Annotated in this window: 46 protein-coding genes (1 of these 46 running past the window's edge); 22 read left to right on the top strand and 24 right to left on the bottom strand. The window is 63.6% G+C overall.

What is annotated here, in order from left to right; translation table 11 throughout:
- The coding region annotated (locus tag DK261_RS31560; protein WP_110177535.1) for a ShlB/FhaC/HecB family hemolysin secretion/activation protein crosses the window boundary (this coding region is incomplete at its 3' end): on the bottom strand, positions 1 to 1,204 show 1,204 of its 1,316 nt. The annotated region extends 112 nt beyond the left edge of the window.
- A 248-nt stretch (positions 1,205 to 1,452) separates the two neighbouring features.
- Entirely contained in the window at positions 1,453 to 2,790 is a 1,338-nt protein-coding gene (locus tag DK261_RS31555; RefSeq protein ID WP_009047613.1) for a DEAD/DEAH box helicase, read from the bottom strand.
- A gap of 192 nt (positions 2,791 to 2,982) precedes the next feature.
- On the opposite strand from DK261_RS31555, the gene DK261_RS31550 reads away from it, so the two are divergent.
- Positions 2,983 to 4,281, top strand: a complete 1,299-nt coding sequence (locus DK261_RS31550) for a mechanosensitive ion channel family protein (protein ID WP_009047612.1) — start codon at positions 2,983 to 2,985, stop codon at positions 4,279 to 4,281.
- Between the two features lie 150 nt (positions 4,282 to 4,431).
- Here the strand turns inward: DK261_RS31550 and DK261_RS31545 are convergent, their stop codons facing one another.
- From DK261_RS31545 to DK261_RS31535, 3 genes are all read right to left on the bottom strand, one after another.
- A complete protein-coding gene (locus tag DK261_RS31545; RefSeq protein ID WP_009047611.1) occupies positions 4,432 to 5,304 on the bottom strand; it encodes a carboxylate/amino acid/amine transporter in 873 nt (290 codons plus the stop codon).
- Positions 5,305 to 6,206: 902 nt separating this feature from the next.
- A complete protein-coding gene (locus DK261_RS31540) occupies positions 6,207 to 6,806 on the bottom strand; it encodes an FMN-dependent NADH-azoreductase (RefSeq protein ID WP_016704169.1) in 600 nt (199 codons plus the stop codon).
- A 149-nt stretch (positions 6,807 to 6,955) separates the two neighbouring features.
- Entirely contained in the window at positions 6,956 to 7,270 is a 315-nt protein-coding gene (locus DK261_RS31535) for a hypothetical protein (protein WP_038581315.1), read from the bottom strand.
- A 49-nt stretch (positions 7,271 to 7,319) separates the two neighbouring features.
- Here DK261_RS31535 and DK261_RS31530 point away from each other — a divergent pair, with 49 nt between their 5' ends.
- The 5 genes from DK261_RS31530 (at position 7,320) to aqpZ (ending at position 12,716) form a co-directional block, all read left to right on the top strand.
- A complete protein-coding gene (locus DK261_RS31530; RefSeq protein WP_007920628.1) occupies positions 7,320 to 8,243 on the top strand; it encodes a LysR family transcriptional regulator in 924 nt (307 codons plus the stop codon).
- Positions 8,244 to 8,286: 43 nt separating this feature from the next.
- Positions 8,287 to 9,090 carry an alpha/beta fold hydrolase gene (locus tag DK261_RS31525; protein WP_053268459.1) on the top strand — a complete coding sequence of 268 codons (804 nt, stop codon included), beginning with the start codon at positions 8,287 to 8,289 and terminating at the stop codon, positions 9,088 to 9,090.
- 3 nt (positions 9,091 to 9,093) lie between these two features.
- The gene (locus DK261_RS31520; RefSeq protein ID WP_007920626.1) at positions 9,094 to 9,657 is read left to right on the top strand and encodes a peptidylprolyl isomerase A; all 564 of its coding nucleotides are present in this window, start codon (positions 9,094 to 9,096) and stop codon (positions 9,655 to 9,657) included.
- A gap of 139 nt (positions 9,658 to 9,796) precedes the next feature.
- On the top strand, positions 9,797 to 11,629 hold the full coding sequence (locus DK261_RS31515) for an ABC transporter ATP-binding protein (protein WP_110177413.1): 1,833 nt from the start codon (positions 9,797 to 9,799) through the stop codon (positions 11,627 to 11,629).
- A gap of 388 nt (positions 11,630 to 12,017) precedes the next feature.
- Entirely contained in the window at positions 12,018 to 12,716 is a 699-nt protein-coding gene (gene aqpZ / locus DK261_RS31510; RefSeq protein ID WP_009047606.1) for an aquaporin Z, read from the top strand.
- A gap of 15 nt (positions 12,717 to 12,731) precedes the next feature.
- On the opposite strand, the gene DK261_RS31505 is transcribed toward aqpZ, so the two are convergent.
- Together DK261_RS31505 and DK261_RS31500 are read right to left on the bottom strand one after the other, a co-directional pair.
- Positions 12,732 to 13,856, bottom strand: coding sequence for a GNAT family N-acetyltransferase (locus DK261_RS31505; protein ID WP_009047605.1), 1,125 nt, complete (start codon positions 13,854 to 13,856; stop codon positions 12,732 to 12,734).
- Positions 13,857 to 13,901: 45 nt separating this feature from the next.
- The gene (locus tag DK261_RS31500) at positions 13,902 to 14,789 is read right to left on the bottom strand and encodes a LysR family transcriptional regulator (RefSeq protein WP_110177411.1); all 888 of its coding nucleotides are present in this window, start codon (positions 14,787 to 14,789) and stop codon (positions 13,902 to 13,904) included.
- A 119-nt stretch (positions 14,790 to 14,908) separates the two neighbouring features.
- Between DK261_RS31500 and DK261_RS31495 the strand changes: the two genes are divergently transcribed.
- From DK261_RS31495 to mtr, 8 genes are all read left to right on the top strand, one after another.
- Positions 14,909 to 16,276 carry an MFS transporter gene (locus DK261_RS31495; protein ID WP_009047603.1) on the top strand — a complete coding sequence of 456 codons (1,368 nt, stop codon included), beginning with the start codon at positions 14,909 to 14,911 and terminating at the stop codon, positions 16,274 to 16,276.
- Positions 16,257 to 16,658: a hypothetical protein gene (locus DK261_RS31490; RefSeq protein ID WP_028681883.1), complete on the top strand. Its 402-nt coding sequence runs from the start codon at positions 16,257 to 16,259 to the stop codon at positions 16,656 to 16,658. Before DK261_RS31495 ends, DK261_RS31490 begins: the two co-directional genes overlap by 20 nt.
- 14 nt (positions 16,659 to 16,672) lie before the next feature.
- Positions 16,673 to 17,620 (top strand): flavin reductase family protein, encoded by a 948-nt coding sequence (locus DK261_RS31485; RefSeq protein ID WP_110177409.1) that lies wholly within the window; start codon positions 16,673 to 16,675, stop codon positions 17,618 to 17,620.
- 13 nt (positions 17,621 to 17,633) lie between these two features.
- Positions 17,634 to 18,935 (top strand): Rieske 2Fe-2S domain-containing protein, encoded by a 1,302-nt coding sequence (locus DK261_RS31480; RefSeq protein ID WP_028681881.1) that lies wholly within the window; start codon positions 17,634 to 17,636, stop codon positions 18,933 to 18,935.
- Positions 18,928 to 19,398: an aromatic-ring-hydroxylating dioxygenase subunit beta gene (locus tag DK261_RS31475; protein WP_009047599.1), complete on the top strand. Its 471-nt coding sequence runs from the start codon at positions 18,928 to 18,930 to the stop codon at positions 19,396 to 19,398. Before DK261_RS31480 ends, DK261_RS31475 begins: the two co-directional genes overlap by 8 nt.
- An 18-nt stretch (positions 19,399 to 19,416) precedes the next feature.
- A complete protein-coding gene (locus DK261_RS31470; protein ID WP_110177407.1) occupies positions 19,417 to 21,126 on the top strand; it encodes an NAD(P)/FAD-dependent oxidoreductase in 1,710 nt (569 codons plus the stop codon).
- 36 nt (positions 21,127 to 21,162) lie between these two features.
- Positions 21,163 to 22,506: an amidase family protein gene (locus tag DK261_RS31465; protein ID WP_110177405.1), complete on the top strand. Its 1,344-nt coding sequence runs from the start codon at positions 21,163 to 21,165 to the stop codon at positions 22,504 to 22,506.
- A 97-nt stretch (positions 22,507 to 22,603) separates the two neighbouring features.
- Positions 22,604 to 23,881, top strand: coding sequence for a tryptophan permease (gene mtr, locus DK261_RS31460; RefSeq protein ID WP_101281969.1), 1,278 nt, complete (start codon positions 22,604 to 22,606; stop codon positions 23,879 to 23,881).
- A 96-nt stretch (positions 23,882 to 23,977) separates the two neighbouring features.
- On the opposite strand, the gene DK261_RS31455 is transcribed toward mtr, so the two are convergent.
- The 6 genes from DK261_RS31455 to aceK form a co-directional block, all read right to left on the bottom strand.
- Positions 23,978 to 25,321, bottom strand: coding sequence for an OprO/OprP family phosphate-selective porin (locus DK261_RS31455; RefSeq protein WP_110177403.1), 1,344 nt, complete (start codon positions 25,319 to 25,321; stop codon positions 23,978 to 23,980).
- A 443-nt stretch (positions 25,322 to 25,764) separates the two neighbouring features.
- Entirely contained in the window at positions 25,765 to 25,998 is a 234-nt protein-coding gene (locus DK261_RS31450) for an anti-sigma factor (RefSeq protein ID WP_009047594.1), read from the bottom strand.
- A complete protein-coding gene (locus DK261_RS31445; protein WP_009047593.1) occupies positions 25,992 to 26,606 on the bottom strand; it encodes an RNA polymerase sigma factor in 615 nt (204 codons plus the stop codon). The genes DK261_RS31450 and DK261_RS31445 overlap by 7 nt, the downstream gene beginning before the upstream one ends.
- A gap of 100 nt (positions 26,607 to 26,706) precedes the next feature.
- On the bottom strand, positions 26,707 to 27,828 hold the full coding sequence (locus tag DK261_RS31440; RefSeq protein WP_009047592.1) for a beta-ketoacyl-ACP synthase III: 1,122 nt from the start codon (positions 27,826 to 27,828) through the stop codon (positions 26,707 to 26,709).
- A gap of 336 nt (positions 27,829 to 28,164) precedes the next feature.
- A complete protein-coding gene (gene hrpA, locus DK261_RS31435; RefSeq protein WP_110177401.1) occupies positions 28,165 to 32,058 on the bottom strand; it encodes an ATP-dependent RNA helicase HrpA in 3,894 nt (1,297 codons plus the stop codon).
- 97 nt (positions 32,059 to 32,155) lie between these two features.
- Entirely contained in the window at positions 32,156 to 33,877 is a 1,722-nt protein-coding gene (gene aceK / locus DK261_RS31430; RefSeq protein WP_009047590.1) for a bifunctional isocitrate dehydrogenase kinase/phosphatase, read from the bottom strand.
- Between the two features lie 198 nt (positions 33,878 to 34,075).
- On the opposite strand from aceK, the gene DK261_RS31425 reads away from it, so the two are divergent.
- Both DK261_RS31425 and DK261_RS31420 read left to right on the top strand, forming a co-directional pair.
- Entirely contained in the window at positions 34,076 to 34,990 is a 915-nt protein-coding gene (locus DK261_RS31425; RefSeq protein ID WP_016702617.1) for a DMT family transporter, read from the top strand.
- A gap of 710 nt (positions 34,991 to 35,700) precedes the next feature.
- Positions 35,701 to 40,335: an autotransporter domain-containing protein gene (locus DK261_RS31420; RefSeq protein WP_110177397.1), complete on the top strand. Its 4,635-nt coding sequence runs from the start codon at positions 35,701 to 35,703 to the stop codon at positions 40,333 to 40,335.
- Positions 40,336 to 40,513: 178 nt separating this feature from the next.
- Here DK261_RS31420 and DK261_RS31415 read toward each other — a convergent pair whose 3' ends face one another.
- From DK261_RS31415 to cysK, 4 genes are all read right to left on the bottom strand, one after another.
- Positions 40,514 to 40,900, bottom strand: coding sequence for a hypothetical protein (locus DK261_RS31415; protein ID WP_009047587.1), 387 nt, complete (start codon positions 40,898 to 40,900; stop codon positions 40,514 to 40,516).
- 233 nt (positions 40,901 to 41,133) lie between these two features.
- Positions 41,134 to 41,997, bottom strand: a complete 864-nt coding sequence (locus DK261_RS31410) for a DMT family transporter (protein WP_028681872.1) — start codon at positions 41,995 to 41,997, stop codon at positions 41,134 to 41,136.
- A gap of 345 nt (positions 41,998 to 42,342) precedes the next feature.
- Positions 42,343 to 43,281 (bottom strand): aspartyl/asparaginyl beta-hydroxylase domain-containing protein, encoded by a 939-nt coding sequence (locus tag DK261_RS31405; protein WP_009047585.1) that lies wholly within the window; start codon positions 43,279 to 43,281, stop codon positions 42,343 to 42,345.
- Positions 43,282 to 43,544: 263 nt separating this feature from the next.
- Positions 43,545 to 44,519 (bottom strand): cysteine synthase A, encoded by a 975-nt coding sequence (gene cysK, locus DK261_RS31400; protein WP_009047584.1) that lies wholly within the window; start codon positions 44,517 to 44,519, stop codon positions 43,545 to 43,547.
- Between the two features lie 133 nt (positions 44,520 to 44,652).
- Here cysK and DK261_RS31395 point away from each other — a divergent pair, with 133 nt between their 5' ends.
- The 3 genes from DK261_RS31395 to DK261_RS31385 all read left to right on the top strand — a co-directional run bounded on the left by DK261_RS31395 (position 44,653) and on the right by DK261_RS31385 (position 47,906).
- Positions 44,653 to 45,726 carry a DUF748 domain-containing protein gene (locus DK261_RS31395; RefSeq protein ID WP_016705273.1) on the top strand — a complete coding sequence of 358 codons (1,074 nt, stop codon included), beginning with the start codon at positions 44,653 to 44,655 and terminating at the stop codon, positions 45,724 to 45,726.
- A 143-nt stretch (positions 45,727 to 45,869) separates the two neighbouring features.
- Positions 45,870 to 46,715 carry a MoxR family ATPase gene (locus DK261_RS31390; RefSeq protein WP_016705272.1) on the top strand — a complete coding sequence of 282 codons (846 nt, stop codon included), beginning with the start codon at positions 45,870 to 45,872 and terminating at the stop codon, positions 46,713 to 46,715.
- A 12-nt stretch (positions 46,716 to 46,727) separates the two neighbouring features.
- On the top strand, positions 46,728 to 47,906 hold the full coding sequence (locus tag DK261_RS31385) for a VWA domain-containing protein (protein WP_007926886.1): 1,179 nt from the start codon (positions 46,728 to 46,730) through the stop codon (positions 47,904 to 47,906).
- A gap of 128 nt (positions 47,907 to 48,034) precedes the next feature.
- Here the strand turns inward: DK261_RS31385 and DK261_RS31380 are convergent, their stop codons facing one another.
- The 4 genes from DK261_RS31380 to DK261_RS31365 form a co-directional block, all read right to left on the bottom strand.
- Positions 48,035 to 48,952, bottom strand: a complete 918-nt coding sequence (locus DK261_RS31380) for a biotin-dependent carboxyltransferase family protein (RefSeq protein ID WP_110177395.1) — start codon at positions 48,950 to 48,952, stop codon at positions 48,035 to 48,037.
- Positions 48,949 to 49,653, bottom strand: coding sequence for an allophanate hydrolase subunit 1 (locus DK261_RS31375; RefSeq protein ID WP_110177393.1), 705 nt, complete (start codon positions 49,651 to 49,653; stop codon positions 48,949 to 48,951). Before DK261_RS31375 ends, DK261_RS31380 begins: the two co-directional genes overlap by 4 nt.
- Positions 49,650 to 50,399: a 5-oxoprolinase subunit PxpA gene (locus DK261_RS31370; RefSeq protein ID WP_009047579.1), complete on the bottom strand. Its 750-nt coding sequence runs from the start codon at positions 50,397 to 50,399 to the stop codon at positions 49,650 to 49,652. The genes DK261_RS31375 and DK261_RS31370 overlap by 4 nt, the downstream gene beginning before the upstream one ends.
- Before the next feature lie 69 nt (positions 50,400 to 50,468).
- A complete protein-coding gene (locus DK261_RS31365; RefSeq protein ID WP_103331392.1) occupies positions 50,469 to 51,755 on the bottom strand; it encodes an MFS transporter in 1,287 nt (428 codons plus the stop codon).
- 140 nt (positions 51,756 to 51,895) lie between these two features.
- Between DK261_RS31365 and DK261_RS31360 the strand changes: the two genes are divergently transcribed.
- Entirely contained in the window at positions 51,896 to 52,810 is a 915-nt protein-coding gene (locus DK261_RS31360; RefSeq protein ID WP_103331393.1) for a LysR family transcriptional regulator, read from the top strand.
- 297 nt (positions 52,811 to 53,107) lie between these two features.
- Here DK261_RS31360 and DK261_RS31355 read toward each other — a convergent pair whose 3' ends face one another.
- From DK261_RS31355 to DK261_RS31345, 3 genes are read right to left on the bottom strand one after another with little or no spacing between them, the layout of a single operon-like run.
- A complete protein-coding gene (locus tag DK261_RS31355) occupies positions 53,108 to 53,650 on the bottom strand; it encodes a DUF2937 family protein (RefSeq protein WP_053268434.1) in 543 nt (180 codons plus the stop codon).
- An 11-nt stretch (positions 53,651 to 53,661) separates the two neighbouring features.
- Positions 53,662 to 54,438: a class II glutamine amidotransferase gene (locus tag DK261_RS31350; RefSeq protein ID WP_009047576.1), complete on the bottom strand. Its 777-nt coding sequence runs from the start codon at positions 54,436 to 54,438 to the stop codon at positions 53,662 to 53,664.
- A gap of 25 nt (positions 54,439 to 54,463) precedes the next feature.
- Positions 54,464 to 54,958, bottom strand: a complete 495-nt coding sequence (locus tag DK261_RS31345) for a hypothetical protein (RefSeq protein ID WP_041989732.1) — start codon at positions 54,956 to 54,958, stop codon at positions 54,464 to 54,466.
- A gap of 101 nt (positions 54,959 to 55,059) precedes the next feature.
- On the opposite strand from DK261_RS31345, the gene DK261_RS31340 reads away from it, so the two are divergent.
- Positions 55,060 to 57,114, top strand: a complete 2,055-nt coding sequence (locus DK261_RS31340; RefSeq protein WP_101281962.1) for a S9 family peptidase — start codon at positions 55,060 to 55,062, stop codon at positions 57,112 to 57,114.
- A gap of 92 nt (positions 57,115 to 57,206) precedes the next feature.
- On the top strand, positions 57,207 to 57,671 hold a 465-nt coding region (locus tag DK261_RS31335; RefSeq protein WP_110177531.1), incomplete at its 3' end, for a cyclic nucleotide-binding domain-containing protein.

Here is a 57,671-nt window from a genome sequence, read left to right as displayed (position 1 = left end):
GGCCATTGTCCTGGGCGTCGAAGGCACCGATGCCGTGCTGCATGCCCAGGTCGAGGTTGACGAAGGCACCGCCGATGCGCCGGCCGTGGTTGATGCCGAACTGGGCTTCGCTGAGGCGATTGCTGCTCAGGGCCAGCTTGCTGTCTTCGATGAAGTTGTTGGTGCGCAGGTAGGCCAGCCCGGCATTCAGCGAGGTCTTGCTCACTGCATCACGCAGGATCACCCGCTCGGCGCGCAGCTGGTGGTTCTGGCTGTCGCCGGTCTGCTTGAAGCTGAAACCATTGGCCTGGGCCTGGGAGCGGTACTCGCTCTGGCTGTAGGTGTAACTGAAGTTCCACCAGCCCCAGGGCAGGTTGTAAGAGAGCATGGCGTTGTTGGAGGTGTGCTGGTGGTCGCTCATGGCATCGTGGCCACCGCGCAACATCAACTGGTCGGCCAGCCCCAGCGGGCTGTCCCAGTCGAAGGTGGTGCCCCACTGCTGCTCGCCGGTGCTGCGCTGGCCGTCGTTGCTGCGCGACAGCCCGGCCCGCCAGGGCTTTTGCGCGCTGTTCTTGACCAGCACTTGGCTGCCACCGACCTCCTTGCCGGGGGCCAGCTCCATTTGCGCCTGGTTCGACGGCAGGCGGTTGAGCTGGTCCACCAGTTGTTCGATTTCCCGCAGGTTGACCAGCGCGCCGACCTGGCCGGGAAAGGCCATGGCCAGCTCCCGCTCGGACAGCTGGCTGTCGGCCGCGCCCTTCAAGCCTTCGAGCCGGCCCTCGACCACCAGCACCTTCAAATGGCCCGCGGACAGGTCCTGCTGTGGCAGGTAGGCACGGCTGGTCACCAGGCCCTTCTCCAGGTAGTAGTCGGTGATGACCTTGAGCAGCTCGTTGAGCTGGCTGACGCCCAGGCACTGACCGATATAGGGCTTGAGCAGGCGCGCCTGCTCGGCGGCGGACAGGCTGTCGGCGCCCTTGAGTTCGATGTCCTGGATCGGGAAACAGCGGGTGTCGGCAGGCGCGGTCGGCGCTGTGGGAGCGGCCTCTTTTCCGGGCAGGTCCTTGAGTTCCTCCAGGCGCCGGCGCTGCTCTTCGAGCAGGCGGTCCTGGCGTTCGCGGATCAGGTCGGTGTCACCGGGGGTGGGAGCAGCATGAACGAGGTGTAGCGGAGTCAAGCACAGCAAAGCCAGGCACAACCTCCCCGCGAGGGCGGGTGAGTACATGTTCGATCCCTCGAGACGCATTAGTATCAAAATGATATCAATATGTTAATTGGCCATCATTTTGGCGTCAATCATTCATCCTGCCGGCTGGTGCAGGAGAGAGGCTCTGCAACGAGGGTTCCAGCGAAGAACTCAAGTCGTCGAGGGGCCAGAGCCAGTGAAGGCGCGGCCAAGAAGAAGGCCGACAGCTGATCGCCGGCCAATAAAAAGCCCGGACGGGGTCCGGGCTTTTTGTATGGCGCTACGGCTTATTCGGCAGCCGGTGCTGGCTTGCGGCGCTTGAGCGGCGCCATGCCGTCCTGGCTGACCAGGGCATCGCTTTTCGGCCGGTTGGCGGTCTTGCGTTTGGTCGGGGCCTTGGCCACGGTTTTTTTCTTGTCGCCCTTGGCGTCGGTCTTTTTCTTCTTCACACCCGCGGCCTTGCCGGAGGCCTTGACCTTCTTCGGCCCGCTGTAGGTGCCTTTGACTTCCTTGATGGTGCGGCGCTCGAAGTGCTGCTTGAGGTAGCGCTCGATGCTCGACATCAGGTTCCAGTCGCCATGGCAGATCAGCGAGATGGCCAGGCCGTCATTGCCGGCACGCCCGGTACGGCCGATGCGATGCACGTATTCGTCGCCGCTGCGCGGCATGTCGAAGTTGATCACCAGGTCCAGGCCGTCGACATCCAGGCCGCGGGCGGCGACGTCGGTGGCGACGAGGATTTTCACCCCGCCCTGCTTCAGGCGGTCGATGGCCAGCTTGCGGTCCTTCTGGTCTTTCTCACCGTGCAGGACGAACGCCTTGTACTCCTGGGCCACCAGGCGGCCGTAGATACGGTCGGCCATGGCGCGGGTGTTGGTGAAGACGATGGCCTTCTGGTAGGTCTCGTTGGCCAGCAGCCAGTTGACGATCTGCTCTTTGTGCTGGTTGTGGTCGGCGGTGATGATCTGCTGGCGGGTGGTGTCGTTCAGCTGGCTGACCGCGTTGAGCTGCAGGTGCTCAGGGTTGTTCAGGACCTTGGCGACCATCTCGCGCAGGCCCGAGCCACCGGTGGTGGCGGAGAACAGCATGGTCTGCTGACGGTTCGGGCACTCGTCCACCAGGCGCTGCACGTCGTCGGCAAAGCCCATGTCGAGCATGCGGTCGGCTTCGTCGAGGACCAGCACTTCCACTTCTTTCAAATCGAGGTTGCCGGCGTTCAGTTGCTCGATCAGGCGACCCGGGGTGCCGATCAGGATGTCCGGCACCTTGCGCAGCATCGCGGCCTGGACCTTGAAGTCTTCGCCGCCGGTGATCAGGCCGGCCTTGATGAAGGTGAACTGCGAGAAGCGTTCGACTTCCTTCAGGGTCTGCTGCGCCAGCTCACGGGTCGGCAGCAGGATCAGGGTCTTGATGCTGACGCGGATCTTCGCCGGGCCGATCAGGCGATTGAGGATCGGCAGGACGAACGCGGCGGTCTTGCCGCTGCCGGTCTGCGCCGTCACCCGCAGGTCACGCCCTTGGAGCGCGAGCGGAATGGCCGCTGCCTGCACAGGCGTTGGCTCGACAAATTTAAGCTCGGCCACGGCTTTGAGCAGGCGTTCGTGCAGGGCGAATTGGGAAAACACGGGTGCTACCTCGAAGATATGCAAAAAAACAGCTGCATAGGGTAACGGTTTCGGGCGCGAAGGCCGAGTTTCTTTCACGCAAACCACGGTAAACAATTGGTTTTTGTCAGCGATTCGTCCTTAACGGTAACTTTCGACGGCTTAAATGTTCTAATCGATCCGTCTCGTCTCATAGAGGAAGCTTCTGACCCCATGGATTTCAAACAGCTCTGGCTCAACGTTCAAGACCTCTGGGGGGCGCTCGATGAGCACCCGCTCCTGCATTCCAGCCTGGCCCTGGTCATCCTGCTGGTGGTGGCGCTGCTCGTCGGACGAGTGGCGCGCTACCTCATCCTGCACGCGGTCAAGCTGCTCGGCCGCCAACCGTCCCTGCACTGGCTCAACGACCTGCGCCAGAACAAGGTGTTCCATCGCCTGGCACAGATGACCCCGTCGCTGGTGGTCCAGTTCGGCCTGCACCTGGTGCCGGAGCTGAGCAAGACCAGCCTGGTGTTCCTCGGCAACCTGGCCCTGGCCTTCACCATCCTGTTCCAGGTACTGGCCATCAGCGCCCTGCTCAACGCCCTGCTGGACATCTACGCCCGCACCGAACATGCGCGCACCCGTTCGATCAAGGGTTACGTGCAACTGGCGAAGATGGTGCTGTTCGTGTTCGGCGCGATCATCATCGTCGCCACCCTGATCGACCGCTCGCCGCTGCTGCTGTTGTCCGGCCTGGGCGCCATGTCGGCGGTGATCCTGTTGGTCTACAAGGACACCCTGCTGTCGTTCGTCGCCAGCGTGCAACTGACCAGCAACGACATGCTGCGGGTCGGCGACTGGATCGAAATGCCCCAGGTCGGCGCCGACGGCGATGTGGTCGATATCACCCTGCACACAGTCAAGGTGCAGAACTTCGACAAGACCATCGTCTCGATCCCCACCTGGCGCCTGATGTCCGAGTCGTTCAAGAACTGGCGCGGCATGCAGCAGTCCGGCGGCCGGCGGATCAAGCGCAGCCTGTACATCGACGCCAGCGGCGTGCGCTTCATCAACGATGAGGAAGAGGTGCGCCTGGGCAAGGTCCACCTGCTCACCGACTACATCAGTCGCAAGCAGGCCGAGCTCAAGAGCTGGAACGAGGCCCAGGGCAATGTCGCCGCCATGTCGGCCAACCGCCGCCGCATGACCAACCTGGGCACCTTCCGCGCCTATGCCCTGGCGTACCTCAAGAGTCATCCGGACATCCAGCCGAACATGACCTGCATGGTCCGCCAGATGCAGACCACCGCCCAGGGCATTCCGCTGGAAATCTACTGCTTCACCCGCACCACGGCGTGGACCGACTACGAGCGCATCCAGGGCGATATCTTCGATTACCTGCTGGCGGTGATGCCGGAGTTCGGCCTGAGCCTGTATCAGCAGCCGAGCGGCAACGACCTGCGCGCCGGCCTGCTGCCGGCGGTGCTGGGCGCCAGTCATATCCCCGAAGTGGAAAAACGCGCGCTGTAATTCCCGCCTGATCGCCCCGTCCCCGGGGCGATCAACCCCTCTATCTGCTCAATCTGTAGGAGCGAAGCTTGCTCGCGATCCGCGCAGCGGCCTGACCCCGCGGTGTCTGTCAGATCACTATCGTGGGCAATCGAGCGTCGACCGGCGCTCCTACAGGGCAGTGGCAGTAGTCGCGGCTTTTACGCCGCGACGGCTGATCCACACCGCCGCCAGGATCACCAGCGCGCCGAGGAACAGGCGCCCCAGTTCCTCATGCTGATTCCAGATCAACAGATTGATCAGCAGCCCCACCGGCACATGCAGGTTGTTCATCACCGCCAGGGTCGCGCCAGTGACCAGGCAGGCGCCCTTGTTCCACCAGTACAGCCCCAGCGCGGTGGACACCAGCCCGAGAAACAGCAGCACGGCCCATTGCAACGGGGCTTCGGGCAGGAAGTCCGGCTTGCCGAACAGCAGGAAGGCCGGCAATACCACCGCCAGCGCCCCCAGGTAGAAGTAGCCGAAACGCCGGTAATGCGGCAGGTCGCTCGGATGGCGCGCCACCAGGTGCTTGTACAACACCTGCCCGGCGGCGTAGGTGAAGTTGGCCAGTTGCAGCAGCAGAAAGCCCATGAAGAAATCCGGGCTGATGCGGTCGTAGCGGATCACCGCCGCCCCGGCCACCGCCACCAGCGCCGCCAGCAGGCCCCAGGGGTTGAAGCGCCGGTTCAGCGCGTCCTCGATCAGGGTCACATGCAGCGGCGTGAGGATGGTGAACAGCAGCACCTCCGGCACCGTCAGCACGCGAAAACTCAGGTACAGGCAGACGTAGGTCACGCCGAACTGCAAGGCGCCGATCAGCAGCATGCCGCGCATGAACGCCGGCTCCACCTGGCGCCAGCGGGTCAGCGGGATGAACACCAGCCCGGCCAGCAACACCCGGACCAGCACCGCGAAATAACTGTCGACATGCCCGGCCAGGTATTCGCCGATCAGGCTGAAGGAAAACGCCTGGATCAGCGTGACAAAAAGTAGATAGCCCATTGCTCGCCTCGTCTTGAAGAGGCGGCGACGATAGCGGTTTTGCCCCACCCGACGCAAAGCGGTGTATCAGAAATACCGCGGTGCCTGATTTGGCGACGGCTGCGCCGTCGAGCGCAGCCTCGCTGACGCTCGACAGCGGCTACGGGCCAACGATTGCAGCCGATGGCCCAGTCACTCGCCTCCCCGCTTTTGTAGCCGCTGCCGAGCTCCGGCGAGGCTGCGATCGGCTGCATAGCAGCCGCGAACCCGGCAACCGCGGTGAATCAGAAATACCGCGGTGCCTGGTTTGGCGACGGCTGCGCCGTCGATCGCAGCCTCGCTGACGCTCGACAGCGGCTACGGGCCAACGATTGCAGCCGATGGCCCGGTCACTCGCCTCCCCGCTTTTGTAGCCGCTGCCGAGCCCTGGCGAGGCTGCGATCGGCTGCATAGCAGCCGCGAACCCGGCAACCGCGGTGAATCAGAAATACCGCGGCACCTGGTTTGGCGACGGCTGCGCCGTCGGTCGCAGCCTCGCTGACGCTCGACAGCGGCTACGGGCCAACGATTGCAGCCGATAGCCCGGTCACTCGCCTCCCCGCTTTTGTAGCCGCTGCCGAGCCCTGGCGAGGCTGCGATCGGCTGCGTAGCAGCCGCGAACCCGGCAACCGCGGTGAATCAGAAATATCGCGGCACCTGGTTTGGCGACGGCTGCGCCGTCGAGCGCAGCCTCGCCGGGGCTCGGCAGCGGCTACAGAAGCATCAAAAATCGCGGGCAAAAAAAAGCCCGATCTCGCAAAGCGTTCAATCGGGCAGGAGCACTCAGGAGCAACAAGTGCAAAGGGAGGTTCGATGCGCACACAAACTTGAAGGGGAGCGCAGGGCCTACTAGACCACTGCGCGATTATCTGGCGATTAACGGATCAAGCGACCTGGGCCAGTTTGGCGTTGGCCTGGTTCAGGCCCTTTTCCTGGAAGTCGCCGCCCAGGTTCATGCCTTCGGCGTGGATGAACTCGACGTCGTGGATGCCGATGAAGCCCATCACCTGGCGCAGGTAGGGTTCCTGGTGATCCGCGGTGCTGCCGGCGTAGATGCCGCCACGGGCGGTCAGCACATAGGCGCGCTTGCCGTTGAGCAGGCCCTGGGGACCGGTTGCGGTGTACTTGAAGGTCACGCCGGCACGCAGCACGTGGTCCAGCCAGGCTTTGAGGGTGCTCGGGATGGCGAAGTTGTACATCGGCGCGGCCATCACCAGCACGTCGGCGGCCAGCAGTTCGTCGGTCAGTTCGTTGGAACGCTGCAGCGAGGCCTCTTCGCTCTCGTTGCGCTGCTCGGCGGGTTTCATCCAGCCGCCCAGCAGGTTGCTGTCCAGGTGCGGCACCGGGGTTACCGCCAGGTCACGCACGGTGATCTGGTCGCCCGGGTGGGCCGCCTGCCATTGCTTGATGAAGGTCTGGGTCAGCTGGCGGGAAACGGAATCCTGCTGACGGGCACTGCTTTCGATGATCAGAACGCGGGACATGGGATGTAGCCTCCATCGGGAATGCTGTAGGTCGATGGAGCGCAGATTAAACAGAGTCATATCGATGAAAAAGCGCAAATAACTGCTATAACCAATCAATAAATTCGTTTATAAGCGGAGCAGGTCGCGCACCCTGCTCCGCTTTGCGCTTACTTGGCGGTACAGGTCAGGTCGATGCGCAGCTTGATGATGCTGCGGTTGAACTTGGCCGTGGCGTTCTTGAACTTGCCGGCCGCCACTTCCACCTTGCGCGTGCGCGGGGCTTCGGGGCCGTTGCGGAAGACCACCGTGCAGGCGGCGTCGGTGGTGCCGTAGTTGTTCACCTGGATCGAACCGATGTCGGCATCGGTGTCGTAGGCGGTGTAGTCGATGCTCACGCCTTCGAGGTGTTTCTGCACATCGATGGGATAGGCGAACGCACTGAGCGGCAGCAGGGCCAGCAACACACAACAGAATTTTCTCATTCGGCAGTCTCCAATAAGGAGCGCCAGCTTAGGACAAGAGGAGCTCCTCATGAAAGCGCCCCGCGTTACCCTCGATCAATGGCGAACACTGCAGGCCGTGGTCGATCACGGCGGCTTCGCCCAGGCCGCCGAGGCGCTGCACCGTTCGCAATCGTCTGTCAGCTACACCGTGGCGCGCATGCAGGACCAACTGGGCGTGCCGCTGCTGCGTATCGACGGGCGCAAGGCCGTGCTCACCGAGGCCGGCGGTGTGTTGCTGCGCCGCTCGCGGCAACTGGTGAAACAGGCCAGCCAGCTGGAAGACCTGGCCCACCACATGGAACAGGGCTGGGAAGCCGAAGTGCGCCTGGTGGTGGACGCCGCCTACCCCAGCGCGCGCCTGGTCCGCGCCCTGACCGCCTTCATGCCGCAAAGCCGCGGCTGCCGGGTGCGCCTGCGCGAGGAAGTGCTGTCCGGGGTCGAAGAGGTGCTGCTCGAAGGCGTGGCCGACCTGGCCATCAGCGGCTTCAATATCTCCGGCTACCTGGGCACCGAAATGAGCTCGGTGGAATTCGTCGCCGTGGCCCACCCGGAACACGCCCTGCACCGCCTGAACCGCGAGCTGAATTTCCAGGACCTGGAAAGCCAACTGCAGGTGGTGATCCGCGACTCCGGCCGCCAGCAGCCGCGGGACGTCGGCTGGCTCGGCGCCGAACAGCGCTGGACCGTCGGCAGCCTGGCCACCGCCGCCACCTTCGTCGGCAGCGGCCTGGGCTTTGCCTGGCTGCCGCGCCACATGATCGAACGCGAACTCCGGGAGGGCCTGCTCAAGGTGCTACCGTTGGACCAGGGTGGCAGCCGGCACCCGACCTTCTACCTGTATTCGAACAAGGACAAACCCCTGGGCCCGGCCACGCAGATCCTCGTCGAGCTGCTGCGCACCTTCGACACCGCGCCGCTGGACGCGCCGTTCGCCGCCCCGGAACAAGCCTGAACCGACACTTGAACCCTCCACGCGCCTGAACAGGAATTCAGCCATGGCCTATTTCGAACACGAAGGATGCACCCTGCACTACGAGGAATACGGCCATGGCGAACCGCTGGTGCTGGTTCACGGACTCGGCTCCAGCACCCGGGACTGGGAAAAGCAGATCGCCGAGCTGTCCGCCCATTACCGCCTGATCCTCCCCGACGTGCGTGGCCATGGCCGTTCCGACAAGCCCCGCGGGCCTTACAGCATCGCCGGTTTCAGCGCCGACCTGGTCGCCCTGCTGGAGCACCTGAACCTGTCGCGAGTGCACCTGGCGGGCCTGTCCATGGGCGGCATGATCGCCTTCCAGCTCGCGGTGGATCAGCCCGGGCTGCTGAAAAGCCTGTGCATCGTCAACAGCGCGCCCGAGGTGAAGATCCGCAGCGCCAACGACGCCTGGCAGTGGTTCAAGCGCTGGAGCCTGATGCGCCTGCTCAGCCTCGAAGCCATCGGCATCGCCCTGGCCGGCAAACTGTTCCCCAAGCCAGAGCAGGCCGAGCTGCGGCAAAAGATGGCCGAGCGCTGGGCAAAAAACGACAAACGTGCTTATCTCGCAAGCTTCGATGCCATCGTTGGCTGGGGGGTCCAGGAACGACTTTCGCAAGTCGCCTGTCCAACCCTGGTCATCAGCGCCGACCGTGACTACACCCCGGTCGCACTGAAAGAAAGCTATGTGAAACTGCTGCCCGACGGGCGCCTGGTGGTGATCGCCGATTCGCGTCACGCCACGCCGCTGGACCAGCCGCAACGCTTCAACCAAACCCTGCTCGAGTTTTTAACCGCAGTCGACACCACCACCCAGGATCACTGACCCATGCTGAAAAAAATCGCCCTCGTCGCCGGCTCCGTTCTGTTCGCTGCCAACCTGATGGCCGCCCAACCGGCCAAGGCGCCTCACGTCCTGCTGGACACCAGCTTCGGCAAGATCGAAGTCGAACTGGACCCGGTCAAGGCCCCGATCTCCAGCAAGAACTTCCTCGACTACGTCGACAGTGGCTTCTACACCAACACCATCTTTCACCGGGTGATCCCGGGCTTCATGGTCCAGGGCGGCGGCTTCACCCCGCAGATGGTGCAGAAGGAAACCCGCGACCCGATCAAGAACGAAGCCAGCAACGGCCTGCATAACGTACGTGGCACCCTGTCCATGGCCCGCACCTCGAACCCGAACTCGGCCACCAGCCAGTTCTTCATCAACGTCGCCGACAACGCCTTCCTCGATCCGGGCCGCGATGCCGGTTACGCGGTGTTCGCCAAGGTGGTGAGCGGCATGGACGTGGTCGACCAGATCGTCAACTCGCAGACCACCACCAAACAAGGCATGCAGAACGTGCCGATCGACCCCGTGCTGATCAAGTCGGCCAAGCGCATCGACTAAGGCCCTGTACGGAAAGTGGCTACATCCGCCGACTTTTCGTACAGAGCCCAAGGCTTCGCCGGGAGTCCCGGCGCAGCGCCGACACGGCGCTGCGCCTGCTTACTGATAAGGAGAGCCCGCCACGCGGGCGTCAGATCCCATGCTCTATCGTCGTTTTGAACAGCTGATCGATATTTTCCGCGACGCTCCCACTGCCGCTCCCCCCAACCGCGTACTGCCCTTCTACCTCTATTACATCAAGCAAGTCTGGCCGAGCTTCGTCGCCCTGCTGGTGGTCGGCCTGTTCGTCGCGCTGATCGAAGTGTCGCTGTTCAGCTACCTGAGCACGATCATCGACCTGGCCCAGGGCACGCCCAATGTCGAGATCTTCAAGACCCACGGCCTCGAGCTGGCCTGGATGGCGGTGGTCGCGCTGATCTTCCGACCGCTGTTCGTCGCCCTGCACGACCTGCTGGTGCACCAGACCATCAGCCCGGGCATGACCAGCCTGATTCGCTGGCAGAACCACAGCTATGTGCTCAAGCAGAGCCTGAACTTCTTCCAGAACGACTTCGCCGGGCGCATCGCCCAGCGCATCATGCAGACCGGCAACTCGCTGCGCGACTCGGCGGTGCAGGCGGTGGACGCGCTGTGGCACGTGCTGATCTATGCGGTCAGCTCCCTGGTGCTATTCGCCGAGGCCGACTGGCACCTGATGATCCCGCTGCTGATCTGGATCGCCAGCTACATCGGCGCGCTCTGGTACTTCGTGCCCAGGGTCAAGGAACGTTCGGTGATTTCCTCGGACGCCAACTCCAAGCTGGTCGGCAGGATCGTCGACGGCTACACCAACATCACCACCCTCAAGCTGTTCGCCCACACCCACTTCGAGCAGAACTACGCGCGCGAAGCCATCGGCGAGCAGACCGAGAAAAGCCAGCTGGCCGGGCGGGTCATCACCAGCATGGACGTGGTGATCACCGCCATGAACGGCCTGCTGATCGTCTCCACCACGGGCCTGGCCCTGTGGCTGTGGACCCAGTCGCTGATCTCGGTCGGCGCCATCGCCCTGGCCACCGGCCTGGTGATCCGCATCGTCAACATGTCCGGCTGGATCATGTGGGTGGTCAACGGCATCTTCGAGAACATCGGCATGGTCCAGGACGGCCTGCAGACCATCGCCCAGCCCATCAGCGTCAGCGACCGCGAACAGGCGCCGCGCCTGGCGGTGGCCAGCGGCGAAGTGCGTTTCGAGCATGTGGATTTCCACTACGGGAAAAAGACCGGGGTCATCAGCGACCTCAACCTGACCATCCGGCCCGGGGAAAAGATCGGCCTGATCGGCCCGTCCGGCGCCGGCAAGTCGACCCTGGTCAACCTGTTGCTGCGGCTCTATGACCTGGAGAGCGGGCGCATCCTGATCGACAACCAGAACATCGCCGACGTGACCCAGGAAAGCCTGCGCGAACGGATCGGCATGATCACCCAGGACACCTCGCTGCTGCACCGTTCGATCCGCGACAACCTGTTGTACGGCAAGCCCGACGCCACCGACGAGGAGCTCTGGGAAGCGGTGCGCAAGGCCCGCGCCGATGAGTTCATCCCATTGCTCTCCGACGCCCAGGGCCGTACTGGCTTCGATGCCCATGTCGGCGAGCGCGGGGTGAAACTCTCCGGCGGCCAGCGCCAGCGCATCGCCATTGCCCGGGTGCTGCTCAAGGATGCGCCGATCCTGATCATGGATGAGGCCACCTCGGCCCTGGACTCGGAAGTCGAGGCGGCGATCCAGGAAAGCCTGGAGACCCTGATGCAGGGCAAGACCGTGATCGCCATCGCCCACCGGCTCTCGACCATCGCCCGCATGGACCGCCTGGTGGTCCTGGAAAAAGGCCGCATCGCCGAGACCGGCAGCCATGCCGAGCTACTGGCCCACGGTGGCCTGTATGCGCGCCTGTGGCAGCACCAGACCGGAGGCTTTGTCGGTATCGACTGACCTGTAGCCCTGTAGCCGCTGCCGAGCCTTCGAGGCTGCGATCGGCTTGGGCGGCATTCCGACGAAGCAGTCGCAAACCGGCGAATGCGCTCCTTCAGGCAGATCACGGTTGCAAGATTTACGACCGCTGCGCGGCCGATCGCAGCCTTCGGCAGCGGCTACAAGGGGGCGGCTACTTCAATCACTACCCGCCCATCGCAGGCTGCGCCGGCGTCTACAGAAAAACGCCAGGACCCTTTACATCGGGCCCTGGCGTTTTTTTTTCGCACTGGATTTGTAAAAAAAGCCTGCTGTACTGAGCCTAGGTTCTGGACCAGGGCCTGCGGCCAGCCTGCACGGCCGCATCACGGCTTTATCGCATCGATAGTCGACCTAAAAGGATAACTTCATGTCTCTGTTCAAACGTTCAGTCACTGAGTTGTTAGGTACCTTCTGGCTGGTATTGGGTGGTTGTGGCAGCGCCGTACTGGCGGCCGCGTTCCCGGAGGTCGGCATCGGCCTGCTCGGCGTGGCGCTGGCCTTCGGTCTTACCGTCCTGACCATGGCCTTCGCCATCGGCCATATCTCCGGCTGTCATCTCAACCCCGCGGTGTCCGTCGGCCTGGTGGTGGGCGGGCGTTTTCCGCTCAAGGAACTGCCCGCCTATGTCATCGCGCAAGTGCTCGGCGGGGTGATCGCCGCGGCGCTGCTGTACTTCATCGCCAGCGGTAAGCCGGGCTTCGAGCTGGCCAGCGGGCTGGCTTCCAACGGTTATGGCGAACACTCGCCGGGAGGCTATTCACTGGCGGCGGGTTTTGTCAGCGAGCTGGTGATGACCGGGATGTTCGTGGTGATCATCCTCGGCGCCACCGATAAACGTGCGCCGGTGGGCTTCGCGCCAATCGCCATCGGCCTGGCGCTGACACTGATCCACCTGATCTCGATCCCGGTGACCAACACCTCGGTCAACCCGGCGCGCAGCACCGGGCCGGCCTTGATCGTCGGTGGCTGGGCGATCCAGCAACTGTGGCTGTTCTGGCTGGCGCCGATTCTCGGCGCGGTGGTCGGCGGTGGCATCTACCGCTGGCTGGGCAAGGAAGACAGCTGAAAATCACCCCGAGGGTCACGCCTGCCGATACGGCAGCGCGGCCCTCGCCTCTTCGGCGTAAGCCAATACGCCCGCCCGCTCCTGCCGAAGAAAATCCTCCACCGCCGCTTTCAGGCCGGGGTGGCGCAGGTAGTGCCAGGACCGGGTGATCACCGGCTCGAACCCCCGAATCAACTTGTGCTCGCCCTGGGCTCCGGCGTCGAAACGCTGCATGCCCTGGGCGATCGCATAGTCCATGCCCTGGTAGAAACAGGTTTCGAAATGCAGGCGATCGAACTCCGCCAGGCAGCCCCAGTAACGCCCGTAGAAACTGTCGCCACCGATCAGGCTGAAGGCCATGGCCACCGGCCTGGCGTTCTGCTTGGCCAGCACCACGCGGATGGCCTCGGGCATGCGTTCGGCCAGCAGGCTGAAAAAGGCCCGGGTCAGGTAGGGTGACTGGCGCCGCACCGCATAGGTGTTGGCGTAACAGGCGTAGACAAAATCCCACTGTGCTTCGCTGAGCTGCCGGCCTTCAAGCCACTCGAACTCGATACCCTGCCCCGCCACCTGTTCGCGCTCCTTGCGCATCTGTTTGCGCTTGCGCGAGCTGAGGCTATCGAGAAAGTCCTGGAAGTCCCGATAGCCACGGTTCTGCCAGTGGAACTGGCAACCCAGGCGCTGCAACCAGCCGTCCTGCCCGGCCAGGGCGGCATCGGTAAAGGCATCGGTGAAGTTGATATGGGCGCTGGACAGCCCTTCGATCTCCAGGTAACCGGGCAGGCTTTGCAGCAGTTCGAGGCCGTCTTCCAGGCTCGCCGCCAGCAGCCGCGCGCCGCTGACCGGGCTGAAGGGCACGGCGCTCAGCAGCTTGGGGTAATACTCGATGCCAGCCCGGGCGCAGGCGTCGGCCCAGCCATGGTCGAACACGTACTCACCGTAGGAATGCCACTTGCGGTAGCTGGGCAACGCCGCGATCAGGCGCCCGTCTTGCACATGCAGCAGGTGCTCGGCCTGCCAGCCGGAACGCGGGCCGAGGCTGCCGCTGTCTTCCAGCGTGCTGAGAAAGGCGTGGCGCAGAAACGGCTGGCCGTCACTGAGCAGGCCGTCCCATTGCTGCGGATCGACGGCGGCCAGGCTGGTCAAGGATTGCAACGGCATTGGGTTCCCCACAAGTGATGCCACGAACGCGCCGAGTATCGCCGATCACTGCCCCAGGTGCAGCAACAGGAAATCGATGAACGCCCGCGACTTGTGCGGCAGGTGCGAACTGTTGGGAAACACCACGTTCACCGACTGCGAAGGCAAGGCGTAGTCGGGCAGCAGGCGCACCAGCCGGCCGCTCGCCAGGTCGTCCTCGACCACCCAGCCGGGCAGTACCGACACCCCCAGGGACGACAGGGTCATGGCGCGAATGGCGGTGGAAGAATTGGACTCGAAATGATTGGGCCCGCTGACCTCGACCTGGCCCAGTTGCGGGTGGCTCAGGGTCCAGGTGGTCGGCCCTTGCAGGTTGCTGTTGGCGATCCACGGCACGCTGTTCAGGTCCAGGGGCTCGACCACCGGATGGCGCGCCAGAAAGTCCGGGCTGGCCACCAGGACGATGTCGTAGTCGGCCAGCTTGCGGCTCTTGAAAGCCGAGTCGGCGAGGTTGCCCAGGCGGATCACCAGGTCGAGTTTTTCCGCCACCAGATCATTCAACGAAGAGTTGAAGTTATAACAAAGACGGATCTCCGGATAACGTTCGGTGAACTTGGAAATGATCGGCAGTATATAGCGTTCGCCATACTCGCTAGTTGAACTGAAACGCAACTTACCGGAAATACGATTATGCCCGTGCAGGACATTTTCGAAGGCATTGTCGATATCCGCGACAATGCCCTTGAACTCGTTATAAAAGTCCTGGCCTATTTCCGTCAGGGATATATTGCGGGTATTGCGGATCAACAGGGTCGCCGACAAAACTTCCTCGAGCGCCTTGACATGCAGGCTGGCCATGGCTTTGCTGATGCACAGGTAATTGGCCGCCTTGGTATAGGAACCGAAATCGACAACCGCCAGGAATGTCTGGACGCGATTTAGATGCGTGTGCATGTTATAGCTCACTGTTTTTGTAAATCATTGTTAAATCCCATCAAACAATGTTTCAAGTATAGGCGTATCGACACCCTCGGTCTATCGCTCCTATGATCCCGCCGCAAAAGGGAGATCATATGACTTATCGCTACAAAGTGGCTCTTATATTCCTCATCGGATTCTTTATCGACTGTATAAACATATTCATGTCGGCCGTGGCTTTACCGAGTATTGCCCATGACATGCAAGTCTCGACTTCATCCGTGGCCTGGGTGGCCAATGCCTATATTCTCGGCCTGACCCTGATCATTCCGGTAAGCACCTGGCTGGCCGGACGATTCGGCAGCCGCGAAACCCTCACTGCCTCGATGCTGGTGTTCAGCACCGCCGTATGGATGTGCGGGATGGCCGGCAGCTTCCATGAGCTGGTGATCTGGCGCTTCGTCCAGGGCATCGGCGGCGGCTTGCTGATCCCGGTGGGCCAGGCCCTGACCTTCAATCTGTTCCAGGGCCCGCAGCGGGCCAAGATCTCCACCCTGGTGATGGCCGTCGCCCTGATCGCCCCGGCCATCTCGCCGACCATCGGCGGCGTGATCGTCGACAGCAGCTCCTGGCGCTGGGTGTTCCACAGCAACATTCCGTTCTCGCTGATCGCCGCCGCCCTGTCCTGGTTGTGGATCAAGGAAGCCCGGCCCGCCAGCCTGGCGCGCCCGGACATCAAGGGCCTGCTGCTGGTCAGCGCGGCCCTGGGCAGCCTGCTGATGGGCATGTCGCTGTACGGCGGCGACTACCCGCCGCTGGCCGCCCTGAGCTGCCTGATGCTGGGGGTCACCTGCGTGGTGCTGTATGTCCTGCACTACCGCCGCTGCGACAACGCCATCGTCGAGTTGAGCCTGCTCAAGAGCAAGAAGCTCAGCACCTCGATCTTCATCTACTACGCGATTCCCGGGGTGTTCACCGGGGTCAACCTGCTGAGCATCTTCTTCCTGCAGAACAGCCTGCACTTCAGCGCCAAGCTGACCGGCATGTTCATGATCCTCTACGCCAGCGGCGCCTTCATCGCCATGCTGGTCTGCGGCCGGGTCTACAACCGCTTCGGCGCCCGGCGCCTGTTCACCCTCGGCATGCTCCTGCACAGCGCCGGCATCGCCACCCTGTACCTGGTCGACAGCGCCGCCGACCTGCCGATCATCGTCATCGCCTACTGCCTGATGGGCATCGGCGGCGGCATCGGCGCCAACACCGCGCAAACCACTTCGCTGATGGACTTCGAAGGTGCCGATACCCACAAGGGCAGCGTGATCTGGAACATCAACCGGCAGATGTCCTTCAGCATCGGCGCTGCGCTGTTCCTGATGATCTACAACCTGCTGCTCGCCAGCCTGGCGTCTACCCCGGCCTATCACCTGACCTTCGTCATCGCGGCGGTGATGGGTCTGTTACCCCTGTTGCAGATGAGCAACCTGACCACGCAAAAGGAATGTCATGCACAACACAATCGTTGAACAGGCCAAACACAGCATCCATGCGGTCCACGAGCTGATCCACGCGGTCTTCACCGACCTGGACGGCAACGGCGCCGCCGCCATCGACCGCCTGCTGCCGGCCTTCGCCGAACACTTCAGCATGGTCACCACCGCGGGCGCCATCGTCAGCCGCGAGCAGGTCGAACAGATGTTCCGCGGCGCCGTCGGTGCCCGCCCCGGCCTGGAGATCCTCGTCAGCGACATGCACACCGTCTGGCACGAAGGCCACAGCGCGGCGATCCGCTACAAGGAAACCCATCGCCTGGAGCAGAAGGAAACCTCACGCCTCTCGGTGGTGGTGATCCGGATCCATGAGCACTCGGCCCAGTGGCTGTACCTGCATGAAACACCGTTAAGCTGACAGCGAGTCACCCCATGAATTACCAGATCACCCAGTGCCTGATGCTCTCGCCAAGCATCAAGGAAATCACTCTGGCGCCTCTTGTGCCGACCCCCTGCGAGGCCACCGCCGGGGCCCACTTCAAATGGTGGATTCCCCAACTCGAGCAATGGCGTCACTACTCCCGGGTCGAACTGGCCGAACATGAGCTGCCCCAGGGCAGCCTGGTGTTCGCCATTCGCCTGAACCCCGACTCGCCCAGCAGCGCTTATATCCGCCAACTGAGCGTTGGCGACCAGGTACGGCTCGACGGCCCGTTCAATGCCTTCGACTACCAACTGGACGACAGCGACGGCGCCGACATCGCCCTCGCCGGCGGCATCGGCATCACGCCGTTGACCGGCATCCTCGGGCATCTGCGAGCCCGGCAGCGCCCGGCGCGGCTGCACTATTTCGCCAAGAGCGCGGACGACGCTGCCTACGCCGCGCAGATGCGCGAGCTGTTGCAGGACAGCCTGAGCCTGCACTGCTCCGACTCGGCCGAGGGGCGCCCGTCGGTGGCCGCGGTGCTGGGCCAGTTGCAGCCCCGGGATCGCCTGTATGTGTGCGGCCCGCAAGCCATGCTCAACGATGTATTCAGCCATGCCCAGAGCCTGGGCTTTCCTCGCGAACGCATCCACTTCGAAATCTTCAACACCACCCTGGCGGAAGACGAACCCGGCTTCGCCGTGCATGCCGCGGACTCCGGCATCGACCTGCGGGTGCAGCCCGGCCAGTCCCTGCTCGACGCCCTCGAAGAGGCCGGCCTGGAGCCGCTCTACGACTGCCGTCGCGGCGAATGCGGGGTGTGCGAGCTGGACGTGCTGGAAGGTGAGGTCGATCACCGCGATTTCATCATGAGCCCGCAGCAGGCCGCCTGCAGCAACAAGATCTACCCCTGCGTATCCCGGGCCAAAGGCCCAAGCCTGAAACTGGTCATCTAAAGAGAGAACCTCGTTGGACAACTACTTCAACGGCAAGGAAGTGCATCGCACGCTGTTCCTTGATCCGTCGCTCTTCGAGCGAGAACAACAACAGGTGTTCGCCGCCAGCTGGTGCTACCTGGGCCATGAAAGCCTGGTCCCGGAAACCGGCGACTTCTTCACCGGCGACATCGCCGGCCAACCGCTGGCCATGGTCCGGCAGAAAAACGGCGAGATCGTCGTGCTGCACAACCGCTGCCCGCACAAGGGCGTGAAAGTGCTGGCCGAGCCGCAAGGCAATGTCGGGCGCTTTATCCGTTGCCCCTATCACGCCTGGACCTTCAAGACCGACGGCCAGCTGCTGAGCATCCCGGTGAAAAAAGAATACGACGACTGCGACCTCAGCAGCTGCGCCGCCCACAAGGGCATGCAGCCGGTGGCCGCGGTGGAGAACTACCGGGGCTTTGTGTTCGTGCGCCTGAAGGAACAGGGCGTCGGCTTTAGCGAGTTCTTCGGCGACTCGCTGTCGACCCTGGACAACATGGTCATGCGCTCGCCCCAGGGGCAGTTGCGCGCCATCGGCCAGCCCCTGCTGCACCGCCATCGCTGCAACTGGAAGATGGTGGTCGACAACCAGACCGACACCTGTCATCCGATGGTCGCCCACGAATCCTCGGCCGGCGAAGCCATTCGCCTGTGGAAGGAAACCGGGCATGACGGCCAGCCGCCGATGGCCGTTGAACTGTTCTCGCCGTTCATGGCGTCCTACGAGTTCTTCAGCGCCATGGGCATCCGCACCTGGCCCAACGGCCATGGCCATACCGGCGTCAGCAACTCGATCCACAAGGCCTATTCCAGCATCCCCGGTTACTGGGAGCTGATGGTCGAGAGCTACGGCGAAACCCAGGCCGCGGCGATCCTCGACGATACCCGGCACAACACCGTGTATTTCCCCAACCTGATGGTCAAGGGGCCAATCCAGACCCTGCGGGTGATCCGCCCGGTCTCGGCCAGCGAGACCGTGGTCGAGTCGTGGATCTTCGAGCTGGTGGGCGCGCCGGTGCAGTTGCTGGAAAGAACCGTGCAGTACAACAACCTGATCAACTCGCCGTGCTCGATGGTCGCCCACGACGACGTGGAAATGTACGAGCGGGCCATGGACGGGCTGCGCAGCCAGGCCAACGACTGGGTGAATGTCGCCCGCCTGTTCGAACCGGGTGAATCCCATGAGCAGACCCAGGTGGTGTCCGGCACCAGCGAACGGGCCATGCGCAACTTCTACAACACCTGGCAGCAGCTGATGCAGGCCCCAGACGGATCGACCGCCCATGGATAACTCGCCCCTCGAACAGCTGATCTACCAAGAGATCGCGCTTCTCGACCAACAGGATTTCGACGCCTGGCAACAGCTGCTGTGCGACGACTTCCACTACTGGATTCCGCTGCGCCACGATCAACCCTGCCCGTTGCGCGAATCCTCCCTGCTGTATGAGGACCGTTTCCTCACCACCCTGCGCATCAACCGCCTGGCCAGCGCCCGCAACTTCTCGCAGCAGCCCAAGAGCCGCAGCCTGCACATTGCCCAGCGGCCGGCGATCAGCCTCGACCCGGACGGCCTCAGCGCCCGTTGCCTGACCCCCATGCTGTATTGCGAGGCCCGTGGCGACAGCGAATGGCATTACCCGGTGACCGTGGAGCACCAACTGCTGTGCCTCGCCGGCCAGTGGAAAATCCAGCGCAAGAAAGTCCTCCTGCTCAATCCGTCCCGCGCGTTTGAAAGCCTGCAGCTCATCATCTGATTTCCGAGACCCTTACCTGTGAACTCCTCCCACTCCGGTTTCGAAGAAACCCAAGGCACCCGCTCGTTCCCCAACATCGACCTGTTGTACGACTATGGGCAGTTCCTGCGCCGTGCCACCCAGGCCATCGGTCACCTGCCACCGGCGATCGCCGACAAGCACATCGGCATCGTCGGCGCCGGCCTCAGCGGCCTGATCGCGGCCTATGAACTGCTGCGCGCCGGCGCCACCCGCATCACCCTGTTCGAAGCCTCGAAAGACCACCTCGGCGGGCGTTTCCTGACCCAGTGCTTCGACGAAACCCAACCGCAGTTCATCGCCGAGATGGGCGCCATGCGTTTCCCGCCGAGCGAAGTCGGCCTGTTCCATTATCTGGACCGCTTCGGCATCGGCACCACCGAGGCCTTCCCCGACCCTGGCGTGGTCGACACTGAAATCCACTACCGCGGCGAAACCCACCACTGGCCGGCCGGGGAAAATCCACCGCCGATCTTCAACACCGTGCACCGCGGCTGGAACGCCTTTCTCAAGGAGGGCGTGCGCCTGGACGACGGCACCTTCCTGGCGCCGCCGCTGCTGCTCACCGAGCTGCTGGAAAAGCAGCAATACGCCGAAGTGCAGCCGGAGTGGCAACGCTACCTGGACTGCTTTGGCGATCACTCTTTCTACTCGGCCATGGTGCAGATCTTCACCTCGAAAAACCCACCGGGCGGCAAGCGCTGGCGCAAGCCGGAAGATTTCCACCTGTTCGGTTCCCTGGGCATCGGCTCGGGTGGTTTCCAGTCGGTGTACCGAGCCTCGTTCACCGAGATCCTGCGCCTGGTGATCAACGCCTTCGAAGTCAACCAGCGGCTGGTGCCCAACGGCATTTCCACGCTCTGGGAGCGGATCGCCGACGAGGAATTCCATGGCATCGCCCTGCGCGACCGGATCTGCCGCACCCGCATCGAATCCATCAGCAAAGGCGCCGACGGGCAGATCCTGCTGCAGGGCTGCAACGGTGAAACCTATGGCTGCGACCGGGTGATCACCACCGCCACCACCCGCGCCCTGCAAGTCAACATGCGCCTGACCCAGGCCGAGCAGTTCGTCAATCGCGATGTCGCCCGGGCGATCAACGAAACCCACATGGTCGGCTCGTCCAAGCTGTTCATCCTGACCCGCGACAAGTTCTGGCTCAAACATGGCCTGGCGCAGAACATCCAGACCGACACCCTGGTCAAGGGCGTCTACTACCTGGACTACGCCCCGCAGGACCCGGACTCCTGGGGCGTGGTGCTGATCAGTTACACCTGGGAAGACGACTCGCACAAAATGGTCTCGATGACCGACAAGGTCCAGCGCTGCAAGCGCCTGGTGGACGAACTGGCGATGAGCGCGCCGGAGTTCGCTAGTCACCTGGTGCCGCTGAACGGCGACTACCAGCGTTACGTGCTGGAATACGACTGGCTCACCGACAAGCAGGCCCTGGGCGCGTTCAAGCTGAACTTCCCGGGCGACGACCTGTACTCCCAGCGCCTGTTCTACCAGTTCAAGACCGCCCTCGACCCGCAGCAGGACACCGGCCTGTACCTGGCCGGCTGCGGCAGCTCGTTTACCGGCGGCTGGGCCGAAGGCGCGGTGCAGACCGCCCTGAACGGCGCCTGCGCGGTGATCGCCAGCCTCGGTGGCGAACTGCTGGAAGGCAACCCGCTGTTCGATCTGCAATCGCACTTCCGCTATTGCTGAGCCCAGGCCCCCACCGACTTTCGTTGAGACTTTTTCATGTACAGCCAGCTTTCGATCGAAGCGCTCGTTGACGGGTTTCGCCAGGGCAAGCTCTGCCTGGACTCCTGGCACCGCACGCTGCTCGAGCAATACGCCGACGCCGGGCACCTGAACAGCTTCATCAGCTTCGCCCCGCAGGCGTTCAGCGGCGACACCGGCACGCCAGAGCAGCGCCAGTTGCCGCTCTACGGCATCCCGGTTTCGTTCAAGGACAACATCAATGCCAGCGGCCTGCCGACCACCGCCGGCACACCCGGCCTGGCCGACTACCAGCCGGCCGCGGACGCCGGCATCGTCCAGCGCTTCAAGGCGCTGGGCGCGCGGGTCGCCGGCAAGAACAACATGCACGAGCTGTCGTTCGGCGTGACCTCGGCCAACCTGAGCTACGGCGCGGTGGTCAATCCGCGCCACCTGCAACACAGCGCCGGCGGCAGCAGCGGCGGTTGCGCCGCGGCCGTGGCCGCCGGCCTGGTGCCCTGCGCGGTGGGCACCGACACCGGCGGCTCGGTGCGAATTCCCGCGGCCTTCTGCGGCGTGGTGGGTTTCCGCCCGAGCACCGGGGTCTACCCTGGCGACGGCATTGTCCCGGTGTCCCAGACCAAGGACTCGCCGGGCCTGCTGACCCGCAGCCTGGAAGACGCGCTGTTCGTGCACCGGCAGCTGACCGGTGCTTCCTGCGCCGCGCCGATCGAGCCCAAGCGCCTGCGCATCGGCATTCCCCAGCAGTTCTTCTGGTCCGAGCTGGAGACCAAGGTCCACAGCGACTGCCGCGCGGCGATCGATTGCCTGGCCGATCAGGGCGTGGAGATGGTGCCGGTGGACGACCGCCTGATCGGCGAGATCAACGAAAGCATCCAGTTCCCGCTGCCGATCTTCGAGTTCTTCATCGACTTCCCGCGCTTCCTGCTGAAGGCCGGCTGCGGCGAGCGGTTCCTCGAGATCCTGGCGCAGATCCGCGACCCACAGATCAAGAAGACCCTTATGGCGCAGTTGGAGAGCCCGGCCATTTCCTATGAGGACTACGTGCAGGCCTTGATGAGCAAGATCCGCCTGGATCGCGAATACGCCGGGCTGTTCCAGCAGCACCGGCTCGACCTGATCGCCTACCCGACCGTCAGCTGCACCGCGCCGCTGCTGAGCGACAGCGGCGCTCAGGAGCATTTCGAGCGTTTCGTACGCAACACCGATCCGGCCAGCAACCTGGCGGCGCCGAGTGTCAGCGTACCGGTGGCCGCCGCCGGCAGCCTGCCGGTAGGCCTGTCGTTCGACGCCTTGCCCGGGCAGGACGACCGGCTGCTGCACATGGCGCAGCAACTGAGCCGCCTGCTGGCTCTGCGCTGAGTCGCCGCCCGGGTGTGCGGGAGCCGGCCTGCCGGTTTCCCGCTGCCCGAGGCGCACCCTCGCTACCTCCAATAACAATTTCATTGCAGGCCTTGCCATGCGCGGTACGTCCATCGCTTCATCCCCTTCAACCTCCCATCGCACGGTCGCCGAACGCCGGCCCTCGGTCATCGGCGGCGCCATGATCATCGGCGGCACCATTGTCGGAGCCGGCATGTTCTCGCTGCCGGTGATGATGTCGGGGCTGTGGTTCCAAGGCTCCCTCGCGGTGCTGGTGCTGTCGTGGTTCTGCACCCTGCACTCGGGGCTGATGATCCTCGAAGCCAACCTCAACTACCGGCCGGGGGCGAGTTTCTCGACCATCACCCGCGACCTGATCGGCCGGCGCTGGAGCCTGTTCAACGGCGCCACCCTGGTGTTCGTCCTGTACATCCTGACCTATGCCTATATCTCGGCCAGCGGCTCGGTGATCCGCCACACCGCCCACACCCTGGGCCTGGAGATTTCCTCGCGCAACGGCGGCCTGCTGTTCGCCCTGGCGGTGGCCCTGGTGGTCTGGCTCAGCACCGCGGCGGTCAGCCGCATCACCACCCTGGTGTTCGGCGCCAAGATCCTTGCCTTCTTCCTGACCTTCGGCGGCCTGCTCGGCCATGTGCAGCCACAGGTTTTGCTCGATCGCGGCAACCCGCAACCGGACTACCTGCCCTATCTGTTCATGACCCTGCCGTTCTGCCTGACCTCCTTCGGCTTTCACGGCAACGTGCCGAGCCTGATGAAGCACTACGGCAAGGACCCGCAGCGCATCCGCAACTGCCTGCTGATCGGCACCCTGATCGCCCTGGTCCTGTACACGGTGTGGATGCTCTGCACCATGGGCACCCTGCCCCGCGATCAGTTCAAGGACATCGCCCGCCAGGGCGGCACCATCGATGTATTGATCAGCGCCCTGGGCAGCATGCTCAACAGCGCCCGGGTCGACCTGCTGCTCACCCTGTTCTCCAACTTTGCCGTGGCCTGTTCGTTCCTCGGCGTCACTCTCGGCTTGTTCGACTACATCGCCGACTCCCTGGGCTTCGACGACAGCCCCCGGGGCCGCCTGAAAAGCGCGCTGGTCACCTTCGCCCCGCCGATCGGCTGCGCGCTGATCTGGCCGGAAGGCTTCATCCTCGCCATCGGCTTCGCCGGCCTGGCGGCGACCGTCTGGGCGGTGATCACCCCGGCCCTGCTCGCCCATGCCTCGCGCAAACGCTTCGCCAGCCCGCTGTACCGGGTCTGGGGTGGCACGCCGATGATCGTCCTGGTGCTGCTGTTCGGCCTGGCCAATGCCCTGGCCCACCTGCTGTTCAGCTTCGACCTGCTGCCGGTCTGGCGTTAGCCGGGAGCCGGGCAAAAAAAACCCCGCCGGAGCGGGGCTGAAACGAAAGGAGCTTTAACGGATGAGAAAGAGCTCTTTACAGCAAGTGCAGCGGCATCAGAACACGTACTGCGCGCGAACGATGAAGCCGTCGCCGTCGTCGTCGCCGGTACGCGCGGCTGGAGTACCACCGCTGGCGGCCGTGGCGTTGGTGACCTTGTCGGTCTTGGCCTTGACGTAGGTGGCGGAGATTTTCACTGCTTCGTTGGCGTACCAGTTCACACCCAGGTTGTGCACCTTGACTTCGGCATCGCCGACGTCGCGGGTCAGGCTGGCGGTGGTGATGTTGTCGTCTTCGACGGTCATGCTGTCGTAACGATAGAACAGTTCCCAGGCACCGAAGGCTTTGTTGGCCGGCTTGATGGCGTCGAACTTGCCAACCTTGTAGCCGCGGGATTCGCCGGTCAGGGTGTAGGCGCCCTGCACGTAGAAGCCATGGCCCTTGATGTCTTCGTAGGCGTTGGAATCAGCCTTGGTCTTGCGGGTGATGTATTCACCCTGGATCGAGGCCGGGCCCATGGCGAACGCGGCTTCCAGACCAAAAGCGGTGTCACGGTCGTAGGAGCCGGCTGGCGAACTGGAGCTGCCGCCCAGCACCGGACGGTTGCCGTTGGTGCCGGCATCGTTACCACCCAGGGTCTCGACGCCACGCATGCCCATGCGGGTGCGATAACGGGAGTCGAAAGCGGTGTCGGAGACATCGCGCGAAGCCACGTTCACACCGAAGTGCAGGACGTTGCCGGCATCGTGCATCGGGGCGAAGACGAAGCGACCGTTGACCTGCTTGACGCTGTCGCCGTCGGTGTCGTCGGTGTCCTTGCTGAACACGCCGGCCGAGGCATAGAAGGAATCGGCGAAGGTGCTGGAAGCTTGCAGGCCCATGCCGTTCTGGTGGGTGTTGGCCCAGTCGACCATGTCGTAGGCGATGTTACGTTCCGGCGCGGTGACCCACTTGGAGCTGGTGGCTTTTTCCAGGCCGAAGTCCGGGTCGAAGCGACCAACCTTGATCGACACCGGCTTGAAGCCGTTGTAAGCCAGCGAGGCTTCGTCGAAGTAGCCGTTATCGGAGTCGCCGGTGTTGTGGGAGAAGTCGTAGTTGATGGTGTAGGCCCAGTCGGTGTACAGCACGCCGGACAGTTCGAGGAACGCGCGACGGAAGTAAGCGGCGTCGGCGGTGTCACCGTTCTTGGTGTAGACACCGTCGAAGCGGCTGTAGTCGGCTTGCAGGCGACCACCGAGCTTGAAGCTGAACTCTTTGTCTGTGGTGGCGACCTCAAGGCCGCCCTTGGTCTTGACTACGATATCGGCGCCATCGGTGGTGACGGTGCCAGCGAAAGCCTGGGCGGTAACTGCCAGGGCCAGGGCGCTGGCGGCAAAACCGGCGAAGTGCTTACGGATCATCGAAGATTTCCCCTAATTGGTGGTCTGTAGCGCTGGAAAAAACACGCGAGTCAGGCCCGCTTGTGTTGGGAGGGAATCTTGGCGGCGGGTTATTTCAGGGGAGTTGCTGATAGATAAAGATTTGATGACAGCGGAACTTTTTTACTTCCAAACGAAATAAGGCAAAAAGCCTGTACTAGAGCCTTGGGCGGGGGATTTTGGAAAAAACGGGATCCAATGTAGCCGCTACCACAGGCTGCGATCGACCCGGGCCGTGTTCGGAGAACGGCCGCGGCGACTTCAAGATCGCTGAAGGCCTTCGGCCTTATCGCAGCCTGCGGCAGCGGCTACAGGAATTGGTATGCCTTGCAGGCGTTGGTGTAGCCGCTGGCGAAGCCTGCGATCGAGCGCGAAGCGGTCGCGCTCTTGAGGCTTCAGCGGCTACGGGAGGATGGTCGGGTGAATCAGGCGTTGCGCTTGCGCTCGGCGGCCAGGCGTTCGGCCAGCGCATCAACATCGGCGACAGGCGCTTCGGGCATCTTGCGCAGGGTGGCCTGCATCAGGCGCATCTGCCGCAGGAAGCGCCGGCAATTGGGGCAGAACAACAGGTGATGGCGCTGGATCAGGCGCTGGCGAAAGCTCAGCTGACCATCGAGATAGTCGCTGGAGCGTGCCACTTGTTCCTTGCAGGTCAGCATTGGCCGGTCTCCTCGAAGTGCTCCACCGTGGCAAAAATCTTCAGCCGCGCCCGGTGCAGCAGCACCCGGACATTGGAGAGGGAAATGTCCAGAAGATTACAAATCTCCTCCAACTCCAGGCCCTGGCGCTCGCGCAGGGTCAACACGCTGCCCTGCAGTTCCGACAGGCTCAGCAAGGTGTGTTCCAGGCATTCGCGCAGCTCGGCCTCGGTGAGCAGGGCTTCCGGGGTGTCGGCGTGCCAGGCGAACGGCGCCACCAGCCAGTGACCGTCAGCGGAAGAAAAACGCTCGTCGCCAATGGTGCCATGGGGGGACGGCAAGTCATCCAGCAGGACTTCCCGACGATTTTGTTTGTAGCGGCTTTTCGCCGAGTTGGCGGTGATGGTCAACAGCCAGGTCTTGAGGCTGGAGCGCCCCTGGAAACCCGCCAGGTTGCGCACCACCGACAGCCAGGCATCCTGCACCACTTCGTCGGCGTGGCGCTGGCCGACAATGGCGTAGGCCACGGCGCGCATCGCGCTCTGGTAGGTACTGACCAGTTCCTTGTAGGCCTTTTGCTCGCCGGCCAACAGGCGTTCAAGCAGTTGCGTGTCGTCAGCTGCGGACATTCATGCCTCGTAATCGGAATCAGGGATCGCAGCCGCCCAGCGCCGCCGGCCTATGCAGGAGCCGACGGCCAGCGCTCAGCGGCTGCGATCCATAAGACTGTCAACGCTTGCGCAGAAGCACACTGCCAATCGAATAACCGGCGCCGAACGAGCTGAGCACCGCCAGCGAGCCGCTGGGCAGGTCGTCCTGGTTCTTGTGGAAAGCGATCACCGAACCGGCCGAACTGGTGTTGGCGTAGGTGTCGAGAATCACCGGCGCTTCCTCTTCGGTGGCTTCGCGGCCCAGCAGTTTCTTGACGATCAGGTGGTTCATGCTGAGGTTGGCCTGGTGCAGCCAGAAACGCTTCACGTCGCTGACGTTCAGCTGGTTTTCCTGCAGGTGCTCGGCGATCAGTTCCGCCACCATCGGGCAGACATCGCGGAACACCTTGCGGCCTTCCTGCACGAAGAGTTTGTCCGGCGCGCCGATGCCCTCTTCCGCGGCGCGGTTGAGGAAGCCGAAGTTGTTGCGGATGTTGTTGGAGAACTTGGTCAGCAGCTTGGTGCTGATGATGTCGAACTGGTACGGCGAGGTGGCCAGGTCAGCCCGTTCAATAATCACCGCGGTGGCTGCGTCGCCGAAGATGAAGTGGCTGTCGCGGTCACGGAAGTTCAGGTGGCCGGTGCAGACTTCCGGGTTGACCATCAGGATCGCCCGGGCCTGGCCCAGTTGCACGCTGTTGCAAGCGGCCTGGATGCCGAAGGTGGCCGAGGAGCAGGCCACGTTCATATCGAAACCGAAACCGGCGATGCCCAGGGCTTCCTGGACTTCGATGGCGATGGCCGGGTAGGCGCGCTGCAGGTTGGAGCAGGCGACAATCACCCCGTCGATGTCCGCGGCGGTCCTGCCAGCGCGTTGCAGGGCCTGTTCGGCGGCGCCGATGGCCATCTGGCAGAGCACCGACCATTCGTCGTTGGAACGCTCGGGCAGACGCGGGGTCATGCGCTGCGGGTCGAGGATGCCGTCCTTGTCCATGACAAAGCGGCTTTTGATGCCGGAGGCCTTCTCGATGAAGGCCGCGCTGGATTCGGTCAGGGCCTGAACGTCGCCGCGCTCGATCGCTTGCGCGTTGTCGGCGTTGAACTGATGCACGTAGGTGTTGAAAGACTCCACCAGCTCTTCGTTGGAGATGCTGTTGGCCGGGGTGTACAGGCCAGTGCCGCTGATGACGACGTTATGCACGGTCGTTCCTCTATTCTGTTCAGGCAGAAGGTATTGGCACCGTCGTACCAAACCGTAAATGGTCTATCCCGACTGGCGGAATAGGACCTGACATCGCTTTATTCCGCTTTGCCCGGGCGGCGAACGCTCAAAACCGCGGGGCCGGCATTTATAACGGCGAAGTTTGCCATAAACGCCGGCGTTTGGCCCTATCGGCAAGCGTAATCGCCCCTATCACAGATCGCTGTAGCCGCTGCCGCAGGCTGCGATCGACCTCGAAGAGGGCGTGCTCCCTGAGATCGCGGGAAGGTCCTTCGGACCTTATCGCAGCCTGCGGCAGCGGTTACAGGCGTCGTATCAGGCTTCCACCTGGCTCCACTGCTTGTTCAGGCGCTTGTCGGAAATCGGCGCCTTGGTGCCCAGTTGCTGGGCGAACAGCGACACTCGATATTCCTCCAGCCACCAGCGGTACAGCTCCAGCTGCGGGTCGCGCTTGCCTTCCTGGGCATGTTTGCCGGCGCGGGCCTGGTACTGGTTCCACAGGCCGGCCAGTTCGGTACTCCAGACCCGGTCCTTCTGCACCTGGCTGCCGAGTTTCTCGAAACGCAGCTCGACGGCCTTGAGGTAACGCGGCAGCTCCTTGAGCCATTGCGCCGGGGTCTCGCGGACAAAACCCGGATACACCAGGTGGCTTAGCTGCGACTTGATGTCGTTCAGCGCCACCGCCTGGGCCAGGTCGATCCTGCCCTTGAAGCGCTTTTGCAGGCTGTGCCAGAGCTTGAGGATATCCAGGGTCAGGCGCGCCAGGCGCTCGGCGTGTTCGGTCCAGCTGCCGCGCTTGCGTTCGGCCAGCGACGCCAGGCCGGCGCCATCCCGGGGCAGGCTGTCCTCGCCGTCCAGCACGCAGCTGTCGAGGCTGGCCAGCAGGATGTCCTCCACCAGGGCGTCGACGCGCCCCAACTCGCGATACAGCAGGCCCAGCTCGGTCAGCCCCGGCAGCTTGTTGCGCAGGAACTTGGCCGGCTCGGCCAGCTGTTGCAGCAACAGGCGCTGCAAGGCGCGACGATGCTGGAACTCGGCCTCGGCCGGAGTGGAGAAACGCCCCTCCTTAACCGTGCCCCCCTCTTCTACCAGCGCCGGATACACCGTCATCGACAGCCCGGCGATCTTCTGCTGGGTTTTCTCCGCCACCGCAGCGAACACCTTGGCCTCCACCGGCTGCTGGCTTTTCGCGGTTTGCGGCACGGCCAGGGCGGCCTGGCTGGCTTCGGCGAAGCGCGCGGTCAGCTCGGCCAGGTCGCGGCCTTCGCCGAGGAACTTGCCCTGGGCGTCGACGATTTCCAGGTTCATCCGCAGGTGGCTTTCCACCTGTTGCGCCGACTCGGCCCAGGCCTCGTCGCTGACCCGTGCCCCGGTCATGCGCAGCAGCTCGCGACCCAGCGCCTGGGGCAGCGAGCCCTGGGCGAAATCGATACGCGCCAGGGCCGCCTTGACGAAGTCCGGCACCGGCACGAAGTTCTTGCGCAACGCCTTGGGCAGGTTGCGCACCAGGGCGATGCACTTGGCTTCCACCAGCCCCGGCACCAGCCATTCCAGACGCTCGGCGGGCAAGGCCGGCAGCAACGGCGCCGGCACCCGCAGGGTCACGCCGTCCCGTGGATGGTTGGGCTCGAAGTGGTAACTCAGGGCCAGTTCCAGATCGCCGATCTGCAAGGTGTCCGGGTACTGCATGGCGGTGACTTCGCTGGCCTCGCGGGCCAACACGTCTTCCTCACGCATGATCAGCAGCTGCGGGTCTTTCTGGCTGTGCACCCGGTACCAGCTGTCGAAGGTCGCGGTCTGGTGGATCTCCGCCGGCAGGCGCGCGTCGTAGAAGGCGAACAGGGTTTCCTCGTCGGCGAGGATGTCGCGGCGCCGGGCCTTGGCTTCCAGTTCGTCGAGCTGTTCCAGCAAGCGCGTGTTGGCACTCAGGCACTTGGCCTTCGACTGGATCTCGCCACGCACCAGGCCTTCACGGATAAACAGTTCGCGCGACACCACCGGGTCCACCGGGCCGTAATGCACCGGGCGGCGGCCGACCACGATCAGGCCGAACAGGGTGATCTGCTCGTAGGCCACCACCTGCCCGCGCTTCTTCTCCCAATGCGGTTCGAAGTGGTTCTTCTTGATCAGGTGCCCGGCCAGCGGCTCGATCCAGTCCGGTTCGATCTTCGCCACCATGCGCGCGTAGAGCTTGGTGGTTTCCACCAGCTCGGCGGTCATCAGCCACTGCGGACGCTTCTTGCCCAACCCGGACGACGGGTGCACCCAGAAGCGCCGCTGGCGAGCACCGAGGTAGTCGCCCTCCTCGGTCTTCTGGCCGATCTGGCTCAACAGGCCGACCAGCACCGCCTTGTGCAGTTTCGGATAGTCGGCCGGCTCCTTGTTCAGGCTCAGCTGCAGGTCGCGGCAGATCAGGCTCAGTTGGCGATGAGAGTCGCGCCACTCGCGCAGTCGCAAGTAGTTGAGGAAATTCTTGCGGCACCAGTTACGCAGCGGGCTGGCGGTCAGCGCCTGGCGCTGCTCTTCGAAACCGCGCCACAGATTGACCAGCCCGGCGAAATCCGAATCCGCGTCCTTCCATTGCGCGTGGGCCTGGTCGGCCGCCTGCTGGCGCTCCGGCGGCCGCTCGCGCGGGTCCTGGATCGACATGGCGCTGGCGACGATCAGCACTTCCTGCAGGCTGCCCAGCTTCGCCGCTTCCAGCAGCATGCGGCCCATGCGCGGGTCCACCGGCAGCCGCGCCAACTGGCGGCCCAGCGGCGTCAGCTGGCTGTTGCGGTCCACCGCCGAGAGTTCTTGCAGCAGGTTGAAACCGTCGCTGATGGCCTTGCCGTCCGGCGGCTCGATAAAGGGGAACGCGGTGATTTCACCGAGGCGCAGATGGAGCATCTGCAGGATCACCGCCGCCAGGTTAGTGCGCAGGATCTCCGGGTCGGTGAATTCCGGACGGCCGTTGAAATCTTCTTCGCTGTACAGGCGCACGCAGATGCCCGGCTCGACCCGGCCGCAGCGGCCTTTACGCTGGTTGGCGCTGGCCTGGGAAATCGCCTCGATGGGCAGGCGCTGGACCTTGGCCCGGTAGCTGTAGCGGCTGATGCGCGCGGTACCGCTGTCGATCACGTAGCGGATGCCCGGCACGGTCAACGAGGTCTCGGCGACGTTGGTCGCCAGTACCACCCTGCGGCCCGGGTGCGACTGGAAAATCCGCTGCTGCTCGGCCGGCGACAGGCGCGCATACAACGGCAGGATTTCGGTGTGCTTGAGCTGGGCCTTGCGCAGCATCTCGGCGGCGTCGCGAATCTCCCGCTCGCCCGGCAGGAACACCAGCACGTCACCCGGGCTGCGACGCTCGCTGCGCTCATGGGCGGCGATTTCGTCGAGGGTGGCGAGGATCGCCTGGTCCACCGTCAGGTCGTCCTCGACCCGGTTGCCCTCTTCGTCCTGCTCCAGGGTCAGCGGGCGGTACCAGGTTTCCACCGGGAAGGTACGGCCGGAGACCTCGACGATCGGTGCATCGTCGAAATGCTTGGAGAAGCGCTCCAGGTCGATGGTCGCCGAAGTGATGATGACCTTGAGGTCCGGACGCCGCGGCAGCAGGGTCTTCAGGTAGCCCAGGAGGAAGTCGATGTTCAGGCTGCGCTCGTGGGCTTCGTCGACGATGATCGTGTCGTAGCGTTCCAGGTAGCGGTCGTTCTGGGTTTCCGCCAGCAGGATGCCGTCGGTCATCAGCTTGATCAGGGTGTTCGAGTCGCTCTGGTCCTCGAAGCGCACCTGGTAACCCACCAGGGCACCTAGCGGCGTCGCCAGCTCTTCGGCGACCCGGCTGGCCACGCTGCGCGCGGCGATCCGCCGAGGCTGGGTATGACCGATCAGGCCGTGCTGGCCGCGACCGATTTCCAGGCAGATCTTCGGCAGCTGGGTGGTTTTACCCGAGCCGGTTTCGCCGGCGATGATCAGCACCTGGTGCTTTTGCAGCGCCGCCTTGATCTCGTCGCGCTTGGCGGCGATCGGCAGGCTGTCGTCGTAGCGAATCGACGGCACGCTGGCGCGCCGCGCCGCCACCTGGGCGCAGGACGCCTGCATGCGTTCGACCCACTGCCCAAGCTTGGCCTCGTCGGGTTTCTTGCGCAGCTCAAGCAGCTGCCGGCGCAACCGGTGGCGGTCGGCGAGCATGGCTTGGTCGAGGTTTTTCAGCAGTTGGTCGGTCATAAAGGCAGCTACAAGCTTCAAGCGAAAAGCCGCAAGATTAACGCAGCTTTACGCTTTTAGCTTGCCGCTTGTAACTTGCCTCTTGCCGCTGCTCCCTCTATTCGTTGTCCCGGTCCTTGCGCCGGTACGGGAACACATCGATCACCTTGCCGGCGCGAATGGCGTCCTGCAGGCCTTTCCAGTAATCGGCGTTGTACAGCTCGCCGTGCAGCTGGTCGAACAGCTTGCGCTGTCCGGCGTCGGCGAACAGGAACGGCGGGAATTCCTCGGGGAACACGTCCAGCGGGCCGATGGAATACCAGGGCTCGGACGCCATCTCGTCCTCCGGGGTGCGCGGCGCCGGGATGTGGCGAAAGTTGGCTTCGGTGAGAAAGCAGATCTCGTCGTAGTCGTAGAACACCACCCGGCCATGGCGGGTGACGCCGAAGTTCTTCAGCAGCATGTCGCCGGGGAAGATATTCGCTGCGGCCAGCTGCTTGATCGCCAGGCCGTAGTCGTCCAGTGCCTCGCGCACCTGGGCCGGGTTGGCGTGGTCCAGGTAGAGGTTGAGCGGGGTCATGCGCCGCTCGGTCCAGCAGTGGCGGATCAGCACCGTATCGCCCTCCACCGACACCGTCGACGGCGCCACTTCCAGCAACTCCGCCAGGCACGCCGGATCGAACTTGCCCAGGGGAAAGCGGAAGTCGGCGAACTCCTGGGTATCGGCCATGCGCCCGACCCGGTCGACGCTTTTCACCAGGCGGTACTTCTCGATCACCGTGGCGCGGTCGACGTTTTTCGACGGCGAGAAGCGGTCCTTGATGATCTTGAACACGGTGTTGAAGCCCGGCAAGGTGAACACGCTCATGACCATGCCGCGCACGCCCGGGGCCATGATGAACTGGTCGTCGGTGTTGGCCAGGTGGTTGATCAGCGCCCGGTAGAACTCGGACTTGCCGTGCTTGTAGAACCCGATGGAGGTGTACAGCTCGGCGATGTGCTTGCCCGGCAGGATGCGCTTGAGGAAGCCGATGAACTCCGCCGGCACCGGCACGTCGACCATGAAATAGGAACGGGTGAAGGAAAAGATGATCGACACCTCGGCTTCGTCGGTGATCAGCGCGTCGATCTGGATGCCCCGCCCTTCACGATGCAGCAACGGAATCACCAGCGGCCACTGCTCGTCGTGGGTGTAGATGCGCCCCACCAGGTAAGCGCCCTTGTTGCGGTACAGCACCGAGGAAAACAGCTCCACCGCCAGTTCCGGGTCCTTGCACACCCAGTCCGGCAGGTTCTCCCGCAGCTGCGACTCCAGGCGCCGCAGGTCGCCGGACAGGTCGGCATAGGCCTCGCTGAAGCGGTAGTCGACGAAGATCTGTTCGAGCATCGTCGACAGATGTCCTTGCGGCCGGTAGGTGCGGGTCTGCGCGGCCCGGGCGCGGCGCAGGCTCGGCCGCGTGGTGTGGATGAACATGCAGCCGTCGCTGATCAGGTCGTGGCTGAACAGGCCGCAGAAGGCCGAGTTGTACCAGGTCTCGGACAGCTCATCGTCGAAGCGCAGGTCGATAAGGCTGATATAGGCGCTTTTCACCAGCGGCCACTGATTGACGTCGAGCAGGGTCTCCAGGTCGAACGTCGTGCGCAGGCGCTGCACGGTCTCGCCGACCTTTTCCTCGTACAGGTTGATCCGCGCCGCCGAGGCGGTCTGTGCCTCCTGCCACTGCGCCTGTTCGAAGCGGGCCCGGGCACCGTCGGTGATCTGGCGAAAGTGCTCGCGGTAATCGTCGAAGCCATCGAGGATCGTTCGAGCGATATCGGCGGCGGGCCATTTCTGCGGCATGGTGAGACCTCTGCGGGAATTCGGAAAGGCCTGAGCTTAGCCAGTGAACCGGGTGCAGGAGAAGTGCAATTTTTCCGTAGCGAGAAGGATCCCGCCCATTCGACCGCAAGATAGCGATTGCTCGCGTCCCGTCTCTCGGCAACACTCTCGCCCTGCCGAAAAAAGGGCCGTTGCAGGGGCCATCAAAGGAGTTGCGCCGTGAGACTTGTCGATACCCTGCGTTTGTTGTCCCTGGCCGCGATCTGGGGCGCGAGTTTTCTGTTCATGCGCATCATCGCTCCAGTGATCGGCAGCATTCCCACGGCCTTCTTTCGCGTCTCCATCGCCGCCACCGGCCTGTTGGTGATCCTCGCGCTGATGCGCATCAGTTGGGACTTCCAGGGCAAGTTCAAGACCGTGCTGCTGCTCGGCGTGATCAACTCCGGCATCCCCGCCACTATGTATTCGGTGGCGGCCCTGGTGCTGCCGGCCGGTTATTCGGCGATCTTCAATGCCACCACGCCCTTGATGGGCGTGCTGATCGGTGGGCTGTTCTTCCACGAGAAACTGACCCCGACAAAAATCGCCGGGGTCAGCCTGGGCCTGTTCGGCGTGGGCATCCTGACCCGCGCCGGCCCCATGACATTCGACCTGGAACTGCTGCTGGGCGCGCTGGCCTGCCTGCTCGCCACCACCTGCTACGGTTTCGCCGGCTTCCTCGCGCGGCGCTGGCTGGACCAGGCCGGCGGCCTCGACAGTCGCCTCTCGGCCCTGGGCAGCATGCTCGGCGCCAGCCTGTTCCTGCTGCCGATCTTCGCCTACAGCACCATCAGCCAGCCGCCCGCCAGCTGGGGCGGCTGGAGCGTCTGGCTGTCGTTGCTGGGCCTGGGGCTGGCCTGCACCGCCTTTGCCTACATCCTGTATTTCCGCCTGCTGAGCTCGATCGGCCCGGTCAAGTCGATGACCGTGACCTTCATGATCCCGCCGTTCGGGGTGCTGTGGGGCGCGTTGCTGCTGGACGAGCCGCTGTCCATGGCCCACTTGTATGGCGGCGTGCTGATCGCTGCGGCCTTGTGGCTGGTACTCAAACCGGGAGCCCGGGTCGCCTCGCCCCAGGAACTGGCGGATCGCTGATCGCGTCGATTCCCCGGCATTGCGAGCGGTCCTGAAACATGGGCGCGCTCGCCACTTGCACAACAGTCTCGATCAGGCTTGAGCAGAATCGAACTGCATATCGGACACCGTAACTTCCGCCCTTCGGCAAAAAAACTTAAAACAATAAAAAACCATCGTCTTCTAAAAAACAAATACTGCCCTCTCAATAAAAACATCCCCTCAAGCAAAAAATCATTACCCCGCCGTCTTTATGTTTTACCCCCTTCTTTTGCCCCTCGTCCAAACCCCATAAAACTTGAACAAAATTCGCAAAAAAAGCCCGCACCAGACAGTTCCACTGATAACAACAACGAACTAACCACAACCAACAAAGATTATTCTCGACCACCATAAAGATATTTCTGAAAAGTTTAAAAAAAGCTCCCAACCTCTCTCCCCACGTATATTCCCGCCTCCTTCTTTATTAAGTTACCGGCCCGTTCACAACTTTCCGGACAACTTGATCAGTTATTCAACGCTTATGAACAGATCACTCAGGCCGCACTGTTACAGCACCGGTCCTATTGCACTTCATAGCCAGAAAACTCCTCTGCCGGCCGGGAAGCGCCTCGCGCCTCTGTGCAGCCATCGAACGCTTTCACCCCTCGGCGCGCGCCGCTGATCCCTAGCGCACCCGACGCCGTTTCCACTCCTCCGACCACACAGGCACAGCCTTGGAAAAGAAGACCATGACACCCCACAGTTTCAGACCCTCCAGCACCGCGCTCGCCGTCGCCCTGGCGTTGAGCACCTTCGCCCCGGCCGTACTCGCCACGACGAACTGGACCGGAGACGCCCATCACTTTGCCTATGACGAGGACGGCAACGCCTATCGCGTCAACGACAGCAACGCCTGGGAAAACAGCGGTAACTGGAGCAACGGCGCTCCCGCCAGCAATGAGGCGGTCAATATCGATCGACCGCTCCCCGGGCTGAGCAACCAGGTCGCGCAACTGGACAGCGCCCGAACGGTCGGCAGCCTGAACGTTGGCACCGCCAACAACGGCCTGGGCCAATTGAATGTCGGCGGCAGCGGCAAGCTGAATGTCGCTGACGGCTTCACCCTGGGCACCGTACAGGGCGCCACGGGCAAGGCCACCTTCAACAACGGCGCGACCTTGAACACCGGCGGCGACCTGATCGTCGGCAAAGGCGGCTCCGCCGACCTGAACCTCAAAAGCGGCTCCCGAGCCCACTCCCAGGGCGACACCCTGATCGGCTCCGAGCGTGGCGCAACCGGCACCCTCATCGCCGACGGCGGGTCAACCCTGACCAGCGATAAGCGCCTGGTGGTCGGCGGCGCCGGCAACGGCACCCTGCTGGTCAAGAACGGCAGCCAGGTCAACAGCCAGGACAGCATCATCGCTGCCGACCTGGGTTCCACTGGCACCGCCAGCGTCGATGGCGCGGGCAGCCTCTGGAAAACCCTCGGCGACATGACCGTGGGCCAGTCGGGCAACGGCTCGCTGTCGCTCACCAACGGCGCCAAGGTACAGACCGCTGGCAACACCGTGATCGCTGCGCAAAAAGGCTCGAATGGTTCGGTCAGCGTCGACAACAGCACGCTCTCCACCGACAAGACCCTGATCGTCGGCGGCGCCGGCAATGGCACCCTGCTGGTCAAGAACGGCAGCCAGGTCAACAGCCAGGACAGCATCATCGCTGCCGACCTGGGTTCCACTGGCACCGCCAGCGTCGATGGCGCGGGCAGCCTCTGGAAAACCCTCGGCGACATGACCGTGGGCCAGTCGGGCAACGGCTCGCTGTCGCTCACCAACGGCGCCAAGGTGCAGACCGCTGGCAACACCGTGATCGCTGCGCAAAAAGGCTCGAATGGTTCGGTCAGCGTCGACAACGGCACGCTCTCCACCGACAAGACCCTGATCGTCGGCGGCGCCGGCAATGGCGTCCTGGAAGTCAAGAACGGTGGTCAGGTCAACAGCCAGGACAGCATCATCGCTGCCGACCTGGGCTCCACTGGCAGCGCCAGCGTCGATGGCGCGGGCAGCCTCTGGAAAAGCCTGGGCGACATGATCGTGGGCCAGTCGGGCAACGGCTCGCTGTCGCTGACCAACGGCGCCAAGGTGCAGACCGCTGGCAACACCGTGATCGCTGCGCAAAAAGGCTCAAGCGGTAAGGTCAGCGTCGACAACGGCACGCTGTCCACCGACAAGACCCTGATCGTCGGCGGCGCCGGCAACGGCGTCCTGGAAGTCAAGAACGGCGGTCAGGTCAACAGCCAGGACAGCATCATCGCTGCCGACCTGGGCTCCACTGGCAGCGCCAGCCTCGATGGCGCGGGCAGCCTCTGGAAAAGCCTGGGCGACATGATCGTGGGCCAGTCGGGTAACGGCTCGCTGTCGCTGACCAACGGCGCCAAGGTGCAGACCGCTGGCAACACCGTCATCGCTGCCAAAAAAGGCTCAAGCGGTACGGTCAGCGTCGACAACGGTACGCTCTCCACCGACAAGACCCTGATCGTCGGCGGCGCCGGCAATGGCGTCCTGGACGTCAAGAACGGTGGTCAGGTCAACAGCCAGGACAGCATCATCGCTGCCGATCTGGGTTCGAATGGCAGCGCCAGCCTCGATGGCGCGGGTAGCCTCTGGAAAAGCCTGGGTGACATGATCGTGGGCCAGTCGGGCAATGGCTCGCTGTCGCTCACCAACGGCGCCAAGGTGCAGAACGGTGGCAACACCGTCCTCGGTGCACAAAAAGGCTCGAATGGTTCGGTCAGCGTCGACAACGGCACCCTGTCCACCGACAAGACCCTGATCGTCGGCGGTGCCGGCAACGGTGCCCTGGACATCAAGAATGGCGGCCAGGTAACCAGCCAGGACGGCATCATCGGTGCCAACCAGGGCGCCAATGGCAGCGCCAGCGTCGATGGCACGGGCAGCCTGTGGGAAACCCTCGGCGACATGATCGTGGGCCAGAGCGGCAACGCCAGCCTGGTACTCGCCAACCAGGGCGTGGCCAAAGTCGGCGGTGGCACCCTGCGGATCGCCAACGACAGCAGCTCCAACGCTGCGCTTTATGTGGGCGCGACCAGCGACAAGGCCGCCGACGCCAAGGGCGCAGGCCATCTGGAAGCCAAACGCGTGGTCTTCGGTCAGGGCCAGGGCCTGGTCCAGTTCAACCACAGCGACCGCAACTACCAGTTCGATGCCGGCTTCGAAGGTAAGGGCCGCGTCAATCACATCGCCGGGCAGACCGTGTTCAACGGTGACTCCAGCGGCTTCACCGGCCAGTTGAATGTCAAGGGCGGCGAACTGCTGCTGAACAACCGCATGGCCGGGCAAGTGCAGGTCGACAAGAACGCCAGCCTGCACATCGGCGCCTTCAACGGCAGCCAAGGCGAAGTGCTCAGCGATATCGGCAACGATGGCCAGGTGGTGTTCGACCGCAACAACCAGTACCAGTACGACCACGTCATCTACGGCAGCGGCTCGGTCGAGCAGCGCGGCACGGGCAGCACCGTGCTCACCGGCGAAAACACCTACAAGGGCGGCACGCTGATCAGCAACGGCACCCTGCAACTGGGGGCCGGCGCGAACGGCGGCAACAGCGGCTCGATCCTCGGCGACGTGCAGATCGACGCACCCGGCAGCCTGGTGTTCAACCGTGCCAACGCCTACACCTTCGGCGGCGCCCTCTCCGGCACCGGTACGCTCTATAAGCGCGGTGCCGGGCGCACCGAACTGAGCGGCGACAGCTCCGCCTTCCACGGCCGCAGCTACGTCGATTCGGGCATCCTGGCCGTCAATGGCAAGCTCGGCGGCTCGACCGACGTGTATGACGGCGCCACCCTGGCGGGCAACGGCCAGGTCGGCAACGTCACCCTGCACAAAGGCGCGACCATCGCCCCCGGCAACTCCATCGGCACTCTGAGCCTGACCGGCGATCTCGACCAGCACAGCGGTTCGACCTTCCATGCCGAACTGCTGAGCACCGGGGCCAACGACCGGCTGCTGGTGAACGGCGCGGCGCGGCTCGAGGACGGCAGCATCATCAACGCGGACAAACTCGACAGCAAACGCTACGAGCTGGACCGTCGTTATCTGGTGCTCGCAACCCAGCAGGGCCTGAGCGGTCGTTACAAGCTGACGGGCGATACCTGGGTCTCGACCTTCTATGACCTGGTGGACAACTACGACAGCCACAACGCCTACCTGGATGTGCAGCAGACTCGCCTGTTCCAGGAAGCCGCCTTCACCCCTAACCAGCGGGCCACGGCCACTGCGGCACAAAGCCTGAAAGGCTCTGCCGTGCCAGCGCTGACGCCACCGGTGCACAACAAACTGTTCGAGGCCATCGCCTATCTGCCCGATGACCACCAGGCACGCGATGCCTTCGATCAACTGTCCGGCGAGTTCCACAACTCCACCCGTTCGGCGCTGATCCAGGACAGCCGCCTGGTGCGCGACGCGGCGAACAGCCGTCTGCGTTCGGCGACTGTCGCCCAGCCGGCTGACACCGCGAGCGACGCACACTCCGGCCTGACCCCGTGGATCACCACGCTGGGCAACTGGGGCGAGGTCAAGGGTGACAGCAATACCGCCACCTTGCGCAGCGACACCAAGGGCTTCCTGACGGGTGTCGATACCGCGGTTGGTGACAGCGGCCATGTCGGCGTGCTGACCGGCTACAGCCGTACCGATCTGAAGAGTTCGTCACGCGACTCCTCGAGCGACAACGACAACATCCATCTGGGTGTCTATGGCGGAACACAGGTCAGCGGGTTCGACCTGCGCGGCGGCATGGCGTACACCTGGAGCCGGATCGACGCCAAGCGTTCGGTGAACTTCGCCGGCTACAGCGACCATCTGAAGTCCAAGCACGACGCCAATACCCTGCAAGCCTTCGGTGAGCTGGGCCGGCGCTTCGACCTCAGCCCTTCGGTACAGCTGGAACCCTTCGCCAACCTGGCCTATGTGCAGGTCAAGAGCGAAGGCTTCAAGGAAGATGGCGGCCCTGCGGCCCTGCGCGCCAAGCACGCGTCGGACGAGCAGACGTTCTCCACCCTGGGTCTGCGCGCCAGCGCCGACAAGCAGCTGGATAACGGCAAGTTGCTGACCGTGTTCGGCAGCGCCGGCTGGAAACACGCCCTGGCCGGCATGACGCCGTCCAACACCTACCGTTTCGACGGCAGCGATGCGTTCCGCACCGAAGGCGCGGCTTACTCGCGCAACAGCGCAGTGGTCGAAGCCGGGGTAGAAACCCGGGTGACTCCCGAGCTGAGCCTGGGCGCCGCCTACAGCGGGCAACTGGGCAGCGGTGCCAGCGAACACGGCCTGAGCCTGAACGCCAGCTACCGCTTCTGACCCCGCCCTGATCACGCAGCGGCGGCCCCGCCGCTGCGTATTGTGGATTGACCGGCAAGGTGCACTTGCCGGTCTTTTTTTGCCTTTCGTCAAGGCATGCCTCCAGCAACAACGGGGGCATCCGTGACGGCCATTCAATACCCGGCGCTCTAGCGCCGGGCATTGGGCTATACCTGAGTCATGGCGACGTCAGGGTAATCAGGTAGGTCCCCGAGTTCACCGGTTTGCCTGCCCCATCGACCAGCGCATAGTGCTGATCGTAGTAGCGCCCGTCCTTGCCGCTGTCCGTCACCAGTTTGACGTTGACCGGCGACTGGCCGACGGCCGTCACCGTGCTCGACGGACCGACCCCGTGCACCCGGATGTCGTTACCCCGCGACAGTTGTGGGCACTGGCGCAGGCTCAATACGGCCCCGCCATTGGCAGTCGAGCTTGGCGTGCAAGGTTCCTCGACGATGCTGCCGTGAAAATAGATCGTTCCCTGGATGCTTTGAGGGGCTGCGGAACAGATTCCACTCAAACCTAGAAACATGCCGACACCTGCCAAAACCAGCTTGCTACTCATTCTGACTATCTCCATTGGGCCTGAAGAGTATGTCGTCAGTGTAGAAGGAATCTTTAATTTTTAAGGTTTGTCTTATTCCCAAAGCCTTAATAAATAGGGTAAAAGCGAACGCAATTTAATATCAATAAGCCACCATTGCTATCGGCCAGTCCTGGCCAATCTGAAGGGTGCGCCCCAGACAAAAAAAGGCGCAGCTTCGATCAAGTCGAAAGCTGCGCCCGGCACTTTCTGAATCAGCTGTTTTTGCGGAACACGAACACCAGCCCGACGATGATCAACAGCATGCCGAGCACGCTCAGCAGCGCCAGTCGATTACCGAAGAACAGGTAGTCCATCACGGCCGTCACCGCCGGCACCAGGTAGAACAGGCTGGTGACATTCACCAGGTTGCCGCGAGCGATCAGCCGGTACAGCAGCAGGGTCGCCAGCACCGAGACCACCAGTCCCATCCACAGCGCCGGGACAATAAAGCCGACGCTGCGCTCGAAGTGAAACGACTGGAACGGCACGAACAGCGCGCACAGCAACAGCCCGGCCAGGTATTGCACCGGCAGGGTGCCCAGCGGGTTGTCACTGATGCGTTTCTGCATGATCGAGCCCAGGGTCATGCTCACCAGGGCCAGCAGGCCGAAGAGCATCCCGGCCAGCGACATGCCTGCCAGGCCAATGCCCTGGTAGACCACCATGATCAACCCGGCCAACCCCAGCGCCAGGCCGAACATCCGGCTCCAGGAACGCTGACGCTCCATGATCACCACGGTGAGGATCGGCTGCACCCCCATGATGGTGGCCATCACGCCGGGGGTGACCTTCAGGTCCAGGGCCAGCAGGTAGAAGATCTGGTACGCCCCCAGCAACACCAGCCCGGTGGCCACCGCGTACAGCATCGGCTTGCGCCCGCGGGGCAAACGCAGCTTGAGCAAGGGAATCAACAGCACCAGGCCGCACAGGGCGATGGCGAAACGAAACAACAGGAAGGCAAAGGGCGAGGCATGGGCCAGCCCCCATTTGGAGAAGATCGCCCCACTGCTCCAGAGCAGGACGAACAGGCTCGTGGAAGCCGCCGCGAGCGCGGACTTTTTTGCTATGAGCAACATGAATACCACCTGTAATCAGGCAAATGGCCAACTCAGCCGAGGCTGAAATTCAGTAGTTTTTTCTGGCGGGCGCGGGCAACAGCAGAGGTTGCTGATCAGCCCCGTACGACAACGCCCGGCGGTGATACGACGGCGCACACCGGCGTGCTACTGACAGGTGGGGGGTAATGACTGATCTGCACAGGCTGCGGGTTCCCGCACGGCACGACGCCAGCGTTGACCGCTGAATCGACTACCGCGTTGATGAGGGAATGAGGCATGTGCTGATCTTTCTGAAGAGGAAGGTGAGTCTTCTGATACACCGGGCGCCGACTATAACCAGCGCCCGATATTCATTGCAACGCCTTATCCGAACAGCCAGTAGCCCAGGGCGGTCAGGACCACCACCGCCAGCACCGGACGCAGGACGCGGTAGAGCTTCGGATTGCGGCGTTTCCATTGCTTGACCACACCACTGATGCGGTCGCTGAAACGCTTGCTCCAGGCATAGGCCTGGTTGATCCCGCCGACGCGCTCGTCGTCGAGGTTCTGCGGCGCGGTGGCACGCCCCAGCCAGCCGCTGATCCAGCGGTTGATGCGGGTCATCAGCGAGTTGCTCAGTGGACGCTCGATGTCGCAGAACAGGATGACCCGGGTCTTGTCGGTCTCGTTCTTCACCCAATGCACGTAGGTTTCGTCGAACATCACGTCTTCGCCATCGCGCCAGGCGTAGACCTGGCCGTCGACGAAGATCCGGCAGTCGTCGGAGTTCGGTGTGGACAGGCCCAGGTGATAACGCAGGGAACCGGCGAACGGGTCACGGTGTGGGTTCAGGTGGCTGCCACCGGGCAGCAGGGCGAACATCGCGCCCTTGACGTTGGGAATACGGCTGACCAGTTCAACGGTCTTCGGGCACAGCATTTCGGCCGATGGCAGCGGTTTGTCGTACCACTTGAGGTAGAAACGCTTCCATCCCTTCTTGAAGAACGAACCGAAACCGGCGTCGTTATTCTTCTCGGCGGCGCGGATGTAACCCTCGTCGAACAGGTGCATGGCCTCGTCGCGGATCACTTCCCAGTTGTCCTTGAGCACATCCAGCTCGGGAAACTTGCTGCGGTCCAGGTAAGGCTTGGAAGGCACGCCAGAAAACAGGTACATCAAGGCGTTATAAGGAGCGAACAGTGCCGAATGGTTGACGAACTGACGCAGCACCGGCAGTCGAGCCTTACCGCGTAAATGCACGTAGAGAGTACTGCCGATGAATAGCAGCAACACCGCGGACTTGGCGGCAAACGAAAGGCTCATGCAATATCTCCTTGAAATAATTACCAGCGGGGCAGCATTCATCCGACATGGCAGCCGGCCATCATAAACACTCCTGGCCCCTGGAAAAACCCGCACAAACCAACAAACAGTGTTAACAGTCGTGCAATAAAACGCTAATTAACATAAGTCACCTGAACGCCAGCTGATGCAGGTCAGCACAATTGTGCTGTGCCCTGCACACCGCAGCCGCCGTACCTTCGATCGCCGGCCAGCCGGCTCCGGCGATCACCTTCCCTTGTGTCTTACTGCTGGTTCTCCTGCTCGGTGAACAGGTCGCTGAACAGCATGCTCGACAGATAACGCTCACCCGAATCCGGCAGCACCACCACTATGGTCTTGCCCTGCATCTCGGGGGTTTCTGCCAGGCGCACCGCCACCGCCATCGCCGCGCCGGAGGAAATGCCACAGAGGATCCCCTCCTCCTGCATCAGGCGCAGGGCCATGGCCTTGGATTCCTCGTCGCTCACCAGCTCGACCCGGTCGACCACCGACAGGTCGAGGTTGCTCGGCACAAAACCGGCACCGATGCCCTGGATCTTGTGCGGGCTGGGCTTGATCTCTTCGCCGGCCAGTTTCTGGGTGATCACCGGCGACACGCTCGGCTCCACCGCCACCGACAGGATAGGTTTGCCCTGGGTCTTCTTGATGTAGCGGGAAACCCCGGTGATGGTGCCGCCAGTGCCGACGCCGGCCACCAGCACGTCCACGGCGCCATCGGTGTCATTCCAGATTTCCGGACCGGTGGTTTTCTCGTGGATCGCCGGGTTGGCCGGGTTATCGAACTGCTGCGGCATGAAATATTTTTCAGGGTCGCTGGCAAGGATTTCCGCGGCCTTCTCGATCGCGCCTTTCATGCCCTTGGCCGGCTCGGTCAACACCAGCTCGGCCCCCAGGGCCTTGAGCACCTTGCGCCGCTCGATGCTCATCGACGCCGGCATGGTCAGGACCAGCCTGTAGCCACGGGCCGCGGCGACGAATGCCAGGCCAATGCCGGTATTGCCCGAGGTCGGCTCGATGATGCTCATGCCCGGCTTGAGTTTGCCGCTGCTTTCCGCGTCCCAGATCATGTTCGCGCCGATCCGGCACTTCACCGAATAACCCGGGTTGCGCCCTTCGATCTTGGCCAGGATGGTGACGCCGCGGGGCGCGATGCGGTTGATCTGCACCAGCGGCGTATTGCCAATGGAATGGGCGTTGTCGACGAAAATGCGGCTCATGGCTGGGTCCTTGTACAGCGTGAAAGGAAGTGTCCAAGGGTATGCCTCGCACCCATGAGCGTCCAGTCGGGACGAACGACTGCGATGCCGGGGAGTCAATCGCTATAAGGCACATGGCTGGAGACTCATGCTCATGAAACGTCGCTACAGTTGGCCACTGTGGACCCTCGCCGGGGTGCTGGTGCTGCTGGTTGCCCTGCACATCGCCCTGCCCTATCTGGTGCGTGACTACCTCAATGACCGGCTCGCCAACATGGGCGACTACCGCGGCCAGATCGCCGATGTCGACCTGGCCCTGTGGCGCGGTGCGTACCGAATCAACGGCCTGAAAATCGTCAAGGTCGACGGTAAGGTGCCGGTGCCGTTCGTCAATGCTCCGCTGGTCGATCTGTCGGTGAGCTGGCACTCCCTGTGGTACGACCATGCGGTGGTGGCCGAAGTGCAATTCGTCGGGCCACAGGTCAACTTCGTCGACGGCTCCAACAAAAAGAATTCGCAAACCGGCGAAGGCACCGACTGGCGGGCCCAGCTGAACAAGCTGCTGCCCATCACCCTCAACGAAGTACAAGTCAGCGACGGCAAGATCAGTTTCCGTAACTTCAACTCCAAACCGCCGGTGAACATGAGCGCCACCCAGGTCAACGCCAGCGCCTACAACCTGACCAACGTGGTCGACACCCAGGGCAAACGTGACGCCCGCCTCGAAGGCAAGGCCATGCTGCTGGACCATGCGCCCCTGGAAACCAACGCCACCTTCGACCCGCTGAGCGACTTCCAGGACTTCGCGTTCCGCCTGCGTGTGCAGGACATCGAACTCAAGCGCTTGAACGACTTCGCCGGCGCCTATGGCAAATTCGACTTCAACGCCGGCCACGGTGACCTGGTGATCGAAGCCGAGGCCAACAAGGGCCAGCTCACCGGCTATATAAAGCCGCTGTTGCGCGATGTCGATGTGTTCAACTGGCGGCAGGATGTCGAGAACAAGGACAAGGGGATATTCCGCTCGATCTGGGAAGCCCTGGTGGGGGGCAGCGAAACCGTGCTGAAAAACCAGGGGAAAAACCAGTTCGCCACCCGGGTTGAACTCAAAGGCAGCGTACATCAGCGTGATGTCAGCGCATTCCAGGCTTTTTTGCAGATTTTACGCAATGGTTTCATCGAGGCCTTCAATGCCCAGTATGAGCGCCCCAAGCCATCCACTGACTGAGTCACCATGTGACGCCCCATTCAGAGACTGAATAGGGCGTCTGCGTTCACAGTCGACCGGGCGCCGCGCTATAGTCGGCCATTCGTGTTTTATTCTTCCGACCTGCTCGATGCACGTCGGCGTTACCGTTCGAGGAATTGCAGATGAAGTTCGAAGGCACCAGCGCGTACGTCGCCACCGATGACCTGAAGCTGGCAGTCAATGCCGCCATCACCCTGGAGCGGCCGCTGCTGGTCAAGGGCGAACCGGGCACCGGCAAGACCATGCTCGCCGAGCAACTGGCCGAGTCCTTCGGTGCCAAGCTGATCACCTGGCACATCAAGTCCACCACCAAGGCTCACCAGGGCCTGTACGAGTACGACGCGGTGAGCCGCCTGCGCGATTCGCAGTTGGGCGTGGACAAGGTGCATGACATCCGCAACTACCTGAAGAAAGGCAAGCTGTGGGAGGCCTTCGAATCCGAGGAGCGGGTGATCCTGCTGATCGACGAAATCGACAAGGCCGACATCGAGTTCCCCAACGACCTGTTGCAGGAACTCGACAAGATGGAGTTCTACGTCTACGAAATCGACGAGACCATCAAGGCCAAGCAGCGCCCGATCATCATCATTACCTCCAACAACGAGAAAGAGCTGCCGGACGCCTTCCTGCGCCGCTGCTTCTTCCACTACATCGCCTTCCCCGACCGCACCACCCTGCAGAAAATCGTCGACGTGCACTACCCGGACATCAAGAAGGACCTGGTCAGCGAAGCGCTGGACGTGTTCTTCGACGTGCGCAAGGTGCCGGGCCTGAAGAAGAAGCCTTCGACCTCCGAGCTGGTGGACTGGCTCAAGCTGCTGATGGCCGACAACATCGGCGAAGCGGTGCTGCGCGAACGCGATCCGACCAAGGCCATCCCGCCACTGGCCGGCGCCCTGGTGAAGAACGAGCAGGACGTACAATTGCTGGAACGCCTGGCGTTCATGAGCCGTCGCGGCACCCGCTGAGAGGGCATTGTCATGCTGCTCAACCTGTTCAATGAAATGCGTGCCGCCAAGGTTCCGGTGTCGGTGCGCGAGCTGCTCGACCTGATCAACGCGCTCAAGCAGCGCGTGACCTTCGCCGACATGGACGAGTTCTATTACCTGTCCCGGGCGATCCTGGTGAAGGACGAGCGGCACTTCGACAAGTTCGACCGCGCGTTCGGCGCCTACTTCAACGGCCTGGAAAAACTCGACGACCACCTGCAGGCGCTGATCCCTGAGGATTGGCTGCGCAAGGAGTTCGAGCGCTCGCTGAGCGATGAGGAACGGGCGCAGATCCAGTCCCTCGGCGGCCTGGACAAGCTGATCGAAGAGTTCAAGAAACGCCTGGAAGAACAGAAGGAACGCCACGCCGGCGGCAACAAGTGGATCGGCACCGGCGGCACCAGCCCCTTCGGCTCCGGCGGCTTCAACCCGGAAGGCATCCGCGTCGGCGACGCCGGCAAGCGCCAGGGCAAGGCGGTCAAGGTCTGGGACCAGCGCGAATACAAGAACCTCGACGACTCGGTGGAACTGGGCACCCGCAACATCAAGGTGGCCCTGCGCCGTCTGCGCAAGTTCGCCCGCCAGGGCGCGGCGGACGAGCTGGACATCGATGGCACCATCGACCACACCGCCCGCGACGCCGGCCTGCTGAACATCCAGATGCGCCCGGAACGGCGCAACAGCATCAAGCTGCTGTTGCTGTTCGATATCGGTGGCTCGATGGATGCCCACGTGAAGATCTGCGAGGAGCTGTTCTCGGCCTGCAAGACCGAGTTCAAGCACCTGGAGTACTACTACTTCCACAACTTCATCTATGAGTCGGTGTGGAAGAACAACCTGCGCCGCGGCTCGGAACGCACCTCGACCCAGGACGTGCTGCACAAGTACGGCGCCGACTACAAAGTGATCTTCGTCGGCGACGCCGCCATGGCGCCTTACGAAATCACCCAGGCCGGCGGCAGCGTCGAGCACTGGAACGAAGAAGCCGGCTACGTGTGGATGCAGCGCTTCATGGAGAAGTACAAGAAGCTCATCTGGATCAACCCCTACCCGAAAGACACCTGGGGCTATACCGCCTCGACCAACATCGTGCGCGAGCTGATCGAAGACCAGATGTACCCGCTGACCTTGCGCGGCCTGGAAGAAGGGATGCGGTTTCTCTCCAAATAGGATCCCGTCCAACGCGATCCCTGTAGCCGCTGCCGCAGGCTGCGATCGGCTGCGAAGCAGACGCGCTCTTGAGTCCGCTTGAAGGCCCTTCGGGCCTTATCGCAGCCTGCGGCAGCGGCTACATCAGTTCAGACAAACTGCCGTAAAAACTCGATCTGCTGCCGATACGCCGTCTCCTGCACCACCGGCGTCAGGCGTACCTCGCTGCCCGGCAGGCATTGCGCCAGCCGCGCCAGCGCCAGGGGCGTCAAGGCTCCCAGCCGTGGATACCCGCCAATGGTCTGCCGGTCGTTGAGCAGGACAATCGGCTGGCCGTCCGGCGGCACCTGGATCGCCCCCAGGGGAATACCCTCGGAGATCATCGGCGCCCCTTGATAGCGCAGCTGCGGCCCCAGCAGGCGCATGCCCATGCGGTCGGCGCGGCTGTCCAGGGTCCAGGCGCTGTTGAAGGCATCGAACAGGCTCTGCCCGCTGAACTGGCCGATCTGCGCCCCGAGAATCACCTCCAGCGGCGCCTTCGATCGCAGGTCCGGCAGTTGCTTGCCCGACAGTTCCTTGAGGTTCACCCCTGCCCCGGAATACTCCAGCCGCGCGCCCTCGGCCAGCGGCCGGCCGAAACCGTCGAGCCCGCCCAGTTCCTCGCGGACCACGCTGGCGCAACTGCCCAGCACCTTGGGCGCATTGAAACCGCCGGGCGCCGCCAGATAGGCCCGCGCGCCCAGGTACGGCTGGGTGAAACGCAGCCGCTGGCCTTTTTGCAGGATAAAACTGCGCCCCGGGCTGAGCGGACGCTCATCGATACAGGCCCCCAGGTCGGCCCCCGCCAGCGCCAGCAGGCACAGCTCCTCGGCGACCATGCTGAAGCCGCCCAGGGTGATCTCGATCACCGGCGCATCCAAAACGTTGCCCAGCAGCCAGTTGGCCCAGGACATCGACACCCAGTCCAGCGCGCCACCCTGGGTCACGCCCAGGTGCCGCACGCCAAAGCGACCGGCGTCCTGCAACAGGCACAGCGGTGTGCTGGCTTCGATCGTCAGGCGGCTCATACCGGCACCTCCAGTGGCGTGTCGTCGCCACCCAGGTGAATGAATTCGGCGTGATCCACCGCGGCGAAACGCACGCTGTCGCCCGGTTGCATCAGGCTGTAGCCGTCGCGCTCGCGATCGAACAGGCGGCTCGGTGTGCGCCCGATCAGGTTCCAGCCACCCGGCGACACCACCGGATAAGCCGCGGTCTGCCGCTCGGCAATCCCCACGCTACCGGCCGCCACGCGCTTGCGCGGCGTATCCAGGCGCGGCGCGGCCAGCACTTCGTCCACCAGCCCCATAAAGGCGAAACCCGGCGCAAACCCCAGGGCGAACACCTGGTATTCACGCTCACTGTGGCAACGGATCACCTCGCTCACCGACAGGCCGCTGCGCCGCGACAACAGGCTCAGCTCGGGGCCAACGCTGAGGTCGTACCAGACCGGCAGCACATGGCGCTGGCCACCGGTGCGCGAGTCCGGAGTCAGGTCGGTCAGCGCCACATCGATCAGCTCCCGGGCCTGGGACGGGCTCAGGGCCCGCAGGTCGTAGTGCACCATCAGCGTGGTGTAGGACGGCACCAGGTCGATCAACTGCCCGCCGAAGGCTGCCCGCAGGCGCTCGCTGGCGGCGAGCATCCACGGCATGTTGGCCTCGGCGATGGCATCGAACAGGCGCACCATCAGGCAATCGATGGCCACCACTTCAAGGCGTATTTTCATGCTGGCAACTGCGCAAGGGCCGCGCGGATACGCTGCACCGCGGCCACCGAACTGGCGTTGTCGCCGTGCACGCACAGGGTATTGGCCTGCAGGTGCAGGGCGCTGCCGTCGCTGGCCAGCAGCGCGTCGCCACGGGCGATGGTCAGGGCCTGGGCAATGATCTTTTCCGGGTCGTGATGCACCGCCCCCGGCAGTTGCCGCGACACCAGATGGCCGGCGCTGTCGTAGGCGCGGTCGGCGAAGGCTTCGAACCACAGGGTCACGCCAAACTCGTCGCCCAGGGCCTGGGCCGCGCTGTTGTCACGGGTGGCCATCAGCATCAACGGCAGCTGCCGGTCGTAGGCGGCCACCGCCTGGATCACCGCGCGCAACTGCGCTGGGTTGGCCATCATGTCGTTGTACATGGCGCCATGGGGTTTGACGTAGCTCACCCGGCTGCCCTGGGCCCGGCAGATACCGTCGAGGGCGCCGATCTGGTAATGCAGCAGGTCCTGCAGTTCCTGGGCGCCGTAGGCCATGGAACGGCGGCCGAAACCGGCCAGGTCCTGGTACGCAGGGTGCGCGCCGATGCGCACGCCATTGGCCAGGGCCAGGCTGACGGTCTTGCGCATGATGCTCGGGTCGCCGGCATGGAAACCGCAGGCGATGTTGGCGCAATCGATGAACGGCATCACCTCGGCATCCAGGCCCATGGTCCAGTTGCCAAAGCTTTCGCCGATGTCGCAATTCAATAACAGGCGGCTCACGGTCAGTGCTCCTGTAGCGTTTGTCGTTTTGGCTGCGGGGATCGCGGTGGGATGCCCACAGATTATCAGTTAGCGCGCTTCGAGTTGCTTGCCACGGGTTTCCGGCAGGCTCAGGGCCGCCAGCACCACGATGCCGTAGGACACGGCGGCGAAAGTGCCGATGGCCGCGCCCAGTGGAATGTGCTGGCTGAGCAGGCCGATCAGCAGCGGGAACAAGGCTGCCAGCGCCCGGCCGCTGTTGTAGCAGAAGCCCTGGCCCGAACCGCGGATCCGCGTGGGGAACAGCTCGGTCAGGAAGGCGCCCATGCCGCTGAAGATCCCCGAGGCGAAGAAGCCCAGGGGGAAGCCCAGCCACAGCATCACTGCGTTGCTCACCGGCATTTGCGTGTACAGCAGGACGATGGTGAAGGAGCCGGCGGCGAACAGGATGAAGTTCTTCTTGCGCCCGAGAATATCGGTCAGATAGGCGCTGATCACATAGCCCACATAGGAGCCGAAGATCACCATGGCCAGGTAGCCGCCGGTGCTCAGCACGCTCAAGCCCCGCTCGGTCTTGAGGAAGGTCGGCAGCCAGAACGTGATGGCGTAGTAGCCGCCCTGGGCGCCGGCCGCGAGCAGCGATGCGCGCAGGGTGGTGCTGAGAATGCCGGGGGCGAAAATCTCGTAGAAACGCGAGGGGTTGTCAGGCACTTCCCGGGCCCGGGTTTGCCGGTAGACCTCCGGGTCCTTGACCAGGCGACGGACGAAGATCACGAAGATCGCCGGCAGGATGCCCAGCAGGAACAGGGCGCGCCAGGCTTCTTCCGGCGGCAGCAGGGAATACATCAGCGCATACAGCAGTGCCGTGATGCCCCAGCCCAAGGCCCAGCCGGACTGCACCATGCCCACCGCCTTGCCGCGGTTTTCCGCGCGGATCACTTCGCCGATCAGCACTGCGCCGGCGGTCCACTCACCGCCGAAACCGAAGCCCATCAGGGTCCGGGCGATCAACAACTGCTCGTAGTTCTGCGCCAGGCCACAGAGGAAGGTGAAGAAGGCGAACCAGAGCACGGTCAGTTGCAAGGTGCGCACCCGGCCGATGCGATCGGACAGGATGCCGGCGATCCAGCCGCCCAGGGCGGAGGCCAGCAAGGTGCTGGTGTGGATCAGGCCGGCCTCGGCGGAGCTGATGCCCCACAGCGCAATCAGGGTCGGGATGACGAAGCTGAGCATCTGGGTGTCCATGCCATCCAGGCCGTAACCGGCCTTGCAGCTCCAGAACGTGCGGCGTTCCTGCTGGTTGATGTCGCGGTACCAGTCGAAGGGGCCGGCGCGGCCTTTGGCCTTGCTGGCGGCGAGCGTGTCGGGCGCACTCATGGCAAATCTCCACCTTGGTTTTATTGGTATTGTTCTGGGCCCCGACGACGCTTATCGTGAGACGCAGCGATTTTTGGCGCCCGCGCCCTGCCCCGTCCAACTAATAAAAACCGCCTCCAGACATAAGAAAAGTTGATCGCATGAACCTCAAGTTCCTTGAAACCTTTGTCTGGGTCGCGCGCCTGAAAAGCTTTCGCCTGACCGCCGACAAACTCTTCACCACCCAGGCGTCGATCTCCAGCCGCATCGCCGTGCTCGAGGGCGAACTCGGGGTGAAGCTGTTCCTGCGCGACTCGCGCGGCGTGACCCTGACCCCGGAAGGCCTCAAGGTGCTCGACTATGCCGAGCAGATGATGGACACCATGCAGGCGCTCAAGCAGTCGATCGAGACCCGTTCGAGCAAGATCGGGCGGATTCGCATCGGCGTCATGGACACGGTGATCCACACCTGGCTCAGCCCCCTGGTGGCGCGGATGATGGACAGCTATCCCCAGGTGGAAATCGAGCTGGTGGCCGACACCTCGCTGAACCTCTGCGACCAGTTGCAGAAAGGCTTTCTCGACCTGGTCCTGCAAACCGACCTGCTGCGCCAGGAATCCATTCGCAGCCTGGAACTGGCCTGCCACCCGATGGGCTGGATAGTCGCCAGCCACTCGATCTACAACCGCGAGTACGCCAACCTGGCCGAGCTGGCCCGGGAACGCATCATCACCTACTCGAAGAACTCCCTGCCGCACCAGGAAGTGCTGAGCCTGATGCAGGCCAACGGCGTGAGCGCGCCACGGCTCAACTGCGTGAACTCGGTGTCGGCCATCACTCGCCTGTTGCGCGACGGTTTCGGCATCGGCGCCTTGCCGCCGGTACTGGTCAGCGAAGAGCTGGCGCGCGGCGAACTGACCCTGCTGACCATCGACCAGCGCCCGCCGAACCTGCAGGTGGTGGTGTCGTGGCGGGTGGGTGTCGAACTGGTGGAAGAGGTGGTGGTGCTGTGCCAGCAGGTGCTGGAGCAATATGCGCGCAAGGTGGGGCCGGACTATATCGTGCTGGCGGGCTGATCCACCGCGAAGGCCTTTGCAGCCGCTGCCGAAGGCTGCGAATGCGGGCGCAGCCTGCGTGAATCGGCTCGATGAGGGGTTGTGGGCCAGCCATCTTTGCGGTTGCTGCGCAACCGATCGCAGCCTGCGGCAGCGGCTACAGGGATCGCGGCGTCCGTGTAGCCGCTGCCGAGCCTGCGAGGCTGCGAACGGCAACGCAGTTGCCGCACAACCTGCATCCGCGATCTGCCTGGAAAAACGCGTCGGCTGGTTTACGACGGCTGCGCCGTCGATCGCAGCCTGCGGCAGCGGCTACGGTCACAACCCCTTCAGGTCACGCTCTTCGATCGGCCGGCTCTGGCGCAGGCGCTTGCCGCCGAGCACCACCCAGTCGATCAGGCGATACAGACACTCCAGGCCGAACGACAGCAGCAAGGCGCCACTCATGGCCCAGATCATCGCCTCCGGGGTCAGCAGGATCTGGTAGCTGTAGCCGTTCCAGGTTTCCTTGCGGATATCCGGGTCGGCGGCCAGCACCACTTGCAACAGGCGGATGTACCAGGGGCCCTGCATGGCCTGGAACTGCTTGTCCAGGGCGCGCTGGCGAACGAGCAGATTGCCCAGGCTGTCGGCATCGCTGCGGAACACCGGATCGTCGCTGGCCCGATAGTGGGCGACCAGCGCCTGCAGATCGCCCTTGAAGAACTGGTTGGCGGTGCCCTGGAACCCCTGAAGGCTGGCCTGGGCCTCGATCAGGTGAGCCTCGACACGCTTGGCGTAATCGCTGATGAACCCCGGCACCTGGACGCCGATCAACAGGCCGGCCGCAAACAACACCAGCCGCAGATAACTGAGCAACATAGGGGATGTCCTTATTCGGTCTGGCCGTGCAGCACGCATTCACCGCGCCGCCACAGGCTCCATTGGCCCGGCTCGTAGCGAGTCCAGGTTTCGTTTTCGGTCAGGGGTTCGGTGGCGATCACCGTCACCACGTCGTTGGGCGTGGTTTCCGCCTGGAAATCGACGATCACGTCGACGTCCTTCAGGCGGGCCGGGCCAAAGGGCGCACGGCGGGTGATCTGCGCCAGCTTGGTCGAGCAGTAGCAGAACAGCCAGTCGCCATCGCTGAGCAGGCAGTTGAACACGCCCTTGCTGCGATATTCGGCGCAGGCGGCCACCAGCGATGGCAGCAGCTCCTCGACTTCCACCGGCTCGGGAAAGGCTTCGCGCACCCGGTTGAGCAGATCGCAGAAGGCCGCTTCGCTGTCGGTATCGCCCACCGGACGATAGAAGCTGACGGCCGGCTGGAAATCCGCCAGCTGGCCGTTGTGGGCGAAACACCAGTTGCGCCCCCACAGCTCGCGCACGAACGGATGGGTATTGGACAGGCAGACCTTGCCGACGTTGGCCTGGCGAATGTGGCCGATCACCACTTCGCTCTTGATCGGGTAGCGCTGCACCAGGTTGGCCACTTCCGACTCGCTGCTCGCCGCCGGGTCCTGGAACAGGCGCAGGCCACGGCCCTCGTAGAACGCGATGCCCCAGCCGTCGCGATGCGGGCCGGTGCGCCCGCCACGCTGCATCAGCCCGGTAAAGCTGAACACGATATCGGTCGGTACATTGGCGCTCATGCCCAATAACTCACACATGCTCGGACTCTCGCTTCAATGCGTGTTACAGACGCGGCTCGATCCGCGAACGCTGGGGGTTGCTGGGCACTGGCGGGCGGCCATAACGATCGTCGCCGGCGCCGCCGAAAGGCTGGTCGTCCGGCTCTTCGGTGCGGGCCGCGGCCTTGGCGGCCTCGGCCTGTTCCTTGCGGGCCTTGGAGGCGCGCTCGATCGGCCAGCGGATCAGCACGAACACCAGGTAGATGCCGAAGGCGATGACGCCGTACATGAACAGGTCGGAAACCGCGCGCCAGGCGTTGTTGCCGACCTTGAACAGCATGTCCAGGGCGGTGATGGCCACGGCCGGGGCGAACATCTCCTTGGCCGGGTCGACCACGGTCGGGCTGAACAGCAGCACCGCCACCAGCACGCGCAGCGGCTCGCGCAGCCAGCGCCACATCCAGCGGGTCAGGCGCATCCACACCAGCAGGCAGCCCAAGGCGGCGAAGGCGTAAAGCCCCCAAGCGATCAGATAGTCGTTCTCGGTCATGGTGTCCATGGCAAGGCAGGCAAAGAGGCGCTTATGATAACGGCTTTTCGCATGTCAGGCTGCACCGCCGTCTGCCGCGCCCTTAATTGTCACCGCCCCGAGAGCCCTTCATGCCCGTATCCGCCCACGTCACCAGCGCCCCGATCGCCCGCAAGGCCGAAGGCCCGGACCCGTACGCCTGGCTCCAGGAGCGCGACACCGACGCCGTGCTCGATTACCTGAAGGCCGAAAACAGCTACCAGGAAGCCGCCCTCGCCGACCAGGCGGCGCTGCGCGAAACCCTGTTCCAGGAAATCAAGGGACGGATCCTCGAGACCGACCTCTCGCTGCCTTCGCCCTGGGGCCCGTACCTGTATTACACCCGCACCACCGCCGGCGACGAATACGCCCGGCACTACCGCTGCCCGCGCCCGGCCGACGACAGCCTGAGCGTCGACGAAAGCCAGGAACAACTGCTGCTGGATCCGAACGAGCTGGCCAAGGGTGGATTCTTCTCCCTCGGCGCCTTCAGCATCAGCCCCGACCACCAGCGCCTGGCCTACAGCCTCGATACCAGCGGCGAAGAGGTCTACACCCTGTTCGTCAAGGAACTGTCCAACGGCAAGGTCAGCGAGCTGGCGTTCACCGATTGCGACGGCAGCATGACCTGGGCCAACGACAGCCTGACCCTGTTCTTCGGCGAGCTGGACGACACCCACCGCCCGCACAAGCTGTTCCGCTATCGCCTGGACGGCACCGCCGCCGAAGAGGTGTTCCATGAGCCGGACGGGCGTTTCTTCCTCCATTGCTACCGCTCAAGCTCGGAGAAACAGCTGCTGCTGTCCCTGGGCAGCAAGACCACCAGCGAGGTCTGGGTACTCGACGCGGCGCAGCCGCAGCAGGCCTTCACCTGCCTGGCGCCGCGGGTCGAGCACCATGAGTACGACGTCGACCACGGCCTGCTCGACGGCCAGTGGACCTGGTTTATCCGCAGCAACCGCGACGGCATCAACTTCGCCCTCTACCAGGCGCCGGACCTGGGCACGGTGCCAGGCCAGGCCGACTGGCAGAACCTGATCCCCCACAGCGACAGCGTGATGCTCGAAGGCCTGAGCCTGAACGACTCGGCCATGACCCTGAGCCTGCGCGAAGGCGGCCTGCCGATCATCGAGGTGCACCCCGAGGGCCTGCCGGCCTATCGCGTGCAACTGCCGGATGCGGCCTACAGCCTGCATGTGCAGAACAGCCTGGAATTCGTCAGCCAACGCATCCGCCTGCGCTACGAAGCGCTGAACCGCCCGGCGCAGATCCGCCAGCTGGAACTGGCCGACGGCGGACAGAAAGTGCTCAAGGAAACCCCGGTGCTGGGCGTCTTCGACCCGGATGCCTATGTCAGCCAGCGCCTGTGGGCGACCGCCGCCGATGGCACCCAGGTGCCGATCAGCCTGGTGATCAAGCGCGAAGCCCTGGGCCGACCGGCGCCGCTGTACCTGTACGGCTACGGCGCCTACGGCGAAAGCCTCGACCCGTGGTTCTCCCATGCGCGCCTGAGCCTGCTGGAGCGCGGCGTGGCCTTCGCCATCGCCCACGTGCGTGGCGGCGGCGAACTGGGCGAAGCCTGGTACCGCGCCGGCAAGCAGGAACACAAGCAGAACACCTTCAGCGACTTCATCGCCTGCGCCGAACACCTGATCGCCCAGGGCCTGACCACTTCCGGGCAACTGGCCATCAGCGGCGGCAGCGCCGGCGGCCTGTTGATCGGCGCGGTGCTCAACCAGCGCCCGGAGCTGTTCAAGGCAGCGATCGCCGAGGTGCCGTTCGTCGATGTGCTCAACACCATGCTCGACCCCGAGCTGCCGCTGACCGTCACCGAGTACGACGAATGGGGCAACCCGGAGGAGCCGGAGGTCTATGCGCGGATCAAGGCCTACGCGCCCTACGAGAATGTCGAGGCCAAGGCCTATCCGGCGACCCTGGTGATCGCCGGCTACAACGACAGCCGTGTGCAGTACTGGGAAGCGGCCAAGTGGGTGGCCCGGCTGCGCGCCACCAAGACCGACGACAACCTGCTGCTGCTCAAGACCGAGCTGGGCGCCGGCCATGGCGGCATGAGCGGGCGTTACCAGGGATTGCGTGACGTAGCGCTCGAATATGCATTTGTTTTCAAGATTCTGGGCATCGCCTGAGGAACTCCAGCCGGCGCTCCTGTCTTAAACACAGGACCGCCGGCCCCCGGCCATACCGACCGCAACAGACACAAGAAAAAGACCGTGACGACATGCCAGAACCCACCTTGTTGAACAACGAAATCCGCGACTGGCTGATGGACTGCGGATTGTTCGATCAGCTCTTGCCGGCCGACTTCAATGCCGCCGCCGGTTACTTCAGCATCAGCAGCATCGCCCAGGGCCAGGAGATCTTCCGCGAAGGCGACGCCGGCAGCTTCATGTGCATCATCCATTCCGGCCAGGTGGCCGTGCAGAAGACCAACAGCGAAGGCGTGCGGGTGACCATCGCCACCCTGCGCAGCGGTCGGGCCTTTGGCGAGATGGCGGTGCTCGATGGCGAGCGGCGTTCGGCCACCTGCGTGGCCGCCAGCGATTGCCGGCTGCTCAACCTGGGCAAGGACTCGCTGGAGAAAATGCTCAACGAGGCGCCGAAGATCGCCGCCAAGATCATCCGCGCCCTCGCCGTGTCACTGTCCAAGCGCCTGCGTATGGCCGACGGGCAACTGCTGTCGCAA

The sequence above is a fragment of the Pseudomonas sp. RW409 genome (genome assembly GCF_003184125.1).
In the GTDB taxonomy this organism is placed as follows: Bacteria; Pseudomonadota; Gammaproteobacteria; order Pseudomonadales; family Pseudomonadaceae; genus Aquipseudomonas; species Aquipseudomonas chlororaphis_I.
The sequence above is the reverse complement of the archived record's forward strand: the minus strand, read 5'-3'. Positions and strand labels throughout refer to the sequence as shown.

Coding starts and splice junctions, on each gene's coding strand:
- DK261_RS31365 (WP_103331392.1), bottom strand. CDS start 51,755: ATGAGTGCGCCCGACACGCTCGCCGCCAGCAAGGCCAAAGGCCGCGCC.
- DK261_RS31355 (WP_053268434.1), bottom strand. CDS start 53,650: ATGTTGCTCAGTTATCTGCGGCTGGTGTTGTTTGCGGCCGGCCTGTTG.
- DK261_RS31550 (WP_009047612.1), top strand. CDS start 2,983: ATGGATTTCAAACAGCTCTGGCTCAACGTTCAAGACCTCTGGGGGGCG.
- mtr (WP_101281969.1), top strand. CDS start 22,604: ATGCGCGGTACGTCCATCGCTTCATCCCCTTCAACCTCCCATCGCACG.
- DK261_RS31515 (WP_110177413.1), top strand. CDS start 9,797: ATGCTCTATCGTCGTTTTGAACAGCTGATCGATATTTTCCGCGACGCT.
- DK261_RS31395 (WP_016705273.1), top strand. CDS start 44,653: ATGAAACGTCGCTACAGTTGGCCACTGTGGACCCTCGCCGGGGTGCTG.
- DK261_RS31375 (WP_110177393.1), bottom strand. CDS start 49,653: ATGAAAATACGCCTTGAAGTGGTGGCCATCGATTGCCTGATGGTGCGC.
- DK261_RS31525 (WP_053268459.1), top strand. CDS start 8,287: ATGGCCTATTTCGAACACGAAGGATGCACCCTGCACTACGAGGAATAC.
- DK261_RS31360 (WP_103331393.1), top strand. CDS start 51,896: ATGAACCTCAAGTTCCTTGAAACCTTTGTCTGGGTCGCGCGCCTGAAA.
- DK261_RS31485 (WP_110177409.1), top strand. CDS start 16,673: ATGAATTACCAGATCACCCAGTGCCTGATGCTCTCGCCAAGCATCAAG.
- aceK (WP_009047590.1), bottom strand. CDS start 33,877: ATGCCGCAGAAATGGCCCGCCGCCGATATCGCTCGAACGATCCTCGAT.
- DK261_RS31535 (WP_038581315.1), bottom strand. CDS start 7,270: ATGAGAAAATTCTGTTGTGTGTTGCTGGCCCTGCTGCCGCTCAGTGCG.
- DK261_RS31420 (WP_110177397.1), top strand. CDS start 35,701: ATGACACCCCACAGTTTCAGACCCTCCAGCACCGCGCTCGCCGTCGCC.
- DK261_RS31545 (WP_009047611.1), bottom strand. CDS start 5,304: ATGGGCTATCTACTTTTTGTCACGCTGATCCAGGCGTTTTCCTTCAGC.
- aqpZ (WP_009047606.1), top strand. CDS start 12,018: ATGTCTCTGTTCAAACGTTCAGTCACTGAGTTGTTAGGTACCTTCTGG.
- DK261_RS31465 (WP_110177405.1), top strand. CDS start 21,163: ATGTACAGCCAGCTTTCGATCGAAGCGCTCGTTGACGGGTTTCGCCAG.
- DK261_RS31520 (WP_007920626.1), top strand. CDS start 9,094: ATGCTGAAAAAAATCGCCCTCGTCGCCGGCTCCGTTCTGTTCGCTGCC.
- DK261_RS31415 (WP_009047587.1), bottom strand. CDS start 40,900: ATGAGTAGCAAGCTGGTTTTGGCAGGTGTCGGCATGTTTCTAGGTTTG.
- hrpA (WP_110177401.1), bottom strand. CDS start 32,058: ATGACCGACCAACTGCTGAAAAACCTCGACCAAGCCATGCTCGCCGAC.
- DK261_RS31495 (WP_009047603.1), top strand. CDS start 14,909: ATGACTTATCGCTACAAAGTGGCTCTTATATTCCTCATCGGATTCTTT.
- cysK (WP_009047584.1), bottom strand. CDS start 44,519: ATGAGCCGCATTTTCGTCGACAACGCCCATTCCATTGGCAATACGCCG.
- DK261_RS31455 (WP_110177403.1), bottom strand. CDS start 25,321: ATGATCCGTAAGCACTTCGCCGGTTTTGCCGCCAGCGCCCTGGCCCTG.
- DK261_RS31385 (WP_007926886.1), top strand. CDS start 46,728: ATGCTGCTCAACCTGTTCAATGAAATGCGTGCCGCCAAGGTTCCGGTG.
- DK261_RS31540 (WP_016704169.1), bottom strand. CDS start 6,806: ATGTCCCGCGTTCTGATCATCGAAAGCAGTGCCCGTCAGCAGGATTCC.
- DK261_RS31390 (WP_016705272.1), top strand. CDS start 45,870: ATGAAGTTCGAAGGCACCAGCGCGTACGTCGCCACCGATGACCTGAAG.
- DK261_RS31340 (WP_101281962.1), top strand. CDS start 55,060: ATGCCCGTATCCGCCCACGTCACCAGCGCCCCGATCGCCCGCAAGGCC.
- DK261_RS31380 (WP_110177395.1), bottom strand. CDS start 48,952: ATGAGCCGCCTGACGATCGAAGCCAGCACACCGCTGTGCCTGTTGCAG.
- DK261_RS31500 (WP_110177411.1), bottom strand. CDS start 14,789: ATGCACACGCATCTAAATCGCGTCCAGACATTCCTGGCGGTTGTCGAT.
- DK261_RS31350 (WP_009047576.1), bottom strand. CDS start 54,438: ATGTGTGAGTTATTGGGCATGAGCGCCAATGTACCGACCGATATCGTG.
- DK261_RS31405 (WP_009047585.1), bottom strand. CDS start 43,281: ATGAGCCTTTCGTTTGCCGCCAAGTCCGCGGTGTTGCTGCTATTCATC.
- DK261_RS31450 (WP_009047594.1), bottom strand. CDS start 25,998: ATGCTGACCTGCAAGGAACAAGTGGCACGCTCCAGCGACTATCTCGAT.
- DK261_RS31410 (WP_028681872.1), bottom strand. CDS start 41,997: ATGTTGCTCATAGCAAAAAAGTCCGCGCTCGCGGCGGCTTCCACGAGC.
- DK261_RS31490 (WP_028681883.1), top strand. CDS start 16,257: ATGCACAACACAATCGTTGAACAGGCCAAACACAGCATCCATGCGGTC.
- DK261_RS31505 (WP_009047605.1), bottom strand. CDS start 13,856: ATGCCGTTGCAATCCTTGACCAGCCTGGCCGCCGTCGATCCGCAGCAA.
- DK261_RS31345 (WP_041989732.1), bottom strand. CDS start 54,958: ATGGACACCATGACCGAGAACGACTATCTGATCGCTTGGGGGCTTTAC.
- DK261_RS31530 (WP_007920628.1), top strand. CDS start 7,320: ATGAAAGCGCCCCGCGTTACCCTCGATCAATGGCGAACACTGCAGGCC.
- DK261_RS31445 (WP_009047593.1), bottom strand. CDS start 26,606: ATGTCCGCAGCTGACGACACGCAACTGCTTGAACGCCTGTTGGCCGGC.
- DK261_RS31475 (WP_009047599.1), top strand. CDS start 18,928: ATGGATAACTCGCCCCTCGAACAGCTGATCTACCAAGAGATCGCGCTT.